This window comes from Streptomyces sp. H27-H5 (genome assembly GCF_026627505.1).
GTDB lineage: Bacteria > Actinomycetota > Actinomycetes > Streptomycetales > Streptomycetaceae > Streptomyces.
Window position 1 is genome coordinate 1 of sequence record NZ_JAPNLK010000021.1, and the last position, 57671, is coordinate 57671.

45 protein-coding genes and 5 pseudogenes are annotated in these 57671 nt (G+C 71.2%); 28 read left to right on the forward strand and 22 right to left on the reverse strand.

Annotation, left to right across the window (positions count from 1 at the left end):
• The first annotated feature begins 214 nt into the window (after window positions 1-214).
• On the forward strand, window positions 215-367 hold the full coding sequence (locus tag OTB19_RS13090; protein ID WP_267798302.1) for a hypothetical protein: 153 nt from the start codon (window positions 215-217) through the stop codon (window positions 365-367).
• Window positions 368-518: 151 nt separating this feature from the next.
• On the opposite strand, the gene OTB19_RS13095 is transcribed toward OTB19_RS13090, so the two are convergent.
• Together OTB19_RS13095 and OTB19_RS13100 are read right to left on the reverse strand one after the other, a co-directional pair.
• The gene (locus OTB19_RS13095; protein ID WP_267798304.1) at window positions 519-830 is read right to left on the reverse strand and encodes a hypothetical protein; all 312 of its coding nucleotides are present in this window, start codon (window positions 828-830) and stop codon (window positions 519-521) included.
• A 327-nt stretch (window positions 831-1157) separates the two neighbouring features.
• Window positions 1158-1895, reverse strand: a complete 738-nt coding sequence (locus tag OTB19_RS13100; protein ID WP_267798305.1) for an alpha/beta hydrolase — start codon at window positions 1893-1895, stop codon at window positions 1158-1160.
• 341 nt (window positions 1896-2236) lie between these two features.
• Between OTB19_RS13100 and OTB19_RS13105 the strand changes: the two genes are divergently transcribed.
• On the forward strand, window positions 2237-2461 hold the full coding sequence (locus OTB19_RS13105; protein WP_267798306.1) for a hypothetical protein: 225 nt from the start codon (window positions 2237-2239) through the stop codon (window positions 2459-2461).
• 174 nt (window positions 2462-2635) lie between these two features.
• Complete coding sequence (locus OTB19_RS13110; protein ID WP_267798307.1) at window positions 2636-3295, forward strand: MSMEG_1061 family FMN-dependent PPOX-type flavoprotein; 660 nt, start codon at window positions 2636-2638, stop codon at window positions 3293-3295.
• 67 nt (window positions 3296-3362) lie between these two features.
• Here OTB19_RS13110 and OTB19_RS13115 read toward each other — a convergent pair whose 3' ends face one another.
• From OTB19_RS13115 to OTB19_RS13125, 3 genes are all read right to left on the reverse strand, one after another.
• Window positions 3363-4082: a hypothetical protein gene (locus OTB19_RS13115; RefSeq protein ID WP_267798309.1), complete on the reverse strand. Its 720-nt coding sequence runs from the start codon at window positions 4080-4082 to the stop codon at window positions 3363-3365.
• 227 nt (window positions 4083-4309) lie between these two features.
• Window positions 4310-4912, reverse strand: coding sequence for a TetR family transcriptional regulator (locus OTB19_RS13120; RefSeq protein ID WP_267798310.1), 603 nt, complete (start codon window positions 4910-4912; stop codon window positions 4310-4312).
• The gene (locus OTB19_RS13125) at window positions 4909-6033 is read right to left on the reverse strand and encodes a saccharopine dehydrogenase (RefSeq protein WP_267798311.1); all 1125 of its coding nucleotides are present in this window, start codon (window positions 6031-6033) and stop codon (window positions 4909-4911) included. Before OTB19_RS13125 ends, OTB19_RS13120 begins: the two co-directional genes overlap by 4 nt.
• Window positions 6034-6348: 315 nt before the next feature.
• On the opposite strand from OTB19_RS13125, the gene OTB19_RS13130 reads away from it, so the two are divergent.
• From OTB19_RS13130 to OTB19_RS13140, 3 genes are read left to right on the forward strand one after another with little or no spacing between them, the layout of a single operon-like run.
• Window positions 6349-7698: a discoidin domain-containing protein gene (locus OTB19_RS13130; RefSeq protein WP_267798312.1), complete on the forward strand. Its 1350-nt coding sequence runs from the start codon at window positions 6349-6351 to the stop codon at window positions 7696-7698.
• On the forward strand, window positions 7698-8954 hold the full coding sequence (locus tag OTB19_RS13135; protein ID WP_267798313.1) for an MFS transporter: 1257 nt from the start codon (window positions 7698-7700) through the stop codon (window positions 8952-8954). The genes OTB19_RS13130 and OTB19_RS13135 overlap by 1 nt, the downstream gene beginning before the upstream one ends.
• A complete protein-coding gene (locus OTB19_RS13140) occupies window positions 8951-9937 on the forward strand; it encodes a TolB family protein (RefSeq protein WP_267798314.1) in 987 nt (328 codons plus the stop codon). The genes OTB19_RS13135 and OTB19_RS13140 overlap by 4 nt, the downstream gene beginning before the upstream one ends.
• Before the next feature lie 29 nt (window positions 9938-9966).
• On the opposite strand, the gene OTB19_RS13145 is transcribed toward OTB19_RS13140, so the two are convergent.
• The gene (locus tag OTB19_RS13145; protein ID WP_267798315.1) at window positions 9967-10848 is read right to left on the reverse strand and encodes an NAD(P)H-binding protein; all 882 of its coding nucleotides are present in this window, start codon (window positions 10846-10848) and stop codon (window positions 9967-9969) included.
• A gap of 121 nt (window positions 10849-10969) precedes the next feature.
• Window positions 10970-11797: a hypothetical protein gene (locus tag OTB19_RS13150; protein WP_267798316.1), complete on the reverse strand. Its 828-nt coding sequence runs from the start codon at window positions 11795-11797 to the stop codon at window positions 10970-10972.
• Between the two features lie 223 nt (window positions 11798-12020).
• Here OTB19_RS13150 and OTB19_RS13155 point away from each other — a divergent pair, with 223 nt between their 5' ends.
• On the forward strand, window positions 12021-14798 hold the full coding sequence (locus OTB19_RS13155) for an AfsR/SARP family transcriptional regulator (RefSeq protein ID WP_267798317.1): 2778 nt from the start codon (window positions 12021-12023) through the stop codon (window positions 14796-14798).
• A 106-nt stretch (window positions 14799-14904) separates the two neighbouring features.
• On the opposite strand, the gene OTB19_RS13160 is transcribed toward OTB19_RS13155, so the two are convergent.
• The 5 genes from OTB19_RS13160 to OTB19_RS13180 all read right to left on the reverse strand — a co-directional run bounded on the left by OTB19_RS13160 (window position 14905) and on the right by OTB19_RS13180 (window position 23825).
• Window positions 14905-16482 carry a phosphatidylinositol-specific phospholipase C domain-containing protein gene (locus OTB19_RS13160; protein WP_267798318.1) on the reverse strand — a complete coding sequence of 526 codons (1578 nt, stop codon included), beginning with the start codon at window positions 16480-16482 and terminating at the stop codon, window positions 14905-14907.
• A 182-nt stretch (window positions 16483-16664) separates the two neighbouring features.
• Window positions 16665-19433, reverse strand: coding sequence for a LuxR family transcriptional regulator (locus OTB19_RS13165; RefSeq protein ID WP_267798319.1), 2769 nt, complete (start codon window positions 19431-19433; stop codon window positions 16665-16667).
• 277 nt (window positions 19434-19710) lie between these two features.
• A complete protein-coding gene (locus OTB19_RS13170; RefSeq protein ID WP_267798321.1) occupies window positions 19711-20826 on the reverse strand; it encodes a Gfo/Idh/MocA family protein in 1116 nt (371 codons plus the stop codon).
• 270 nt (window positions 20827-21096) lie between these two features.
• Window positions 21097-22146, reverse strand: coding sequence for an ABC transporter ATP-binding protein (locus OTB19_RS13175; protein WP_267798322.1), 1050 nt, complete (start codon window positions 22144-22146; stop codon window positions 21097-21099).
• 29 nt (window positions 22147-22175) lie between these two features.
• A complete protein-coding gene (locus tag OTB19_RS13180; protein WP_267798323.1) occupies window positions 22176-23825 on the reverse strand; it encodes a hypothetical protein in 1650 nt (549 codons plus the stop codon).
• Window positions 23826-24483: 658 nt separating this feature from the next.
• Between OTB19_RS13180 and OTB19_RS13185 the strand changes: the two genes are divergently transcribed.
• The 4 genes from OTB19_RS13185 to OTB19_RS13200 all read left to right on the forward strand — a co-directional run bounded on the left by OTB19_RS13185 (window position 24484) and on the right by OTB19_RS13200 (window position 29065).
• Entirely contained in the window at window positions 24484-25752 is a 1269-nt protein-coding gene (locus OTB19_RS13185; RefSeq protein WP_267798324.1) for a B12-binding domain-containing radical SAM protein, read from the forward strand.
• Window positions 25753-25834: 82 nt separating this feature from the next.
• Window positions 25835-27124: an MFS transporter gene (locus OTB19_RS13190; protein ID WP_267798325.1), complete on the forward strand. Its 1290-nt coding sequence runs from the start codon at window positions 25835-25837 to the stop codon at window positions 27122-27124.
• Between the two features lie 103 nt (window positions 27125-27227).
• Window positions 27228-28520, forward strand: coding sequence for a hypothetical protein (locus OTB19_RS13195; RefSeq protein ID WP_267798326.1), 1293 nt, complete (start codon window positions 27228-27230; stop codon window positions 28518-28520).
• A gap of 113 nt (window positions 28521-28633) precedes the next feature.
• On the forward strand, window positions 28634-29065 hold the full coding sequence (locus tag OTB19_RS13200; RefSeq protein WP_267798327.1) for a hypothetical protein: 432 nt from the start codon (window positions 28634-28636) through the stop codon (window positions 29063-29065).
• A gap of 137 nt (window positions 29066-29202) precedes the next feature.
• Here OTB19_RS13200 and OTB19_RS13205 read toward each other — a convergent pair.
• Window positions 29203-29565, reverse strand: a pseudogene (locus OTB19_RS13205) (alpha/beta fold hydrolase); the annotation flags it as partial.
• Window positions 29566-29592: 27 nt separating this feature from the next.
• On the opposite strand from OTB19_RS13205, the gene OTB19_RS13210 reads away from it, so the two are divergent.
• The gene (locus tag OTB19_RS13210; protein ID WP_267798400.1) at window positions 29593-29658 is read left to right on the forward strand and encodes a hypothetical protein; all 66 of its coding nucleotides are present in this window, start codon (window positions 29593-29595) and stop codon (window positions 29656-29658) included.
• Window positions 29659-29799: 141 nt separating this feature from the next.
• Here OTB19_RS13210 and OTB19_RS13215 read toward each other — a convergent pair whose 3' ends face one another.
• Window positions 29800-30705, reverse strand: a complete 906-nt coding sequence (locus OTB19_RS13215; protein ID WP_267798328.1) for a LysR family transcriptional regulator — start codon at window positions 30703-30705, stop codon at window positions 29800-29802.
• Between the two features lie 183 nt (window positions 30706-30888).
• Between OTB19_RS13215 and OTB19_RS13220 the strand changes: the two are divergent.
• Both OTB19_RS13220 and OTB19_RS13225 read left to right on the forward strand, forming a co-directional pair.
• Window positions 30889-31167, forward strand: a pseudogene (locus OTB19_RS13220) (inositol monophosphatase family protein); the annotation flags it as partial.
• Between the two features lie 29 nt (window positions 31168-31196).
• Window positions 31197-31292 (forward strand): annotated as a pseudogene (locus OTB19_RS13225) (NADP oxidoreductase); the annotation flags it as partial.
• A 131-nt stretch (window positions 31293-31423) separates the two neighbouring features.
• On the opposite strand, the gene OTB19_RS13230 reads toward OTB19_RS13225, so the two are convergent.
• Both OTB19_RS13230 and OTB19_RS13235 read right to left on the reverse strand, forming a co-directional pair.
• Entirely contained in the window at window positions 31424-32452 is a 1029-nt protein-coding gene (locus OTB19_RS13230) for a hypothetical protein (protein WP_267798329.1), read from the reverse strand.
• Window positions 32453-32679: 227 nt separating this feature from the next.
• Window positions 32680-33852, reverse strand: coding sequence for a L,D-transpeptidase (locus tag OTB19_RS13235; protein ID WP_267798401.1), 1173 nt, complete (start codon window positions 33850-33852; stop codon window positions 32680-32682).
• Between the two features lie 256 nt (window positions 33853-34108).
• Here OTB19_RS13235 and OTB19_RS13240 point away from each other — a divergent pair, with 256 nt between their 5' ends.
• Genes OTB19_RS13240 through OTB19_RS13260 form a run of 5 tightly spaced genes read left to right on the forward strand, consistent with a single transcriptional unit; the run spans window position 34109 to window position 39681 of the window.
• Entirely contained in the window at window positions 34109-35278 is a 1170-nt protein-coding gene (locus OTB19_RS13240; RefSeq protein ID WP_267798330.1) for a lipid II:glycine glycyltransferase FemX, read from the forward strand.
• On the forward strand, window positions 35275-36999 hold the full coding sequence (gene murJ / locus OTB19_RS13245) for a murein biosynthesis integral membrane protein MurJ (RefSeq protein ID WP_420716833.1): 1725 nt from the start codon (window positions 35275-35277) through the stop codon (window positions 36997-36999). The genes OTB19_RS13240 and murJ overlap by 4 nt, the downstream gene beginning before the upstream one ends.
• Window positions 37000-37003: 4 nt before the next feature.
• On the forward strand, window positions 37004-37687 hold the full coding sequence (locus OTB19_RS13250) for a response regulator transcription factor (RefSeq protein ID WP_267798331.1): 684 nt from the start codon (window positions 37004-37006) through the stop codon (window positions 37685-37687).
• 6 nt (window positions 37688-37693) lie between these two features.
• Entirely contained in the window at window positions 37694-39148 is a 1455-nt protein-coding gene (locus OTB19_RS13255) for a sensor histidine kinase (RefSeq protein ID WP_267798332.1), read from the forward strand.
• Window positions 39145-39681: a hypothetical protein gene (locus OTB19_RS13260; protein WP_267798333.1), complete on the forward strand. Its 537-nt coding sequence runs from the start codon at window positions 39145-39147 to the stop codon at window positions 39679-39681. Before OTB19_RS13255 ends, OTB19_RS13260 begins: the two co-directional genes overlap by 4 nt.
• A gap of 32 nt (window positions 39682-39713) precedes the next feature.
• On the opposite strand, the pseudogene OTB19_RS43610 reads toward OTB19_RS13260, so the two are convergent.
• Window positions 39714-40073, reverse strand: a pseudogene (locus OTB19_RS43610) (four-carbon acid sugar kinase family protein); the annotation flags it as partial.
• A gap of 158 nt (window positions 40074-40231) precedes the next feature.
• On the opposite strand from OTB19_RS43610, the gene OTB19_RS13265 reads away from it, so the two are divergent.
• Both OTB19_RS13265 and OTB19_RS13270 read left to right on the forward strand, forming a co-directional pair.
• A complete protein-coding gene (locus OTB19_RS13265) occupies window positions 40232-40885 on the forward strand; it encodes a DUF6357 family protein (protein WP_267798334.1) in 654 nt (217 codons plus the stop codon).
• A 72-nt stretch (window positions 40886-40957) separates the two neighbouring features.
• Window positions 40958-42220 carry a DUF6357 family protein gene (locus tag OTB19_RS13270; protein ID WP_267798335.1) on the forward strand — a complete coding sequence of 421 codons (1263 nt, stop codon included), beginning with the start codon at window positions 40958-40960 and terminating at the stop codon, window positions 42218-42220.
• Window positions 42221-42384: 164 nt separating this feature from the next.
• Here the strand turns inward: OTB19_RS13270 and OTB19_RS13275 are convergent, their stop codons facing one another.
• Window positions 42385-43035: a hypothetical protein gene (locus OTB19_RS13275; RefSeq protein WP_267798336.1), complete on the reverse strand. Its 651-nt coding sequence runs from the start codon at window positions 43033-43035 to the stop codon at window positions 42385-42387.
• 461 nt (window positions 43036-43496) lie between these two features.
• Here OTB19_RS13275 and OTB19_RS13280 point away from each other — a divergent pair, with 461 nt between their 5' ends.
• Window positions 43497-44297 carry a maleylpyruvate isomerase family mycothiol-dependent enzyme gene (locus tag OTB19_RS13280; RefSeq protein ID WP_267798337.1) on the forward strand — a complete coding sequence of 267 codons (801 nt, stop codon included), beginning with the start codon at window positions 43497-43499 and terminating at the stop codon, window positions 44295-44297.
• A gap of 464 nt (window positions 44298-44761) precedes the next feature.
• Here OTB19_RS13280 and OTB19_RS13285 read toward each other — a convergent pair.
• Window positions 44762-45085 (reverse strand): annotated as a pseudogene (locus OTB19_RS13285) (hypothetical protein); the annotation flags it as partial.
• A 107-nt stretch (window positions 45086-45192) separates the two neighbouring features.
• Here OTB19_RS13285 and OTB19_RS13290 point away from each other — a divergent pair.
• From OTB19_RS13290 to OTB19_RS13300, 3 genes are all read left to right on the forward strand, one after another.
• Window positions 45193-46701, forward strand: a complete 1509-nt coding sequence (locus OTB19_RS13290) for a DUF4246 domain-containing protein (RefSeq protein WP_267798338.1) — start codon at window positions 45193-45195, stop codon at window positions 46699-46701.
• Between the two features lie 193 nt (window positions 46702-46894).
• Window positions 46895-47539 carry a dihydrofolate reductase family protein gene (locus OTB19_RS13295; protein ID WP_267798339.1) on the forward strand — a complete coding sequence of 215 codons (645 nt, stop codon included), beginning with the start codon at window positions 46895-46897 and terminating at the stop codon, window positions 47537-47539.
• A 205-nt stretch (window positions 47540-47744) separates the two neighbouring features.
• A complete protein-coding gene (locus OTB19_RS13300) occupies window positions 47745-48071 on the forward strand; it encodes a hypothetical protein (RefSeq protein WP_267798340.1) in 327 nt (108 codons plus the stop codon).
• 441 nt (window positions 48072-48512) lie between these two features.
• On the opposite strand, the gene OTB19_RS13305 is transcribed toward OTB19_RS13300, so the two are convergent.
• The 3 genes from OTB19_RS13305 to OTB19_RS13315 form a co-directional block, all read right to left on the reverse strand.
• Window positions 48513-48866: a RidA family protein gene (locus OTB19_RS13305; protein WP_267798341.1), complete on the reverse strand. Its 354-nt coding sequence runs from the start codon at window positions 48864-48866 to the stop codon at window positions 48513-48515.
• Between the two features lie 64 nt (window positions 48867-48930).
• On the reverse strand, window positions 48931-53094 hold the full coding sequence (locus tag OTB19_RS13310; RefSeq protein WP_267798342.1) for a hypothetical protein: 4164 nt from the start codon (window positions 53092-53094) through the stop codon (window positions 48931-48933).
• Window positions 53091-53510, reverse strand: a complete 420-nt coding sequence (locus OTB19_RS13315) for a hypothetical protein (RefSeq protein ID WP_267798344.1) — start codon at window positions 53508-53510, stop codon at window positions 53091-53093. The genes OTB19_RS13310 and OTB19_RS13315 overlap by 4 nt, the downstream gene beginning before the upstream one ends.
• Before the next feature lie 399 nt (window positions 53511-53909).
• Here OTB19_RS13315 and OTB19_RS13320 point away from each other — a divergent pair, with 399 nt between their 5' ends.
• The 3 genes from OTB19_RS13320 to OTB19_RS13330 all read left to right on the forward strand — a co-directional run bounded on the left by OTB19_RS13320 (window position 53910) and on the right by OTB19_RS13330 (window position 57262).
• On the forward strand, window positions 53910-54434 hold the full coding sequence (locus OTB19_RS13320) for a SigE family RNA polymerase sigma factor (RefSeq protein ID WP_267798346.1): 525 nt from the start codon (window positions 53910-53912) through the stop codon (window positions 54432-54434).
• A gap of 107 nt (window positions 54435-54541) precedes the next feature.
• On the forward strand, window positions 54542-55999 hold the full coding sequence (locus OTB19_RS13325) for a hypothetical protein (protein ID WP_267798348.1): 1458 nt from the start codon (window positions 54542-54544) through the stop codon (window positions 55997-55999).
• A 330-nt stretch (window positions 56000-56329) separates the two neighbouring features.
• The gene (locus OTB19_RS13330) at window positions 56330-57262 is read left to right on the forward strand and encodes a class I SAM-dependent methyltransferase (RefSeq protein ID WP_267798350.1); all 933 of its coding nucleotides are present in this window, start codon (window positions 56330-56332) and stop codon (window positions 57260-57262) included.
• The last annotated feature ends 409 nt before the right edge of the window (window positions 57263-57671 follow it).

The window sequence follows — 57671 nt, forward strand, 5'->3', positions numbered from 1 at the left end:
CCCGAGCCGCCCAGGCTCCCCAAGGCCGCCTGGATCAACAAGCCCACCGACTTCCAGCACGACGATCAAATGATCCCGGCACAGCGATAGAACACTTCACCTGCCTTGATCACATTGACAGGTTCCGATTGGACTGATGACGTTCAGGAGCACGCATGACTGAGATCCTCAAGCGAGTGACCTGCTGTGCTTGGCCGACCGTGCCCTGCTGTCGATGCCGACCACGTCTCACAACCAGTCCAACGCCTCCGCCCGGTACGGACTGGTCAACCACCACCGCGAAGACCGGTCACCGTCCATAGCCCGGTTGAACACCCTGGTCGAGGCGAACCTGCGCGCAGCCGGCATCGCCATCCCGCATCAGTGAGGGCCGCCAGGCAGAACGAGTGCCGCCGCGGGACGTTCAACGGGTGCCGACTGCGGCCGCCACGGCGGCCCCGTCATGCCCGCGTCGCAGAGCCGGCCGCGCCCGTCGGTCGCTGTCCGCAGGGCGCGGCGAGGCTTCTGTGTGGAGTCGTTCAGTTCGCGCCGAAGCGGAGGCTGGTGAACGAGGTGTTGCGCGGTGCCTTCTGGCCCGGGGCCAGACGCAGCGCCTTGCCCTTGCAGTCCTTCCCGGCGAAGACCGTGACGGGGGTCTTGGTCCCGTTGTGGGCGCCGCGTGCCTCCTGGCTCATCGTGAAGCACTTCCCGTCGGGCAGGTCCTCGACGAAGAACGGCTTGTCCTGGGTGCCGATCCAGCTGAACGGGCCCTGTGAGGCGTGGGCCGCGCCCGACTGGGCGGTCAGGGTGAAGGCGAGGAGGGAGAGGACGGCGGGGCGGACAGCACGCATCGTGAGTGCCTTTCTTGAATGGTGAAGAAGGGCCGGGAATGCCCTGCCCGATCAACGACTCTCCCTCCTCTACGGCACGCAGGGATCATCGCCGTCCGTGAACAAGGTTGGACGGCCCCCCGTGCTGCTGACCGTGCCGCGACGCGCGTGAACGGAGGCAGGCCGTTCATCGACAGACGAGGGGTTCGGGCAAGGCAGGCCCCTGCCTGGTCGGCAGGGGCCCGCAGTATGAACAGCAGAGAAGCGCCGGACTGCCGGACCTGCCCTCGACGAGCGGCATTCTCGCCGGCACGTTCCATCGTCTGCCGGCGGCCCTACGGTCCGGTCCTACTTCAGGTGCCGGGCGAAGAACCGGGCCCCGGTGTCGAGCTCGAACCGGGGGACGCCGGTGTGCCCACCGAGATTGGCGTGCAGGGTCTTCTCCCTGGAGCCGAAGGCGTCGAACAGGTCCAGAGCCGCCTGCCGGCCGTTCCCTTCGTCGTCCCACTGCAGCAGCACATGCAGCGGAATGGTGACCTGGCGGGCCTCCTCGAACATGGTGGCGGGAACGAGACTTCCGGCGAAGAAGCCGGCGGCCACGATGCGCGGCTCGACCACCGCGAGGCGAACGCCGACGGAGATCACTCCTCCCTCGTACCCGACCGGGCCGCCGATCTCGGGCAGCGAGAGGAGGGCGTCCAGGGCGGCCCGCCATTCCGGTACCGCCTTCTCGACCAGCGGGAGGATGAGGGCGTCGACGATCTCGCCGCTGACCGGCTCGCCCTCCTCGATCGCCCGCCGCAGGTCGGCGCGGGCTTGCTCGGCAGCGGCCCAACGAGGCCGTTCACCACTCCCGGGAAGCTCGATGGTGGCGGCCGCGAAGCCGTACTCCGCCGCGTAGTGCCGGGCCCGCCCCGCCAGCCGGGGGTACATCCTGCGCAGCCCGAGCGGGGGGTGGCCGATCAGGATCAGCGGCGTCGGTGCGGTGGTGGACTCGGGCGTCCACAGGATGCCGGGGATCTCGCCGAGGGTGAATTCGCGTTCGAGGACACCGTCATCGAGACGCTGTTCAGAAGTGAAATGCATGGTCGTGCCTTTCGGGAGTGCTCAAGAACGGCGCTCCCGGACGACCTGCCTATCGTCCGACCGTGACCCCGAAGGGGAGCACCCATGTCGATACTGCGTTCACGGGTACCACCTCCTCGTTCTCTCGCACGGCCGCCGGAAACGTAGCAGTGGTGCCCGTGGCCGGCCAAACGATTTCTTGCACGGGCTCCGTCGCCGGATACCGCGGAGCCGGAACACCACGCAGAGCCACTCGGTGGCTCATCGGCTGTTCGCGACCGCGGACACCGTCGAAGCGGCGCGCGTCCTGCAATCCGCGGCCCTGACGCGCAGGCGCCGTGCCGGCTTCGTACACTCGTCCGATGGATGGGATGAAGTGCACGTACTGCGGTGCCGCCGGACTGGAATCCGGCTTCGTCGAGGACGCGGGGGAGGGCGCTCGCGGGTACGCCCGCTGGATCGCCGGGCCATTGGAGCGCGGCCTGTTCGGCGGCGCCAAACGGATGGGTCGCCCCCGCCGCCGCATCGAGGCGTACCGCTGCCCCCGCTGCTCGCATCTGGAACTCTTCGCCACCGAACCCGTCTGACGGCCTGTCGCTTGGTGGGCAGTACACCCGCGCTTGAGCGTCCGCGTCTGTCCGGTGATGCCTGACCGCGACCGCGGGGCCGGGGGCAAGCTGCACCCGCCGCCGCGAGGTCGTTTCCCAGCACCTACGATTCGACCAAGATCAATCGCAGGCCGGCCCCTTAGGGTCGGAGGCATGACGACATCCCTTGACGGCAGTGCCTTCGACTCTCTCCGCCTCGACGCCGTGCGCGACCAAGAGGAGCTCCGCCGGGTCTACCCATCTCCCAGCGGCGCGGCCGTGCGGAAGCAGATGACGGAACTCACTGAGCAGACACGGCGGTTGATCGGCTGCTCATCGCTGGTCCTGATCGCCAGCGCGGACGCCGAGGGCAACTGTGACGTCTCTCCGCGCGGCGGCCCCGCCGGGTTCGTCGCCGTCCTGGATGAACGGACGGTGGCGATACCGGACGCGACCGGCAACAAGCGTCTGGACACCCTGCAGAACGTCATCGCCACCGGACGGGCCGGGCTGCTGTTCGTCATCCCGGGACGCACCACGACGCTCAGGGTGAACGGCCGGGCCTGCGTCTCCACTCGTCCAGAGCTGCTGTCGCAGCTGACCGCGGTGGGCAAGCCGCCGGCCAGTGCGCTGGTACTGGGGATCGAGGAGGTCTACCCGCACTGCCCCAAGTCGCTGCTGCGCAGCGCGGCCTGGAAGCCGGAGGAGTGGTTGTCGGTGGACGCCCAGCCGGCTTCGGCGGAGGTGACGCTGGCTCAACTGCGGATGCCGGAGCTGACGATCGCCGACATCGAGCGGGCGGAGGCGGACTCGCTGAAGTATCGGTACGAGTGACGTGCCGACCGGCGACCCTGGGGGTTTGGCTGAAGGGGCACCAGCCAAACCCCCAGGGTCGCCACGTTCAGCGGGGCGGCTCGCATCGCCGGGGAAGGGTCACGGTCCCGGGGCGGTGTTCGAAGGTGTCCATGACCAGCCACTCGTCCAGCTCGGGGTCGTAGAGGTTCTGGACACCGAACTGGAGCACCTGCCAGAAGGTTCCCCGGTTGTTCTCGTCGACGTAGATGTCACCGAGCGCGAGCGGCAGGCGGGGGTGGTTTCCGGGGGGCAGCTGCGGGAGGACGACACCCACTCTCCAGTGGTTCACGCGTCGCTGCGGGTGGGTGCCCCGCAGGGTCTCCGGACCGACGAACCGGGCCTCCTCGAAGCCCTGGTTCAGCGTCTCCAGGTTGAAGCCGGGGATGCGTGAGCAGGGGTGTTCGTTCAGGCCGGGCCATTTGTACGTCAGCGTGTAGAGCGTGTCGTGGTAGATCAGGTTGGTGAACCAGATGGGGTACTGCGGGCCTCCCGCGGTCATCTGGCTGTTGCCGTCCTTCCCCTCCCAGGTGAGCGGCACCGTGATGTCCAGGTCCCGCACGATCCACTTGCCCTTGCCGCGGAAGTCGCGGGGCAGGCGGGGCGAGGGCGTCGGGGAGGCGTCCTGCCGGGCGGCGACCGTTCCGAACGACGGCGCGGTCCCGGTGCGGGGTTCGCCGCCGACCGGGGGCGGGGCTGCCAGGACGAAGGCGACCACTCCGGCGAGAGCGGCCGACGTGGCCGTCTTGCGTGTGCCTTTCCAACCCATGGTGTCCCTCGGCTGTCGCGTCAGGCGCCAACACGGCGCGGGGTACGTCACGGCGAATGCGGGGACACAGTCCCCGGAATTGAGGATTCCGAAACCGTCGGCTCCGGGTGGACCAGCCGCGCCCACCCCGCCCTGATGCGCGGGAGCCGTACGGTGGTCGCCTTCCCGGCCCGGCCCGGCCCGCCGAGCCTGCGGGCGGCGGGGCCGCGCCGCCGCCCGATCGGCGATCAGGGGGTGTCGGCGCCTGCGAGCAGGGCGAGCGCGGTCTCGCGGAGACGGGCGTCGGCGCCGGCCGTGCGGAGGCCGGTGACGCCGGAGCGGAACAGCGCGGACCCCTCCATGAGCATGACGAACACCCGGGCCCTGTGGTGTGCTTCGGCCGCACTGGAGCCCGGTGCCTGGTCCCGGATGAACGCGGCCACATGCGTGACGTACTGGTCGTAGAACGCGCGTACCGCCGCAGCCGCCTCGTCGTCGTGCGCGGCCAACGCCCACACCTCGGTGAACAGGCGCACCAGGCCGGGGTCGTCGTGGTCCGAGAGCAGGGCGTCGAGCAGGGCTTCGTGGCCGGTGCCGTGCGTGGGGGCGAGGGTGAGGGCGGTGACCCGCTCCAGGGACGAGGCGAGGACGCGGTCGAGGAGCGCCGACAGGAGGGCGGCACGGGCGGGGAAGTAGTACTGGAGGTGGCCCAGTCGGACGCCGGCCTCCTCGGCGACCGCCCGTAGGGTCAGTTCGGACCCTCCGGAGGTGACGAGGACGCGCTCGGCCGCGTCGAGGAGCGCCGTACGCCGCTGCCTCCCCTTGGGCGTGGGTCCGGGTGTGGTGCTCACGCAGCGGCTCGCGTTCCGGCCCGGTCCTGGCCCGTGCCGACGCTGTCGTCCTCGTCGAAGGCGATGGCGACCCCGTGCCCGACGAGCAGCTCGACCGCGCGGGCCGGATCCGGGTGCTGCTCGGGGAAGACCAGGCCGCGGGGGGCGGGGGAGCCGTCGGTGCCGAGGACGCGGCGCAGGCCCACGACCGCCCCGACCGCCGTCAGGTGGTGCTGGCCGAGCGGATCGGTGACGGTCGCGGTGCGCGTGCGCCCGCGGTGGGTGACGTCCACGCGCAGTCGGGCCGTTCCGCCGTCGCCCGGCGAGTGGAGCAGGGCCCGGCGCACCGGGGCCCAGCGTTCCCCGCCGGCCCAGCGGAAGAATCCCGTGCCGCGAAGCGCGAGGAGCGCGCGGGTCGCGGCCGGGGAGCTGAATCCGATGCGGGTGGCCGCGGTGGTGGTGCCGAGGGTCAGGGGCAGGGTGAACTGTTCCGGGGTGTCGATGCGCGCCACCCGCAAAGGCGTTCCACCGATGCGTACCGTGCGGGTCTCGGTCATCGGGGACGCGAGCCGGCGCCGTCCGCCGTCCACGACCTCGAACGCCACGCCCAGTCGGTCCATGAACTCGACGGAATCGGCACCGGCCCGGTCGGCCATGTCCCACCGGACGGCGATCTCGACCCGCTCGGCGCCGCCCAACTCCTCGGCAAGCGTCGCCGCCACCAGGCTGCTGACCCCGCCCATCCAGGCGGAGGACAACAACACGGGCGCCGTCGGCCGGAGCAGGGCGGCGACGGTGACGGCCCGTTGCAGGCGGCCCGTCCACCGGGTGATGTCGACGTAGGGCACGCCGCCGGTCGCGGCGGCGTGCAGCACCCGGTCCTGGGGGTCGTTGACGGAGCTGATGACGGCGCGAACGCCCGCGCGGAAGGGGGCGGGATCCGTCAGGTCCCAGGCGCGCACCTCGGCCCCGATCTCGGCGGCGAACGCCTTGCCGCGGTCGGGGTTGCGGCCGGTGAGCAGGGTCGGGGTGTCCGTGGCCAGGATGCGGGCGATCTCGGCGCCCACGGTGCCGTATCCGCCGGTGATCAGGACGGGACCGGAGGGGTCGAGGGACAGCTCGTCGATCTGGTGGGTGGTCATGAACCACACTCTAGGTCATATGACCTAAAAATGCGATCCTCCTCGCGGGTGCCTCCGTGTCACCCCCGTGGCGCCCTCCGGGAGCCCTTCGCGGAGCCTGCGGAAGGGGCCCTCCGCACCACTGGTAGGAAACCTTCCTATCCGATACGCTCCCGGTCGGCGGCTTGGCGCGGTGCCCGCTCCCCGGGGCATGACGCGCTCAGCGAGAGCTCTGCCCCGGCCGCCGTCGCGCTGCCCCCGACCGTCCCCCGTCCCGGGGGCGGTGCCCCCGCACCGGTGCCCAGCTCTCGCCGTCCCCGAAGCAAGGGAGTCCAGATGCACCTCAACGCCTCAGCCAGAACCTCCCTGTTACGCACCCGCCCCCGCACCCTCCTCCTCGTGCTCACCGGCGTCCTCGCGCTCGTCGGCGGGCTGTTGCTCGCCTGGCCCGGACGGGCCGGAGCCGCCGCCGACCCGCTCATCTCGCGCGGGAGGCCCGCCACCGCCTCCTCCGCCGAAGACTCCTCGCTCGCGGCCGCCAACGCCTTCGACGGCTCCGCCACCACCCGCTGGGCCAGCGCCGAGGGCAAGGACCCGCAGTGGATCCGGGTCGACCTGGGAGCCGGCGCCACCGTCACCCGGGTCCGGCTGACCTGGGAGGCCGCCTACGCCAAGGCGTACCGTGTCGAGGTCTCCGAGGACGGGGCCACCTGGACCACCCTCGCCGAGGAAAGCGCGGGCAACGGCGCCACCGACGACTGGACCGGCCTCACGGGCAAGGGCCGCTACCTGCGCATCCACGGCACCGCCCGCGGCACGACGTACGGCTACTCGCTCTTCGAGGCCGAGGTGTACGGCACACCCGGCGGCGGCCCGCCCCCGGCGGGCGCCTTCACCGTGGTCGCCGCCGGCGACATCGCCGCCCAGTGCACCGCCTCCGACAGCGGCTGCGCCCACCCGAAGACCGCCGCCCTCGCCCGGCAGATCAACCCGAAGTTCTATCTGACGATGGGCGACAACCAGTACGACGACGCCCGGATCGCCGACTTCCGGGCCTACTACGACAAGACCTGGGGGGCCTTCAAGGCGAGGACCCACCCGGTTCCCGGCAACCACGAGACATACGACCCGGCGGGCGCCCTCGCCGGCTACAAGGCCTACTTCGGCAGCATCGCCTACCCACAGGGCAAGAGCTACTACAGCTTCGACGAGGCCAACTGGCACTTCATCGCCCTCGACTCCAACTCCTTCGACCAGAAGGCCCAGACCGACTGGCTCAAGGCCGACCTCGCCGCCAACACCAAGCCCTGCGTGGCCGCCTACTGGCACCACCCGCTCTACTCCTCGGGCGGACACGGCAACGACCCGGTCTCCAAGCCCGTGTGGAAGCTCCTCTACGGCGCCAAGGCCGACCTCGTCCTGAACGGCCACGACCACCACTACGAGCGGTTCGCCCCGCAGGACCCCGACGGCAAGGCCACCGCGAGCGGCATCGTGGAGATCGTCGGCGGGATGGGCGGAGCCGAGCCCTATCCGATCGAGGAGGTCCAGCCCAACAGCCAGAAGCGGATCAGCGGCCAGTACGGCGTGCTGAAGCTGGAGTTCACCGACTCCGGGTACGGCTGGACCTACGTCGGCAGCGACGGCCAGGTCAAGGACACGAGCCCGAAGTACAGCTGCCACTGATGTACCTGGCCCACACCGGCCGCCCGGACGCGCCGCCCCGCACCCCAGGGGCCCGGCGGCGCGTCCCCGCCGCCGTCCTCGCCCTCGGCGCCGTCAGCCTCGTCACCGACGTCTCCTCCGAGATGGTCACCGCCGTACTGCCCCTCTACCTCGTGCTCGGACTCGGCCTCTCCCCGCTCCAATTCGGCTTCCTGGACGGCATGTTCAACGCCGCGACCGCCCTCGTACGGCTGCTCGGCGGCCGGCTCGCCGATCGCGGCGGCCGGCACAAGCGGATCGCCGGTGCCGGATACCTGCTGTCCGCCCTCTCCCGACTGGGCCTGCTCCTCGCCGGCGGAGCCGCCACCGGCATCGCCGCCTCCCTCGCCGTCGACCGGCTCGGCAAGGGCATCCGCACCGCCCCGCGCGACGCCCTGATCTCGCTCAGCGTTCCACCGGAGGCCCTCGGCCGGGCCTTCGGCGTGCACCGCGCCATGGACACCACCGGAGCGCTCCTCGGTCCCCTCGCCGCGTTCGCCGTCCTGTGGGCCACCGCCGACGCCTACGACGCGGTGTTCGCCGTCAGTTTCTGCACCGGGCTGTTCGGGGTGCTCCTGCTCGCCCTGTACGTACCGGCCGCCGCGGGCCGCACCGTCTCGCCCCCGGCACCACCCCGGGCGACGCCACTGCGCGACCCGGTCTTCCGCCGCATCCTGGCGGCCGCGGTGCTGCTCGGCGCGGCCACCATCGGCGACGCCTTCCTCTACCTGCTGATCCAGCGCGGGCTCGACCTGCCGCCCGCCCTCTTCCCGCTGCTGCCCCTCGGCGCCGCCGCCGGCTACCTGCTCCTCGCCGTCCCGGCGGGCCGGATCGCCGACTCCCGGGGGCGCCGGCTGCCGTTCCTGCTCGGGCACGCCGCGCTGCTCGGCGCTTACACCGTCCTGCTGCTGCCGCTCGGTTGGCCGAGCATCGCGGCCGTCCTGCTGCTCCTGTCCGTCTTCTACGCCTGCACGGACGGTGTCCTGATGGCGTACGTCGGTCCCGTGCTCCCCGCCGGCGGCAGGGCCGGCGGGCTCGCGGTGCTCCAGACCGGCCAGGCACTGGCCCGGCTCCTCGGCGCGGCCGGCTTCGGGGCCGCCTGGACCTACTGGGGACAGGGGCCCGCCCTGTGGGCGGCGGCGCTCGCCCTCGCCCTGGCCCTCGCCGCCGCCTGGCGGGTGCTGCCCGCCGCCGTACCCGCCGCCCCGTCGTCCGTCCCCGCACCGGAGGAGCCGTGAGACCCCACCGACACAGGTTGCGCACCGCTCTGGTCGCCCTCGCCGTGTTCGTACTCGCCGGCGGCTCTCTCGGGTACGTCATGCACGCCCGCCACCGCGAGCAGACGACCCGGCAGAGCGGCGACGGCTCTTTCGGCCTGGCCGCGCCCGGGCTCTACTTCCGCGACGCGGCCACCGGGCTGCTCGCGCGCGCGGCCGGCCCCGGGGGAGCGGGCCCGCGCGGCGGCCCCACGTGCGACCGGTTCCACGCCGCCGCGAACCGCGTGCTGTGCCTGCGCAAGCTGCCCGGCCTGCCGGCACGCACCGAGGCCCTGGTGACGGACCGGCAGCTGCGGGAGATCCGCCGCGTGACCGTCCCCGGCATCCCCAACCGGGCCAGAGTGTCCGCCTCGGGCAATCTGCTGTCCTGGACCACGTTCGCGACGGGCGACTCCTACGCCGGCCCCGGCTTCTCCACCCGGACCTCGATCCTGGACCTGCGCACCGGCTACCTGGTCAAGACGATGGAGGACATTCCGCTGACCCTCGGCGGAGCCCGCCACCACGCGGCCGACGTCAACTACTGGGGCGTCACCTTCGCGGCGGACGACAACCGCTTCTTCGCCACCGTCTCGACCCGCGGCCGCACCCACCTCGTGGAGGGGGACCTGCGGAGTTGGTCGGCCAGGGCGCTGCGCGAGAACGTCGAATGCCCGTCACTGTCCCCCGACGGCACCCGGATCGCCTTCAAGAAGAGGGTCTCCGACGACCCGGCGGACCCCTGGCGGCTCTTCGTCCTGGACCTGGCGAACCTGCGCGACCATCCGCTCGCCGAGCCGCACGGCGTCGACGACCAGGCCGTCTGGCTGGACGACACGACCATCGGTTACGCCCTGCCGGGCCAGGGCGGCCGGGCGAGCGACATCTGGTCCGTCCCGGCCGACGGCACGGGCACACCCCGCCTCGTGGTGACGGGCGGCTCCTCACCGGCCGTCGTGGCCTGACCCCGGATGGCGGCCAGGCCACCGCCGGCTCACGACGCGTCGACGATCCGGTGCCGGAGGTGGTCGTAGGCCCAGGCGGCGAGGGTGGTCGGGGTGGTGGTCCGGACGCTTCGGCGTTGTTCGGGCACGAAGTTCTCGCGCAGGCCGGTCGACATCCCGAGCACGGCCTCCACCAACCCGTCGGTCATTCCGGCCTGGTGGAGCCGGCTGCGCATGGTGTCGTCGGTGATCCGTTCGACGTGGATCCGCCGGCCGGTGGCGGCGGTGAGGATCTCCGCGACGTGTCGCCAGGTGAGGTCGGCGGGTCCGTGGACCGCCTGTACGCAGCGCCCGGACCAGGTGGGGGACAGCAGGCGGGTGGTGGCGACCTCGGCGATGTCGCGAGGTGCCACCCAGGCCATGGGCTGGTCGAGTGGAAGGATCACCTGGAGGGTGCCCGCTCGCAGGGCGTCGAGTTGAAGTTCGAGATTGGTGAAGAAGTAGCCGCAGCGCAGGTGGGTGACGTGGACGTCGCAGTCGTCCAAGGCGGTCTCGGTCCGTGCCAGACCGTCGATCTCGCCGGCGCCGTGACGTTTCTCGGCTCCGACGCTGCTCTGGAAGACGACCCGGCCGATCCGGTTGTCGGTGACGGCGCGGACCACGCTGGTGGTGGCACGGGCGTAGTCGGCGAGGGGATCCTCGCTGCCGGTGGTCGGGTCCACCCAGAAGAGCGAGTCGATGCCGCGGGTGGCGGCCACCACCGAGTCGGCGTCGAACTGGTCGGCCAGCGCGACATCCACCTCGTTTCGGATCTCGGGAGCCAGCCGGTCGGGATCGCGCAGCAAGACGCGCGGCCGGACACCGGCGCGGACCAGCATGGCGACGACGTGACGGCCGACGTTCCCGGTCGGGGTGGTGACGGCGATCTGCATGTGTTCCTCCTTCGAAGCCTCGACTTCAGCCTAGGAGCCGAGGAGCCCTGAAGTCCTTCGGCGCCGCGGAGGAACGGGCCGTGCCTTCGCTCCCGCCTGCGTGCCCTCGGTGAGGGATCGTTCAGCGCCCCAGGGCGGCGCGCAGGGTGATCCCGTGGCGGCTGCGCAGGCGACGTACCTCCCAGACGGAGAGTGCGGTCACCGACAGGGGGCCGCCGAGCATGAACGTGTACAGCACCTCCGGCGGTGCGGCGACGTCGGGGCCGTTGAAGAGCTGGAACGCGAAGAGCGACCAGACCAGCAGGGGCGAGATCAGCGCCGGGAGCAGTTGGTGCACGTCCGAAGCCCGGAAGCACGTGAAGACGCAGGTGTAGGCGGAGAAGAGGGTGAAGGGGATCGAGGCGATCACCACGGCGACGGATGCCAGCCAGCCGACGACCAGGAACAGGAACCCCAGCACGGCGGAGAAGAATCCGAGTCCGATGGTCGAGGAGAAGAAGCCCCTCAAGTCCTCGGGGGTGACGAGCTCGCCTTGGAGGGCGGTGATGGCCACCCACATGGCGGTGGGGCCGAGGGCAAGCATGAGGACCAGGATGATCGGCCGGTGCAGTCGTTCCGCGAAGTCACGGCGCCGATCCCGGGTGCTCGCGGAGAGGAAGACCGTGATGCCGATGATGCTGCCCATGGCCAGGATGACGCAGGCGAGGCCCAGTTCGACGACTTTGCCGACGATGAACTCCTCGCCACCGCTGCTCAGGGGATATGCCATGACCAGATAGACGGCTGCGGCCAGACCGATGATCGTCCGGGCGCGTTGCATCCAGGCGATGAGCGGGTCGTGCGCCTGCTCGGCCGTCGATTCGAGGCCTCCCGCCCAGGCCCGAAAGAACGCCCTCAGCGCGCCACCGGACGTGGATCGGTTCGCGGATGTCGTTGTGTTCGTACTCACTTGGTTCTTTCCCCCGAAGTAACGCGTGCGCTCCGTGGGGCACATGGACACCCGACACAGACGTCGAACACCCTATCGGGGAGTGGGCTCGAACTCGTACGCCGAGCGACTCCACCCACTGCCCGGCCAGGGGTCCTCCCGACAGCAGGGCGCACGGCCAGGCGCCGCTTGCTTCTTGTCCGTGGGCGCTATCCTGAACTCTTTTGCTGGGAGGCGTGGGCAGATGGAGTTCCGATTGCTCGGAGCGGTGTCGGTTGTCACCGAGGCAGGCGATCTGCCGCTCGGTCCCGTCAAACGGCGCAGCCTGCTGGCCGCCCTGCTGTTGCGCCCCAACAACCCGGTACTTGTTGACTACTTGACGACCGCTCTGTGGGAACAGGAACCGCCGGCGCGCGCCCGCAGCGTCATCCAGGGCCATGTGTCCCAGTTGCGGGCCTCGCTGACGCGCGCCGGCGCCGGGGCGCACGGCGTCGAGTTGGTCACCCAGGGCGCGGCGTACGTCCTGCGCATGCCGAGGGTCCTGCTGGACGTGCACCGCTTCGAGGATCTGGTGGCCCGGGCCCGTGAGCAGCGTGACCCGGCCGACGCCGTGACGATGTACCGGGAGGCGTTGTCGCTGTGGCAGGGACCGGCGCTGGCCGACGTGTGCCCGAGCCCTCCGCTGCAGGCCGCCGCGCAGGCCTTGGAGGAGCTGCGGCTGGCCGCGGTGGAGCAGTTGGCGGCGGGCTGCGCCCGGTCCGGTGAGCACGCCGGCGCCGTGACCGTCCTGCGCGCCGAGGCAGTGGCCCACCCGCTGCGCGAATCACTGTCCGCCGCCCTCATGGGGGCGCTCCAGAGCGCGGGCCGCCGCTCGGAGGCGCTGGATTGGTTCCATCGCACCCGGCGGCTGCTCGCCGACGAACTGGGCGTGGACCCGGGTCCGGAACTGGCGAACGCCTACGCCTGCGCCCTGCGCGGCGCTGAAGGAGGCCCGACGCAGCCCACGGGGGACATGGAGACGGCAGCCGCCGAGGTCCCGGATCCTCGCCCGGCCACCGCGCCGGTCGTTCCGACCCACGCCGCCGTACCGGATGTCGTCGCGCACACGCACGCACCCGATCTGCTCCCGCGCGCACCGCGCGGCTTCCACGGGCGGACGGCGGAGCTCGCCGCCCTGTCCCGGGCCGCCACAGGCGAGGCACCCGTCTGCCTGATCACCGGGCCCGCCGGGGTGGGGAAGACGGCCCTGGTGCTGCACTGGGCACACCAAGGCCGGGCCGATTTCCCCGACGGGCGGCTCTATGCCGACCTGCGTGGCTTCGGCGACACGGGCCTGCCGGATCGGATGGAGGTGCTGCGCGAGTTCCTGCCGGCGCTCGGTGTCGCGCAGCACCGGATACCGGATTCGGCGAACGGCGCGGCCGCGCTGTTCCGGTCGCTGACCGCCGACCGCCGACTCCTCGTGGTGCTCGACAACGCGCGTGACTCCGAGCAGGTCAGGCCGCTCCTGCCGGGCGGTCCCCGCTGCGTCACCGTCGTCACCAGCAGACACCGGCTGCCGGGGCTGATCGTCACCGACACCGCCCGGCCCGTGGCCCTGGACGTGCTCGGGCCGCAGGACGGCACGATGCTCCTCGCCGGGGTACTCGGCACGGAACGGGTGCTCGCGGAGCCCGTCGCCGCCCGGCGGCTGGCCGAGCTGTGCGGCGGGCTGCCGCTCGCGCTGCGGGTGGCGGCCGCCAGGCTGGTGCAACGGCCCGGATGGTCGCTGGCCGCGATGACCGTCGAACTGTCCGACGAGACGCGCCGGCTGAGCCTGCTGGACGTGGAGGACACCGGCGTACGGGCGGCACTGCACCTGACGCTGCGGCAGCTCCCCCTGCACGTCTCCCGTCAGTTCGCCCATCTCGGCCGTCACCCCGGCACACACGTCGACCGGTATGCCGCGGCGGCCCTGGCGGGCACGGATCCGGCAGCCGCCGAGAGTGCCCTGGAGCGGCTGGCCGTGGCGCACCTCGTCACGGAGTCGGCGCCCGGTCGCTGGACGCTGCACGATCTCGTACGGCTCTACGCGCGGAGCCTGGACGCCGGGCCCGACGCGCTGGGGCGCGTGCTCGACCACTACATCGCCACGGGACTCGCGGCCGTGGCCGCGGCCGAGCCCGGCAACGAGGAGTGCCTCCCGCTGCCGGCGGACTACCTGGCGCCCGCCGCCGTGAGGGAGTTCGCCGACCGGTCCGCCGCCGTGGCGTGGTACGCGGCCGAGAGGGACGACCTCACGTCGGCGGTGGCCGCGGCACACGCCGCCGGACTGCACGGCAGGACCTGGCGCATCATCCTGCTGCTGTGGCCACTGATCGTGTGGCGCGTGCGGGACGGCTGGGTTCCGCTCCTGGAGACCGGGCTGGAGGCGGCGCGGGCCGACGCCGATCAGCACGGCGAGTCGCGAGTGCTGAACGTGCTCGGCTGGGTGCTGATCGAGGAAGGACGCATCGTGGAGGCGGTGACTCGCCTGGGGGCCGCCTCCGCGCTCGCCGCCCGCTCGGGCGACGTGGTCGCCGAGGCGAACGCGCTGATCGTGCTGGCCATGGCGCAATCGGCGCTCGGCGACCCGGACGAGGCCGCGCAGGGATGCGAACGGGCGGTGGAGCTGGCCCGCTCGGCCGGAAACCGGACCATCGAGAGACTGGCCATGCAGCACCTCGCCCGGCACCGCGTCGACGCCGGGAAATGGCACCCGGCCCTCGACACGGCGACCGAGGCCCTGGCCTTCGACGATCGATCGGACACGGCCGACGTGCCCCGGGTACTGCTGCTCATCGTGAGGGGAGAAGCGCTGCTGGGGCTCGGGGACCGGGACGAGGGCATCCGGCAGCTCGACCGGGCGGCCCGCGAGGCGGATGCGTCCGGCTACGAGGACGGCGCGGTACGGGCGCTCGGCGTACTGCTGCGGGTATCGGCGGATCCGGGGTTCCAGGCGCGATACGACGAGGCGGTCGCGCGCCTCACGACGCGCACGTGAGCCCACCTTGAAGGTCGACCGGCCGCTCGCCGCGGTCGCCGAGCAACCGGGCCGGAGCAGGCCGCCCCTCCGGGAAGGAGGGGCGGCCTGCGAGCCTGCGCGGGGGTTACTTCTTCGGGCAGGTTTCCTGGGTGACCTTGCCGCCCGACGTGTCGGCGGTGGCCGGGTCCATCGACAGGCACAGGCCCGTCCAGTTGTTGATGAACGTGTACGCCGGTCGGGACCCGGTCGCGGTGGCGAGCTTGGTCGGGATGATGTTCCACATCTGGCTGCCCGAGAACCAGCGGGTCTCGCAGTCCCACCAGAACAACTGGGTGCCGGAGCCCGGCGGCGTGCCGTTGTTGTAGGGGACGGTCAGGCACTTGCCGTTGCTCGCCTTGATCCAGTGGTACCCCTTGCCCATGTTGCCGGGCGGCTGCTCCGCCCCCCACTGGTGGCTGCTGGGCGGGGTCGACTGGCACACGCGCTGGGTGACCAGTCCGCCGGTCTTGGAGCTGTCGAACTCGGGACCCCGCACCATGCAACGGCCGTTCAGGCTGTTGACGTAGGTCTTGTCGCTGTTGACCTGCCAGATCATCCGGTTGCCGGCTTTGACGGCATTGTCCTCGTTGTGGTCGATGATCGCGTTCACCAGGCCCCAGCCGGGGAAGTCCGTCATGACGATGCCGACGCGGCCCTTTTCGCTGTTGAGGTACTTCATCAGGTGGTAGTTCACACCCGGGACCTCGGTGCTGACCCCGCTCTGGACCTTCGTGTAGCCACCGGCGTAGTAGAGCGGCGACCCCCCACCGGGGACCGTGTTCGCGGACGTGTACGTCACATACAGGCCACCGTCGGAGGAATTACCCTTGGCCCGCGAGATGGCCGCGTCGACGTTCGTCTTGACGAGGTTCCACTTCTCCGGGATGGACGACGCGTTGTAGGTGTCTTCCTTGTGGTCGTTGAAGCCCTCGATCCCGTAGCCGTCGCTGTCGACGTTGTCGAAGCCGGCCAGGACCAACTTGCCGCGCACGTCCCCGAGCGTGGGCACCTTCGCCCTGCCGGTGCCCTTCACCGAACCGGCGTGGAAGAGGTCGCGGTACTGACTCGCCCCCACGTAGCCGGCGAAGATCTGCCTGACGTCTGCCGGTTGCACCGACTTCGGCTCGTTCGCGCAGTCGGTGATGCCGGGGCTCCTGTACGCGCACTCGGCCCTCATCCGCATCACGATCGTCTCGGTCGGATGCGCTTTGAGGAAGCCCTGCGCCTTCTTCAGGACGTCGTCGAAGTTGGCCTGCTGGTAGTACGCGCTGTGGTGGATCGTGAACGATCCCCCGATGGCGCGGACCCGGATGTCGATGGCACGGATACCGCGTTCCAACTGCGCCGTCAGCGTGTTCGCGCTGTCGCCGTAGTCCTCCTGCGTCTGCACGGCGGACCCGCCGTGGATGGCCAGGGTGTCATGGGTGCCGGGGATGGACATCGCCGACAGCTTGGTGTCGCTCGCGACGCCCCACATCCACTCGGCCCGGTCCGCCTGCCCGAGATTGCGGTGTGCGTCCTGGTTGGTCGACCCGGCCGCCCCGGCGGCGGTGGGCGTCAGCAGCGCCGCCCCCAAGGCGACACAGACCGTCAGCAGCCGTGCCAACGGGCGGGACCGCCGGCGCGAACCGGCGCCGGCGGCATGGGGGATGGTGCGGGGCATGGGACTCCTGTCCGAGTGCGGGGCGGTACGGAGCCCAGCCTGAGCCCCACCGCCGGCGCTTCACTGACGTACCGCTGACGCCCCGCCCCCACACGCGCAAGCGGCCCGACGGACAGCGCACAGCGGGGTCCGCCTCGGCCGCACCGACGCGCCCGAACCAGGACCCCCGTCGCGCCGCTCGTTCAGGAGGGCAGCCCCAGCACGCCCGTCAGCTCGGACCGACGCCGGACCGCGAGCTTGCGGTACACGCGGGTCAGGTGCTGTTCCACCGTGCTCACCGTGATGTACAGCTGACTGCCGATCTGCCGGTTCGACCGGCCGGCCGCGGCCAAGGAGGCCACCTGCCGCTCGGCCTCCGTCAGACCGTCGGTGGCGACGCCCGTCGGCAGGAGAACGGCTCCCTCCCGGCGTCCGGCCTCCGCCGGGGACGGCCCGGCCGGGACCGGAGGTCCGTCGAGGGGGGCCGCGAGGGGGCGTACCCGGTCGGGCGCGCCACATTCGGCGGCCAGGCGCTGCGCCTCGCTCCAGCGCGCACGCGCGGTACGGGTGAGGCCCTCCGCCAGGTCCACGTCGCCGAGGTCGCCGAGCACCCGGGCCAGCGAGAGCCGGCTGCCGGTCGCGCGAAGGGTCCGCTCCGCCTCCTCCAGGTGCGCCCTGCGCCGCCCGGGCTCGTCCAGCGCGGCCAGCACGGCCAGGGCGCGCCCCCGGGCGTCGGTCGGCCGATCACCCTGCGCGATCTCCGCCACGACCAACCGCCGGGCCCGCTCCGGTTTACCGAGGGCCAGATACGCCTCCGCGGCGCGGGCACGCCAACCGAGGGGGCCGAGAGGGTTCCCCCGGGACTCGTCCGAGGGGGCGCAGGCCGTGAAGTCGGTCAGCGCCGCGCGCGGACGGCCCGATTCCAGCAGATAGCTGCCGCGGGCGATCCGGTACAGCGGGCCGAAGGACGAGTCCCACATCTCGTCGGGGACCGGACGCTCCAGGTACCTCACCGCCTGGTTCGAATCCCCCATCACGGTGTGCGCGGCGACCAGGACCGACAGCGGCATCCCGACGGCGACGCCCCAACTGCGGTCGGGCAGCAGCTCCAAGGCGGACGCGGCACTCTGCACGGCCGTGCGCAGATCCCCCAGGTTCCACCGGATGTGGGCGCGCAGACCGCCCAGGAGCGCTCTGCGGACCGGGAGTTCGTCCGGGGTCAGGCGGCTCCACTGTTCCTCGCACAGCCGGTCGGCGAGCGTCATCTCGCCGTTCCGTGTGAGTTCCAGGACGGCCGCGAGATCCAGCTCCCGGAACCAGCGGGGGTTGATGACGGCCGGCACGGACGGCCGTTCGGCGGCGTCGTGGCCGTCCGTACCGGTCAGGGCGGTCGCCGGCGGCAGGAGCAGTCGGCGGCCCCCGGGGACGGGCTCGGCGCAGGACCCGGGCATCGTTGTCGGCGCATGCCGGCCGGGGGCGTCGGTGTCCGCAGCGTCGCAGAAGTAGGCGTGCACTGCGGGATCGCCGAGCAGGTCCGGCCAGAGGCAGCCGATGAGAGCCTGGAACCCCCGCAACTCGTCGTGCGTGTGCGACGGTTCGCAGGACTCGACGAGGCGGGCCATCACTTCCCGTGCGTGCTCGCGACCGCCGAACCAGAGGAACCAGAGGACGAGGAGTCGCAGCGCGCCGCAGTCGACCTCGCCGGCGCGCGCGGCCGACAGCAGCCGGTTCACCTCCGGCTCCGCCGCCAGGGGATTGACGTAGCACTGCGTGCCGATCATCGCGGCGATCACCCTGCCGCGTTGTCCCGGGCCGAGCTCGGCCCGGTCGGCCAACCGCAGGCAGGCGAGCGCCCGATCCGTCTCCCCGGCCATGAGGAGCTGCTGCCAGGCGAGTCGCAGCACCCGCACCTGGCACGCGTCGGGCAGGTCATCCGCGGCGACCAGGTGCCGGGCGACGGAGGGCGCCGGGGCGCCCTCCGTGAACAACAGCGCGGCGGCCCGCCGGTGCAGGTCCGGAAGGTCGGCGTCGAGCATGCCGAGGACGGCGTCGGGGACGGCCGGATGTCGGAAGCCGCCGTCTTCCAGCAGACCCGAGCGGTCGAGTTCGGCGAGGTGCTGCTCGATCTCCCCGGGTGGGCGCTCCAGCAGGCGGGCGGCCCGTGGGGGAGTGGCGTCGTCACCCAGTACGGCGAGCGCGCGGACCGTCTCCGCGAGAGCGGGATGGCGGACGAGACCGGCGACGTAGGCGGTCCGGAAGGCGGCCCCGACCGGGACCGGCGGCCGGGAAGCTGCGGCCGGGTCCAGGTGCAGATCGCGGACGAGCGCGGTGGCCAGGGCGGGGTTCCCGCCGCTGATCCGATGGACGGCCCCGGCGGCCGCGCCGACGCCGGCCCCCTGTTCCAGCAGCTGTCTGACCTCCGCCTCCCGCAGGTTGGCGACCTCGACCGACCGGGTGCCCGAGAGCCCGAGGAATTCCAGATGGTCACGGATGCCGTCGCGGGAGGTGCGCGGGTAGGCCATCACCAGGGTGATGCGGTGGGACTGGGCGCGGCGGGCGAGGTGGAGCAGGCAGGATTGCGAGGCCGGGTCCACGTGGTGGGCGTCGTCGACCAGGACGATGATCCCGGTGTGCGCGGCCGCTGTGACCAGCGCGGAAACCAGTCCCTGAACGTCGTGTGAGGGGACGGTGCCGGACAGCGCGGCCAAGGCTCTGTTGCCGACGAGTTGCCGCAGGGCCGACCGGATGCCGTCGGCGACTCCGGAGACATGAACGAACTGCTCCAGGATGGAGAACGGCACGTCGCGTTCGTCGCGATACCCGGTGGCGTGCAGGCACACGAGACCGGAGGCGGCCGCGCGTCTCTTCACATCGTCCAGGAGAAAGGTTTTTCCCGTTCCCGGGCCCCCCTCCAGGAGGAGGACGCCGCCGCGCTGTTCGGCCTGTTTGATGAGGTCATCGGCATCGGACAAAGCCCGCAGCCTTCCGTTCGCATCCCACCGTCCTGTTCGCACGCATGCACGCACAGAACAGAACGGACCTGCCCAGCAAGGCAGGTGACCCCCCGGCCCAGCTAGTGATCAAGTCTATGGGGGCTCGATGGCGCGCCGGCCGGAAGGAGCTGTATTCCGCCATTCTCCGACATGTGAACAGAATCCGACCGGCCCCGGTGGAGGGCCGCCGGCAACGACGCGGGAGGCAAGGCGCCCGCCCGCCGTCAGACCTTCCTCCCCTCGCGGACCGCGTCGCTCACCAAGTCCCCCGCTCACGCTCATCATTGGCCGGAACCGCGCTGTCCACCCGCTGCGGTCGGCCGGTCCTGGCGGACGCGTAGACCGCCGTCACCACGGCCACCGCCTGCCGCCCGGCAGCCCCGTCCACCAGCGGGGGCCGACCGTCGCGGACGGCGTCGCAGAAGTCCAGGAGCTGGTCCCGGTGCGGCTGGTACAGCAGCCCCGAAACGTCCCGGGCCCCGTCTCCCACCAGCGACGCCGCGTACGCGGCGGACTGGTCTGCGGCGCCGAAGGCCCCGTACGCGGGCGCGTCCTCACCCTCTGCGGCGAGGTGCAGGTAGGCGAGCCGGTCGTCGTCGATGACCACGGAGCCCCGGTCGCCGTTCACCGCCGTCCGGGCGGTGCGCCCCGGGTAGGCTGCCGTGGTGGCGAGCAGGGTGCCCAACGCGCCGTTCGCGAAGCGCAGGCTGGCCGTCGCCACGTCCTCCACCTCGATGCCGGGGTGGGCCAGCCGCGCCGTGTGCGCGGCCACCTCCACCACCGGCCCGGCCAGCCACTGCACCAGGTCCACCGCGTGGATCGCCTGATTCATCAGTGCCCCGCCGCCGTCCAGGTCGGGCGTGCCGCGCCAGCTGCCGGAGGCGTAGTACGACGGGCCGCGCCACCACGACAGTTCGGTCATGACGGAGGTCACCCGGCCCACCCGCCCGGCCTCGATCACCGTACGGGCCAGCCGGGCGGCGGGATCGAAGCGGTGCTGGGACACCACGCCGAGCGTCCGCCCCGCCTGCCGGGCCACGGCGATCAGGCGGTCGGCCGCCTGGGGCGTCACGTCGACCGGCTTCTCCACCAGTACGTGCTTGCCCGCGCGCAGGGCCGCCTCGGCCGGCTCCGCGTGGGTGCCGCTCGGGGTGCACACGAGCACGGCGTCGATGTCCCGCCGGGCCAGCAGCCCCTCGACGTCGGCCGCGTCGCAACCCACCTCGGCCGCCAGCGCCCCGGCACGCACCGGGTCCCGGCCGGCGACGGCGGCCAGCCGGGCCCGGCCGGCCAGTACCTCGTCCTCGCGCGTCAGCAGCCGAGCCAGGAAGCCGCCGATCGACCCGCAGCCGATCACTCCGAACGTGAGCACGGAAACACTCCTACAGTCAGGGCCGTGGGGTCGGCCGGTCAGTCGGGGAGCGCCGGGGCGGCGCTCCTGTTCGTCGGGGTCGGCCGGGTCATGCGCCGGACATCGGCACGGGCCCACCCGGGGAGGACGAAGGCGAGCGGGCCGGGGGCCGCCTGACGCGAGGTGGCCCCCAGCGGCCCGGAGCCGCGGCCCGGAACAAGTCGCCCGGTCGCCGGCCCGGAGCCGCCGCCCGGTCACCGGCTTGCGCGGCCCCGCCCGGCCCGCAGCCGGTCAGGTGCGGACGGAGGGCGGCCGGTGGGCTGGGTGCACGGCCTCGGCCAGCAGACCGATGCGCGCCGCGCCCCGCAGATCGAGGCCGGGCGGCCCCGCGGGGGACAGCAACGCCGCCACCGACCAGCGCAGGGCGTTGTCCAGGGGCGAGTCGTGGATCAGCCACTCGCGCCGCAGCCCCGGCCCCTCCGCCGTGAGCCGGTGGGTGTTGCGCGGGAGCCGGGTGCCCCGGGGCAGGCTCACCGGGTCCAGGTCCAGGCCGAAGCGCACCGGCCCGGCAAGCACGTCGACATGGCGCTGCCTGCTCTCACCGGCCGCGGTGGGCAGGTCGAACCAGGCGGGCACGGCGACCTGCCCGGACGGGTCGGGGCCGACGATGGTGGAGTACAGCTCGATGTCCACACCGTCGGCCACGGCCCGCTCATGCGCGGCGGTGCTGATCAGCTCGGGGTCGGACGCCACCCGCAGGGCGTGCGCGTCCGGGGTGGTGCCCATGTAGCCGTCGTAGGCGGCCTGCGGCAGCGCGCCGCGCAGCAGGGCCAGCATGTGCAGCCACTCGTAGCCGAAGATGCCGTGGTCGCGGTCGACGAACCGGCCGGCGGCGATGTCGGCCCGCCGATCCTTGCCGAACCCGACGCGGACGGCCCGAAGGGGGTGCTGGGGCGCCAGTTCCTGCCGCATGCTCCGCAGCAGGGTCATCGCCCGGGAATGCCGGTACTGGTCCATGACCACCAGACGGGCCTCGGGGTGGCGGTCCAGCAAGGAGTTCAGCTCGGGGATCTCCCACGTGCGGCACAGCGGCTTCTCCACCAGCAGCCGGGCCGCGGGGGCGACGGAGAGCACCTCGGCCACCGTCGCGACATGGGTGGCGGTCGGCGAGCACACCGACCAGACGTCGACGGGTCTGCGGACGACCGCCTGCTCGACACCCTCGAAGACGGGGATCGCGCCGGGCACCGCACCCGGGGCGGGGTCGACCACGCTGACGTCGAACCCGAGCTCGCTCAGCAGCCGTTGGTGCAGCCGGCCGGCGGCACCGTACCCGATCACGCACACGTGGGTCCCGGACACACGGGGGTTCATCGGGCCACCGGGACCGGGGCGGCCTGGGCCGCCGGGCGACGGGCGCCGGAGGCCAGGTACTCGTCGTAGTAGGCGGCGAACAGGCCGGCCTCGTCGATCTCCCGGTCCACGGGCTCCAGATGAATGCCCGGGGCGAGGTCGCCCGCCTCGCGGCACAGCAGCTTCGCCGCGATCAGGGTGCCCGCGCGATAGGCGTCGTACCCGCGGTTGGCGATGCCCTCGTACTCGAAGAGGTTGAGCGAGCGGCCGTCCCCCAGCAGCGTGGCCGTGGTGCCGGTGGGCAGGGTGTGGCGGACACCTACCTGGGGGACCACGGTGGACCGCAGACCCTCGAACCCCTCGCTGAGCAGGCTGAAGTCCTTGGTGGCGAACCCCGCGAGGTACACCCCGTCGGGCAGCAGCGGCAGATCGTCGTGGGTGAGGGCGAGTTCGCCGGTGTTGCCGACGATCAGGAACGGCGCGTGGGCGCTCAGCGCCTCGCCCACGCTGGTGTAGGTCTCGTACCCGTGCTCCGCGGCCGTGATCAGCGCCAGGATCTCCGTGTCCACCACGGACACCCGGCAGCCCAGCGCCCGCAGCGCGTGCGCCACCCGGCCCCCCAGCGTGCCGTAGCCCAGCAGCAGCACATGGCGGCCGATGAACTTCTCACCGGGCAGGATGGCGCGCAGCCGGCGCACGCAGGAATCGGCAATCTCGTTGTAGCCGAGCATGCTCTTGAGCCGCGAACGCGCCATGTTCAGCACGGGGATGGTCAGTTCGCCGGGGGCGCCCGCGATCCGCTTCAGCCCGCTCACGGTCAGCTCCAGGGCGCCGTCGACGCCGTCCTTCAGGACGCCCTCGGCTCCGTATCCCTGCGCGAGCAGACCACCGTCGTCGATCACCAGGACCCTGCGACCCGCCGCGTGCGCCTTGCGCACGAACTCGTCCACCCGCTCATTGGCCGCCAGGGCGTACGCGCGCGCCGTCGTGTCGGCCGAGCCGTTGATCACCGAGTTGTCCAGCGTGTCGCTCCGGTAGCCGCGGTGCAGGAACCAGGCGTGGACGCGGTCGCGGTGCAGGGTCCGGTCGCCCTTGGAGAGCGCGAAGATCCACTGCGGGTCGATGCCGGCGCGCTCCATGCCCAACAGAAAGCCGACGCTGTTCTCCACGTAGTGGTCGCGGAAGATCAGCGCCCAGTCGCGGAAGGCCGGCTCCTCGGTGGCGTAGCGGGCGACCAGGGGCATGCCCCCCACGATCGTGTCGACCTCCGCGTCGGTGTAGCAGTGGCCGCGCAGGGTCAGCGCCTCGACGACGCGGTCGAAGACGGCACCGGCCCGAGCGGAGAGCGGTCCGGCGGCGGAGAGCAGCACCTGCGTGCGAGCGGCCGCGGGGACGACGGGGTCCAGGGTGCCCGGGGCGGTGTCGGCGATCGGCCGGCTGCACAGCCGTACGGAGGTGCCGTCCAGCTCCATCAGCATGTCTCCCGGCCCCCGTTCCGCGGGCTCCGGGAATGGCACGCCCTCCCCGCGCAGTACCGACCGGACCGTCTCACCGACATCATGAGGCGTCATACGACCGTCGAGGATCTCGTACCGGTTCGCGCCGGGCCACGCCGCGGCGCCACCCTCGACCGCGACACCCCTGGACTCTCCTTCAACCAACGTCATCGTCTCAACCTCTTCTCGTCGTGGATCGGGCCATCGCCCCGGAGTGTCCGGCGCACCGGTGGCCGGCGTCCGGCGCCACCTCCCGAGGGGCGGCGAGCACGGGGTGCGCTGACGGAGCGACGGCCCGAGGGGCCTGAGCCGGGGGCCGGAGGGCCCGGCGGCGGTCGGGCCGCGGGGGCTTCGGCCGGCACATCGGGAGCCTATGAAGATCGTTCGCCGCACCCCAGCCCCTACGCCCCCTACCACCCCCTACCGGTCGACGGCCGGAGCCGCGAGGTGTGAGCGCGGCGGGCAACGGCGGCCCGGGCGACAGCGCGCAGCACATCGCGGAGTCGGGACGCGGTCCGGACCCGACCTCCCGGCTCCGTGCGTCGCGGGACGTCCGCGCGGTCCTCCCGCCCGGGCCCCGTAGGGGGTGGTAGGGGTCGTAGGGGCTGGGGGAGCGGCAGACGATCTTCGTAGGGTCACGGTGCCCCTACCGTCCACGGACCCCGGCGTGCCGGAGCGCCGGTGTGCTTCGAGCGCCCCGCCGCGCACGCACCCTTGCCCCACATCCCCCGGCGCCGCGGCGGCGGGGCGAAGGCGACCGGGCTCAGAGCAGCCCCGTGTCCCCGGATCCCCGCCGTCACGCGTCCACGAACCCGCCCGGGAGCCTCGTATGACCCACGTCTGTTTCGCCATTCCCGACGACGAATTCGACCGTGAATTCCTTCAGCTGCCACTCGACGTGGCCAACGCGGGCGCGGCGCTGCGTGCCGAGGGCATGCGCGTGTCGGTGTGGGACAACCGCCTCACCGACACCCCGCCCGACACCGACGGCGACCCCGACATCGTGGTCGTGATCACCGCCATAGCCGACCGCGCCCAGTGCTATCCCCTCGTGCTGGACCCGGTCAGGGCGCTGGCGGACCGAGCCCGCCGGCAGTGGCCGGGGGCGACCCTGGTCGCCTGCGGACCGCACGCCACGCAGATGCCGGAGGCCACGCGCCGCGAACTGGGCACCGATCACGTCGCGCGCGGCGAGACCGACTCCGCCGCCGTGCAGGCGGTACGCGACCTGGCCGCCGGCCGGCCGTCGCTGCCGGTGATGCCGCTGGCGGACAGCTATCCGCAACTCGCCCCCGAACAGTGGCCGCTGCCCGCCTACGACCTGTTCGACCTGAGTTCCTACACCGCCGAGGTGTTCATGGACGGCCAGGTGCGGCGCGGCTCGTGCGGCATCGTGCTCGGGGTGCGGGGCTGCACGTACGGCTGCACCTTCTGCCACCTGCCGTTCGGTACCCGGATGCGCCCCCAGCCCGTGGAGCGCACCCTCGCGGAGATCGCGGCCATGCGCGAACGCGACGTCGACTTCATCTTCTTCCTCGACTACGTCTTCGGCCTCCACCCCACCTACTACAAGGAGTTGTGCCGGGGCCTGACCGGTCAGGGCGTCGGCTGGACGGGCCAGAGCCGGGCCGAGGTGGTCCTGCGCACGGACGTGGACGAGTGGGCCCGGGCCGGCTGCAAGGGCATGTGGCTCGGTGCCGAGTCCCCGGGGATCGCCGACACACCCGTCGGCAAGCGGATCAAGCCCGGGGTGACGAACGCGGCCGTGCGCAAGCTGCAGGACGCCGGGATCACACCCTTCGCCTTCATCCTCGTGGGCCTGCCCGACGACCCCGCCTGCCAGAACGGGGAGCTGCTGGAATGGGCGACGAACCTGCCCGGCTACTTCGGGCTCAACCAGCTCTTCCTGCGCCCCGGCACCAAGCTGTACGACCAGCTGGCGCCCCGCTACAACGACGGCAGGATGCCGAGCACCTGGTCCGAGGTGGAGGCCGTGACCCGGCGCTACCGGGAGAGCTACCCCGTGGACCTGAACGAACTCCGGGACCAACTGTCCCGACTGCCCAACTACATCGGCAACGCCATGGCGAAGCTGTGAGGTTCGCCGCGAGCCAGGCACCGCGCCCCACCACGCCGTCGCCCGCCCCGCCGCCGCCAGGGCACCGGGAGGTCACCTCACCATGAGCACGGCACCGTCCGCGCCGCCGCGGCCGGGGCGGCTGACCGCGGCGCTCGGCCTGCCCCGGCTCGACGGTCAGCGGCGCCTGCTCGCGGCCGTGGTCATCGACAGCACGGGCAGCGGCCTCGCCCTGCCCTTCCTGCTGCTCTACCTGACGTGGCAGGACCGGATGACGGCGGCCACCGCCGGAACCCTCCTGACCGTGGCCGGGGCCGCCGCCCTGGTCGCGGGGCCGCTGTCCGGGCCGCTGATCGACCGGTGGGGCCCGGTACCCCTCGTCCAAGCGGCCCACGTGCTGCGCGCGACGGCCTTCCTCGTCTATGCGGCGACCGGCTCCGCGCCCACGCTGCTCGTCGCGGCCACGCTCGCGGCGCTCGGGGACAACCTGTTCTGGCCCGCCAACCGGGCGTTCCTCGCCCGGCGCTGCCACCCCGGCGAGCTGATCCGCTGGTACGGCCTCGAACGGACCCTGCGCAACGTCGGGATGACGGTCGGCGGGCTCACGGCGGGCGTCCTGGCCGGGCACGGCGTGAACGGCCTGCGACTGGTCCTGGCGGCGAACGCGGCCAGCTACGTCCTCGCCGCCGTCCTGATCGCCTTGCTGCCGGCCACCGAGCGGCGTCCGTCCGCCGGTCACGTGCCGACGGTGCCCGGGAGCCGTGCGCCCCGGCCCCATGCGACCCGGCCCCGGCCCGACCGCGCGTACGTGACCATGGTGGCGGCCAACACGGTGCTCGTGGTCGTCTGCACGGCGCTCCCGGTGCTCGTGCCCCTCTACGTCGTCCAGCGGCTCCACCAGCCCACCTGGGTCGTCGGCGCGGTGTTCGCACTGAACACCGCGATGGTGACGGCGGGTCAGTCCCTGGTGGTGCGGTACCTGGAACGGCGCGAGCACCTGCGCACCCTTCAGCGGGCGGCGCTGGTCTGGGCCGCGGCGGCCGTGCTCTTCGGCGCGGCGAGCGGCCTGTCGCGGTCGGCGGCGCTGTTCCTGCTCACGCTCGCCGTGCTGGTGTTCACCGCGGCGGAACTGATGCACGCCCCCACCAGCGACGTCGTGGCCGTCCGCATGGCCCCGGAGGGAACGCCCGGACGCCACCTCGGCCTGCACCAACTGTCCTGGGGGGTCGGCTCCGCGATCGCCCCGCTGGCCCTGACCGCGGCACTCGCGCTGGGCCCCCGGTGGCCGTGGGCCCTGTTGGCCACCGGTGCGGCGGCCGCCGCCGTCGCCCTGTCCGCCGTACGCCGCACCGTCGGCCCGGTCCTCCCGGGCGGAGACGGCCCCGGGGCCTGAGAGCGGCCGAAGAACACGGCGCGGGTCGGTCACCGCCGCGCACCGGTGCGCGGCGGTGACCGACCCGCGCCCGAACGAGATCGTCAGCAGGAAGAGAAGAGAGATGGCCGAAGAGATTACGTTCTGGGACTACTCGAGGTCGCAGGCGCTCAGCCGCTACAACGGTTCGAAGATCGACGCGAGAGAGATCGCGGACCTGTGCGGCATCCGCAAGGACGCCGAGTCGATCGACACCGCGTTTCCCTCCCCGGACGCGATCGCGGAGATCCATCCGCTGGCCCTCAAGCGGCCGAGCCGGTGGGAAGCCGCGATCGCCGCCGCGATCTACGCCTACAGCGGTCAGATCGCCGCCCGACAAGAGGTCATCAAGGCGCGCGAACTCCTGGACCGGCTCCCGCGGGCCGATCGCAGTGCCCTCACCGTCTCGCGCATGCTGGCGCTGGTCCCCACCATGATCGCCGGATTCCGCTTCAGCCGGCAGGGGGACACCTTCAACCCGGAGGCGAACCGCTACCTGGAAGGCGCGCGTTTCCTCTCGGCGCTGCTGGAGGACAGGCCGGCCCTCGATGTGGAGATCGGACTGTGCGCGCACCGAGCCGGTGTGGGGGATCCGGCGCTGCCCGCACACGTCGACGCGTCGGGTTCGAGCCGCATGGTGGCCTTCGTCGGTTCGCTGCTCGACAACTCGCTCGCGAAGCAGCGAACGGTCAACGTGTCCCAGCAGACGGCCACCGACCGGGCCGCGGGCACCGTGCACTCCCTCGTCTTCACGCGGTACGCGCTCGACGGCAGGATGGAGCACCTCCTGCGCACGCTCGATCAGCACGCGGACGACATACGGGCACTCCTGACGCGGCACAACGCCGTCTCGGACACCGAGTTCCGCTTCACGCCGCTCGACCCCTTCAGCGAGCTGGTCGAGCGCGACATGGAGGAGGCGTTCGGCCCGGACTGGTCCGGTGCGCCCGCCGACCCGCGGTGGAAGAGCGGCGAAACACTGGACGCGGCCGTCGAGGCGGCGAAGGGCACGATGCTGCGCTTCACCCGGAACGAGCCGCACGCCCTCGACCACCTGCTCGCGATCCACGCGAACTCCGAGCACCCGAGCGAGCGCGGCACGTCGGCGCTCCACTGGTTCGACCGGCACCATCGGCAACCACTGGAGGTCCGCGCCCGGTACGACGTCGCCTTCCACCATCGCCTGGCCCTGACCACGCTGAGCAGGGACAGCGTGGGAATCGGCATGGAGCGGGGATGGGACGCCTACCAGTGGCTCGCGTGGAACGCCGCGTACGGATCGGCCCGGACGGCGATGCCGTTGCTCTACGCCAGGAGTTCGACCGAACCGGCGAGCCACGTCTCCCTGCGGAGCTTCAACCTCCGCCAGTTCTGGTGAGACCCCGGGGGCATCCCCGCCCCCTTTAAGCCGTGACTTAAGAGGTGGGCCACGGATGGTCGACCCGGCCAGGATGTGAAGCCGCAACCGGCCCTTCCCATCCTGGAGATCGTATGAAGCCGCATCTCGCCGCCGCCCTCGGTTCCCTCGTGCTGACCGCGGGCACCCTGCTGGTGGCTCCCGCCGCCGGCGCGCAGACCGCCGCCTACCCCACCACCGATTTCGACGTCACGTTCGGGAACACGTGGACGAAGGGCAAGATCACCTGGCAGAACCGGTCGGTCGTGGTGACGGGGACCCACAAGTCGGTGAGTTCGGCCGGTCCGGCGTACTGCCGGCGCACCTGGGCGTACACCTACAACGCCGCCGACACCGTGAAGTTGGGCTCGGCCGGCTCCGATTCCTCCGACACGGCGTGCGGTACGTCCAGGAACTTCACCTTCACCGTTCCGGCAGACGTCCCCGGCGGAGCCGGACTCGTACGCGTCTGCCTCGACGACGGCAACCTCAAGGACCTGCTCTGCCACCCCTACCGGCGGCCCTGACCCACCCGGCCCATCGGAAGGCGTTCCAGGCGCGTGGCCTCGGCGGGGTCGAGGCCTGCGCCCTGTCCGCGGTACGACACGCCGCCTCCCCGTCGATCGCATCACCGGCAGGAGCGCCGGAGCCGCGCTCCCTGTCATCAACCGACCGGCGCGCCGAGTACGCGCGGGCGGAATCGGACGATGGCCTCGGCGACGGCGTCGAGGTGGCTCTCCAACAGGAAGTGGCCTCCGTCGAGCAGGACGATCTCCGCGTCCGGGGCGTCGCGCCGGAATGCGGTCGCGCCGGCCGACGCGAAGATCTCGTCGTTGCGGCCCCAGATCGCGAGGACGTAGACACGGCTCGACCGCAGCCAGTCGTGCACCGCCGGGTAGAGGGCGCGGTTGCCGGCGTAGTCGCCGAACAGGGCGAGTTGGGCGCGGTCGACGCCCGGGCGGGCAAGAAGGGCCAGGCCGTGCTCCCAGGCGTCGGGATCGATCAGGCTGGGGTCGGGGACGCCGTGAGACCCGGGACCGCCCGATGGTGTTCCATGGCAGCCTGCGGCAACCGAATGAAGGCGCGAACCCACGCGCGCAAACGGCGCTTCGAGGAGTGACCGCCCGGCCGGCGAACCCGGCCGTTCCGGAGCCCGACGCTGTCGGCGTACATCCGCGTACCCGGGTTGGGTACGGCGGCCGCGTCACTGCGAGCGGTATCTGACCGTACGCCCTGAGGCGCGCGGGCGACCGGACGACGGCTACGACGGTTCGCTGACGGCCAGCGCGGTTCGCGCCAGCCCGCGCAGCCAGGCGTGGGCGTGGTCGGTGTCGTAGCGCTGATGCCATGACAGGTATATCGATGCCGAGGGGAGTTCGAGGGGGAGGGGGAGCACGGTCAGGCCGAGGTCGGCGACGGCGGTCCGCGTGGTGGCTTCGGGGACGCTGATCAGGAGATCGGAGTCGCGCGCGAACTCCAACGCGGCCGCTTCCGTGGGCGCGGTCGCCACCACTCGGCGGGTGAGGTCGAGTCGCGCCAGGGCGTCGTCGAGGGCATTGCCGAGGTTTCCGCGCCGCGAGACGGTGACGTGATCGGCGGCGGCGTACTGCTTCGCGGTGATGGCCTTGACGCGGGTCAGGGGGTGCCCCTGCCTCACGACGATGACGAGGCGGGTTTCGCCCACCTTCTCGGCACGGATGTCCGGTGCGCTCGGGAGGTTGGCGTTCGCCTCCAGGTCGACCTCCCCGCGCCGCAACTCGGGGGTGTCGATGCTCGACTCCGCGACGAAGCGCAACCGCACGCCCGACGCCTGTGCGCGTACGCCCGCGAGCAGTGCGGGGCCGCTCAAGGCGACCAGGGAATCGTGCCAGCGGAGTGTGAAGGTGCGCTCCAACGTCGCCAGATCGAGTTCACGGCTCGGTGCGAGCACACCCTCGACCTGCTGCAACAACTCGTGCACCTGTTCCCGGACGGCGATCGCATACGGCGTCGGGGTCATCGTGCGGCCGGTGCGCACCAGGATCTGATCCCCGGTCGTGCGCCGGATTCGGCCCAGACTGCGGCTCATCGCAGGTGCGGTGACATGCAGGCGTGCGGCCGCCCCGGCCACACTGCCCTCTTCCAGCAGCGCGTCGAGCGCCGTGAGCAGATTCAAATCCAATTGCATGTGAGTAATCCTAGCCGTGCTTGACATGCATTTGAAGTTAACCAATGGGCTCTATACCTTCGAGACGGAGCGCAGGACACCACATCTGACTCAGCCTCATCAACCCTCCCGACCACGGGAGTACCGCCATGTCCGAAACCCTCCAGGCCACCGATGTCGCCTCCTCCGACGCCGACCTGCTCGATCGGCTCCTCGATCACCGCGATGCTCTTCGACGCGCTCGTCGTTCGCACCTCCGTGCCCGCGACCCTGCACCTGGTGAACGTGGCCGCCGGCCGGATCGACGCCTTCTGGCAGTTCGCCGGCGCCCGCGCGGACCTGCTCCCCGGCGCCCTGCTCGTCACCGAGGCCGGCGGAAAGATCTCCGACGCCGAGGGCCGCCCCTGGACCCCGCACAGCGAGACCTTCCTGGCCGCCGCCCCCGGCATCCACACCGAAGCCGTCACCACACTCTCACGCTGACCGCACCCCGCACCCGCACCCACACCACGCAAGGAACCCGCGCCACCGAAGCCGCCATACTCTTCGTCCCGCACATCATCCGGGCCAACGGATTCACCCCCTTCGCCATCTCGATCGCCCGTTGATCCGCGGCAGGCTCCGCACACGACAGCGCGATCAGGGCTGCCGCCAACGCCTCCTGTGGTTCACGGCACCGCTCGACATCGAAGGCGCCGCCCAGCTGGAGCTGCTCGGTGTTGTCACCGGCCGCCGGCAGTCACGTCGCGTCAATGCCTTGGGGGAGATCGCGCGTCCTCAGCCAGTAGGAGCGGGCCGCCACCAGCAAGGCACATCCGTACACGGCGAATGCCGCCATTCCGATCCAGCCGACCAGGAGCATGTCTTGAGGGGAGTGGAGGTCGCCTCTCCGGATCGTCACCACGTCCATCGTGGCCAGAGCCATGTAGCCGAGGCCGAGCACACCGTACGGGGCGAGGGTGGCGACACCGATCAGGGCCGGAGTCAGAGGGAGCCCGCGCGGGACGCGGCAACCTCGCAGGAACGGCATCCAGCGTGGGAAGACCTGGCCCCAGGGTCGGACGAGCCCCCACAGCAGGAAGATGCCGAGCACGGCCAGCAGCATGGTGGCATCCAGGCCCCAGGACTCGAAGGCGAGCCAGATTCCCGAGGCGCCGTTGCGCTCGGAGATCGCGCGCATCTCCGCACCGGATGTGCCGGCGAAGGTGCCGCCGAAGGCCCAGATCTGTTTCATCGCCGCATACGGGAGAAAGGCCACCGTGCCTGCCCAGGCGACGAGTTGAACAGGCCGGGGTGCGGCGGTGGGCACTGAGGCGGCACCAGCGACAGGAAGGAGCCGATCAGATCGGGCGGTGGCCGCGAGGAGGAACGTCCCGCCCGCCGCCAGCACGTGGTTCACAGCGGAGGCCCAACTGTCGACGCCTTGGCCGAACATCAGCGTGATGACATCCATGAGCAGGCTGAACGCGGCGAGACCGGCCAGGCCGCACACCGTCCACAGCAGCGCACGCAGTGCGGGCCGCAACCCCTGGCGCGACACCGCTGCACAGGTCAGTGCCGCCAGGGCTCCCACTCCCGTGACGGCCCAACCCGACGCGGCCACCGGGATGCCGCCGTGGTGGAACAGGCGAGTTCCCTTCAATGCGCAGGCCAGACCGAATCCGGCGTACGCCACCCCCCAGAACAGCGCCGCCCACTGCACCCTGCGCAGCCCCTGCTGCCTCCGAGTGCGCCAGAACGCCTTCATCATCCGTGGATCAATGGTCATGTTCTGAACGTCGCATCGACGAGCTCCACCCGGATCGGCCGCTTGAACGACCTGCCTCCCCCGCCCGGGGGAGCACCGTGGAGACCCGGGCATGCCTCACAGTCCGGTTCGACGACGACGCCCGGCTGCACCAGGCAGCGCGGCGCCGGGCATGGGCGGAGTTCACCCACGCCGGGCAGACCCGGGCGCGGTCCGTGAGGTACCCGGCGCCGAGCGGTCCCCGTCCGTCACCCGTTCCGCGGGGCGCCGGACAGGGCGCTCGTGGCCTTCCACTCATCCCACGACAGGTTCCACTCGCCGTAGCCGTTGCCGATGTCCGCGTTGCCCTTCGAGCCGTCGCCGACCACCTCGAAAGCGTCGCCGATCTGGGACTGCCCGAAGAACTCCTCGGCGTCGGCGCGGCTCATGCCCACGCAGCCGGAGCTGCTGTTGACGCGGCCGAAGGCGCCCTCGTTCCAGGGGGCGGCGTGCGCGTACATACCGGACCAGGTGAGCCGCATCGAGTAGTCGACCATCTTGTTGTACGCGTTCTCCAGGCCCACCGTCCGGGAGTCCATCCGGATGGTGCCCTCCTTCGACATGATCACCATCTTTCCCGACCAGGAGGCCTTCTGACCGCCGGGAGTGCCCGCCGAGATCGGGACCGTCCTGAGCTCTTGGCCGTCCTGGGTCACCGACATCCTCTTGGTGTCGAGGCTGACCTGGATCCGACGGTCCTTGCCGATCCTGAAAGCGGTGTCGTAGTCCCGGGTGAACATGCCGGCGCCCTTGCCGGAGTCCACGCCGTTCAGGTGCATCTCGACCTTCACGTCCGTGCCGGACTTCCAGTACTCCTTGGGCCGCCAGTCGACGCGGTCGTTGCCGGAGTAGTCCTTGAGCCAGCCCCAGGAGCCTTCGGTGTTGTTCGAGGTGGTGACCTTGAGTTGCTTCTCGACCTCCGCCTTGTTCGTCACCGGGTTGTCGAAGACGAGGGACACGGGCATCGCCACGCCCACCGAGCTGCCCTTGGGGATGTTGATCGAGACCTTGTTCACCTGGTCGGCGGCGCTGGTCCTGAATCGGGTGCCGGCGCTCTGACTTTCGGAGTTCTGCGCCTCGACCTTGTACTCCGCGCCGGGTGGGGCGTTGCGCTCCGAGGTCCAGGTCTTGCCGTCATCGGATATCTTCCCCGGCAGTTCCGCGCCCTTCGCGTCGGTCACCTTCACCTGGGCCAGCCTTCCGTCGGCCACCGTCACGGTCACCGGCCGGCCCGCCGTGACCTGGTCGCCGGTGAGGTTGACCGATACCGCCATGGGCGCCTTCGGCTTCAGCGCGGTCTTGCCCTTGTCGTCACCGCCACCGTCACTTCTGCCCGAACAGGCGGTCAGCGAGGCAGCGGCCAGGAGTGCGGTGCCCGCCATGGCGGTGCGACGTATACGGCTCAACGAAGGCCCCCTTCCGGGGATGTTGATGGTGGAGGTTCGCAGAAGAGGACGCGAACGGCTCGACTCTAGGCTCCGCAATCGGGGGAAGGGGTTGCCCTTTTCCCCGTGACGTCGACCGCAGCGAAACGGTCATCATCCGGTCACAAACGTTGCGCGCTTCGGTCACGGTCGGCTGTGAAAGTCCTGTGAGTGCCCGTCAGGGAGACCAGGAAGAACAGGGAGGCCGACAGCCGTGTGTGCACTGCTCGTGAACCCCGCTCAGCAGGACCACGACCAGGACCGGGAGCTTCACGTGCGCACCCTGTCGGTCCCCGAATACCAGGCATTCCTTGCCCGGCACGAGGGGGCGAGCTTTCTCCAGTACCCGTCCTGGGCCCGCGTGAAGGACCTCTGGCGTTCGGAAAGGCTCGGATGGCACTGTCCGGACGGTGAGATTCAGGGTGCCGGGCTCGTGCTCTACCGACAACTCCCCGGAACCCGGCTGTACTTCGCCTACCTTCCCGAGGGCCCCGTCGCCGACTGGTCCGATCCGTACCTCGACCGCTGGCTCACCCCGCTCCTGCGCCACCTGCGTGCCTCCGGTGTCTTCGCCGCCCGCATCGGCCCCACCCCCGCCTACCGCCGTTGGGACGCGACCACCGTCAAGTCCGGCGCGGGGCCCGGCCGGCAGATATCCGACGTCCTCGCCAGCGAGGTCGACCCGGTGGGCGCCGCCCTCGCCGACCGGCTGCGCGCCCGCGGCTGGAGGAGATGCGGCGGAGAGGACGACGGCGACGCCCAGCCCCGCCACGTCTTCCGCGTGCCTCTGGCCGGCCGCGACCTCGAAGACGTGTGGGTGGGCTTCAACCAGGAATGGCGGCGCAACGTGCGCCAGGCCGAGAAAGCCGGTGTGGAGACGGTCATCGGCACCTTCGCCGACCTGCCCGAGTTCTACCGCCTGCTGCGCATCACCGAGGAGCGCGACGGTTTCCGGCTCGGCCGCTCGCTCGCCTACTACGAGCAGCAGTACAAGGTGCTCAACGAGGAGGCACCGGGCCGCATGCGGCTCTACCTGGCCGTCCACCAGGGGGAGATCCTCGCGGCCCACACGATGATCATCGTCGGCAGACGCGTCTGGTACCAGACCGGCGCATCCGCCGACCACCGGCGCGAGGTGCGGCCGAGTAACGCCCTCCAGTGGCGCATGATGTCCGACGCCCACGCCCTCGGTGCACAGGAGTACGACATGCGCGGGGTGCCCTCCACCCTCGACCCGACGGCGCGTGCGTACGGTCTGCTGCGGTGGAAACTCGGCACCGGGGGACAGGTCGTCGAAACGCTCGGAGAGTGGGAGATACCCATGGACGGAGTCGCCAACGCCGCGCTCCACAAGGCGTTCCAGGCCTACCTGGCCCGCCGGTGACGGCCACCGACACCGGGCCCGGAAGCAGAAGGGCCGCCCCGGGCGGCGCCGGCGGCGAGGCGCCGGCGAAGACCTCGGTGCTGCGCAGCAGCGTGCTCATGGCAGCCGGCTCGATCGTCTCCCGCGCGACCGGCTTCATCCGCTCCGCCGTCGTCGTCGCGGCGCTGGGCACCGGACTCCTCGGCGACGGCTACGCCGTCGCCAACACGGTCCCGAACATCATCTACATCCTTCTCATCGGCGGCGCGCTCAACGCGGTCTTCCTGCCCGAACTGGTCCGGGCCGCCAAGGAGCACGCGGACGGCGGAGCCGCCTACACCGACCGGCTGCTCACCGCCTGCACCGCGGCCCTCGTGGCGCTCACCGCCGCCTCGGTCCTCGCCGCCCCGCTGATCGTCTCGGCGTACACCGACTACAGCGGCGACCAGGCGAGCACCACCGTGGCCCTCGCCCGGTACTGCCTGCCGCAGATCCTCTTCTACGGGCTCTTCACCCTGCTCGGCCAAGTGCTGGGCGCCCGCGGCAGGTTCGGCGCCATGATGTGGACCCCGGTTCTCAACAACCTCGTGATCATCGGCGTCTTCGGGCTCTTCCTCCACGTCTCCCACGACGCGGCGGGCGGCCTCACCGCCGCCGAGACCCGGCTCCTGGGCCTCGGCACGACCGCCGGCATCATCCTCCAGGCCCTCGCCCTCGTCCCCTCGCTGCGCGCCGCCCGCTTCCGCTGGCGCCCCCGCTTCGACTGGCGCGGCAGCGGCCTCGGCCGTCCACTGCGCAACGCCGGGTGGCTGGTGATGCTCGTCCTCACCAACCAGATCGCCTACTGGGTCGTCACCCGGCTTTCCACCATCAGCGGGCAGCACGCCGTCGAGGCGGGCCTCGCCGGCGGCGCCGGCTACACCGCCTACAGCAACGCCTACCAGCTGTGGATCGTCCCGCAGGGCATCATCACCGTCTCCCTCGTCACCGCCCTCATGCCCCGGATGAGCTCGGCCGCCGCCGAGGGTGACCTCAGCACCCTGCGCCGCGACGTCTCCCACGCCCTGCGCTCCAGCGCCGCGTTCGTCGTGCCGGCCGCCGCGCTGTTCGTCGCCCTGGCCCCCTGGGTGATGGGCAGCGTCTTCGAGTACGGCCGCACCGGCGCCGCCGACATCGAGGTCATGGCGGGGATGCTCATCGCCTTCGCGCCCGGCCTGATCGCCTTCTCCGCGCAGTACGTCCTCTCGCGTGGCTTCTACGCCCTCTCCGACACCCGGACTCCTTTCTTCCTGAACCTCGTCATCGCCGGGCTCAACGCCGCACTGTCCGCAGGCGCCTACTTCCTGCTGTCCCCGCGCTGGGCCGTCACCGGCATGGCCGCGGCCTCCTCCGTCGCCTTCCTCGCGGGCGCCGCCGTCACCGCGTACACCCTCGCGCGCAGGCTCGGCCCGCGCGCGGGCACCCGTACCGAACGGCGCGCGAGTGCCGTGAGGACCCACCTGCGACTGCTGGCCGCCTGCACACCGGCGGCCGTCGCCGGGTACGCGACCGCCCGCGCCGCCGACCCCTTCGGTGACTTCGTCGCGGTCGGCGCGGGAACCGCCGCCCTCTCGCTGGTCGTCGTACTCCTCGCCCGGCCACTGCGCCTCACGGAGATCACCGAGCCGCTGGACTCCTGCGCCGCAAGTTCGGCCGGTAGGGGGAGCGGGAGTCAAGGCCAACGCACTACCCAGGGATACTGACGGGATGCCACGTGTACTGCTGATCGAGGACGACCCTTCCATCCGGGAGGGCGTGGGCCTCGGCCTGCGCCGCCGCGGCCACGAAGTGAGTTCCGCCGAGACCGGGGAGGAGGGACTCGCCCTGATGGGCGGCTTCCGTCCCGAGCTCGTCCTGCTCGACCTGATGCTGCCGGGCATCAACGGCGTCCAGGTCTGCCGCCGCATCCGCGAGGACAACCAGGTGCCGATCATCATGCTCACCGCACGCGGCGACGACTTCGACATCGTCGTCGGCCTGGAGGCCGGGGCCGACGACTACATCGTCAAACCCGCCCGCACCGAGGTCATCGAGGCCCGCATCAAAGCCGTACTGCGCCGCCTCAGCGACCCGGTGGGCGCCCGCCCCGGGATCGAGCACCACGGCGAACTCACCATCGACCGCGCCGGGCTGAGCGTCGCCAAGAACGGTGAACGCGTGCCCCTCGCCCCCAGCGAGATCAAGCTCCTGCTGCACCTGTCGGCCTCGCCCGAGCAGGTCTTCTCCCGCCGGCAGCTCCTGGAGTACGTCTGGGACCACAGCTACCACGCCGACGCCCGGCTCGTGGACGCCTGCGTCCGCCGGCTGCGCACCAAGGTCGAGGCCCCCCACGCGAGCCCCCGCTACGTACAGACCGTGCGGGGCTTCGGCTACCGCTTCGGGCCCCTGTAGGCCACGGTGCGACGCATAGCACCCCTGGGTCTGCGCACCCGGCTGATCGCCGCCTTCCTGCTGGTCGCCGCGATCAGCGCGGTGACCACCGCCGCTCTCACCTACCAGCAGGCACGCAACGCAATCCTCAAGCAGACCCAGGACACCGCCGTCAGCACCCTGCGGGACCAGGTCGAACAGCTGGAGATACGCCTCCCGCTGGACCAGGCGGAGCTGCAACGGGTCGTCATCGAACTCGGCAAGCGCGGCAAACCGCACCCGTGGATCGTCTTCGGTGAGTACGGCAGCCTGCGCGTCTCCACCAATCCCGACACACCGACCTCCGGCGTGATCACCGACGACCTGCGCGAGAAGGTCCGCCGCCACGACTACACCGCCTTCCAGCGAGTCGAGGACGAGCGCGGCAAACCCTGGCTCACGGTGGGCGTCCCCGCCGTCTTCCAACACAACGGATTCAAGGAATCCACCGGGGCCGTCTTCTTCGCCAGCGTTCCCCTCTCCACCGAGCGGCAGACCGTCGAGGCCATGGTCGATGCTGCCAAACAGGGCGCCGTCCCGGGCCTGGCCATCGCCGTCGTGCCCGCCTTGCTCGCCGCCCGTAGCGTGCTCCGTCCGGTACGCCGACTGCGCACCGCTGCCCAGCGGATGGGCCGGGGGGAACTGGACACCCGGATCGAGGTCAGGGGCGCCGACGAGCTCGCCGGACTCGCCCGGACCTTCAACGAGACGGCCGGCGCGCTGGAACGCTCCGTGGAGGAACTGCGGCAGGCCGAGGTCCGCGCCCGCCGGTTCGCCTCCGACGTCTCCCACGAACTGCGCACCCCCCTCGCCGGGATGCTCGCCGTCACCGAGGTCCTCGACGAGGACGCCGAGAGCCTCGATGCCGACACCGCCAAGGCCCTGCGGCTGATCAGCGCCGAGACCGGCAAACTCGCCGTCCTCGTCGAGGACCTCATGGAGATCTCCCGTTTCGACGCCCGCGCGGCCGAACTCAACCTCGACGACGTCGACATCGCCGAAGCCGTGCGCAAGACCCTCGAACGACGCCACTGGGACGACGACCGCGTCGTCACCGAACTGCCCGACGAGGTACGCGCCCGGCTCGACCCGCGCCGCTTCGACGTGATCCTCGCCAACCTCGTCGGCAACGCGCTGCGGCACGGCGGCGCCCCGGTCCGCATCACCGTACGGACCGCGCCGGCCGAAGACGGCCAGGACGGCGACCGCCTGGTGATCGAGGTGGCCGACCGTGGGCCCGGCATCGCGCCCGAGGTGCTGCCGCACATCTTCGACCGTTTCTTCAAGGCCGACGCGGCGAGGACCCGGTCCGCCGGCAGCGGCCTCGGGCTCGCCATCACCCGGGAGAACGTCCACCTGCACGGCGGCACTCTCCTCGCGGGCAACGGGCCTTCCGGGGGAGCCGTCTTCACCATCGACATGCCAGTGGAGGCCCGCGCATGACACACCGGAGAACGAGCTCCCGGGCCGTCGCGGCCACGGCTGTGCTGACGGGCTGCGCCCTGCTGCTCACCGGATGCGGGATCAAGCGCACCGGGGTGATCGAGAGCGGCCACGCCGCCACCGTCAAGGTCTCCGGGTCCGGCAAGAGCACCGTCCTCTACTTCGTCTCCAAGGAGGGCGACCGGCTCGTCCCCGCACCCTTCACCCTGTTCGACGGCTATGCCCTCGCGCCCCCGGCACTTGTTCGCCTGCTGCTGGACGGCCCCATGGGTCGGGCCGGGGAGGCCGGCCTCACCACGGCGCTGCCCCGGCTGCCCGCCGGGAAGGCGGACGCCGTGACCGTGAGTCCGTACTCGCAGGAGCAGGGGATGACGGTCCGCGTCCCGTTCCCCGTGGCCGACTTGCCGAAGCTGGCCCGCAAGCAGCTCGTGTGCACCGTCGGAGTCTCCGCCGTCGCGGACACCCTCAGCCCCGTCACCCTCCAAGGCACCGACACCGTCCTCCCCGCCGACGAGTGCGACCTGGAGCGCTGACCGGCACGGCAGCCGGGGCGGTACCTGCCCTCCGCGGGAAAGGCCGGAGCGATGACGACGGCTTGCCTGCGCGATCCCGTCCAGGCAGCCCGTACCTCCGCCGCGACATGACCGCGCAGGGTGGAATCCACCGTTTTGAAGAGCAGCTCGCAGCCGGCGAACCGGCGGGCCGCCCGCCACGTACGCAAAGCGGCGGCCTCCTCGTCCAGCACTCGGCTACCAAGGTCGACCGCACTCACCTCCGCGGCGTACCGCGGCACGTCTGCCTCGGTGGCGAGCAGGATCCGGGCATCGTGACCTGCCTGGCGAAACGGCGCGGCACCGTCCCCTGCGCTGGTGAGGTCATCCGCCAGGATGGCCACGCCTCGCCGCACGTCGTTGCGGAATGTCATGCCCCACCTCTCCGTTGACCACCATCTGTGACGAGATCAATGGTCATTCAGATGAAAGAGCAGGACAAACGATGCTGTTCGTCGGTGATGAACGGCAGGTCCGTCGTCTCTGATTCGACTACGCTGGTTGAGCTGGCACACGTGAACGAAGGACGCATATGGCTCGCCCCTACAAGCCCGGACCGAAACAGTTCGTCTTCACTGTCGGCGATGGCAAGGACCAGCAGGTCTCCGTGGGCGACCCTCAGGAAGCCTATGTGGCGTTCTCCGCGTTCTTCCGTGGTCGAGATTCCGACACCTACACCATCAACGATGAACCCTCGGGGCAGAGTTTGGTACTCATGCCCGGGCAAGGTGTGATCTCCCGGACCAAGGATGCGAACCAACCCCGGTCGGAATACCTCCAGATCGACCGGGGCAATCGCTACCTTCCGAGCGCGATGCTGTTCTTCGAGAACGGATATGCCGGCCTCGACCGCTTCGGCCAGTGGTTCTCCGACCTCGCCGACCTCGACGCGTCACCGGAGACTCGCGGCGCCGCCCGCGCCGCCACGATCACGACGCAAGCAGCGGCGACCGAAGAAGTCGCCCGCATCTGGGCTGATTCGGGCTACGTGGACCCGAGCGACCAGTACTACGTCTTCTTCGACTCGCATGATGTCGACGAAGACCGAGCCGAACGAGCCGAACTGCTCAAGTTGATCGAGTTCCTCGGCCTCGAACGCGTCGACGCCCCGACCGAGGCCGCCGGCGGCGAAGTCTGGGTGCGCACCGACCCACGCCTCGACGCCGAATTCGCACGATGGTCGTAAACAGACGGTGGCGGATGGGCTGCGACATCGCCGTGATACCGGCCGGCGCCGTACCGGGGAAAGACTGATTCCATGAAGGACATCGTTTTCGCGCGCAACAGCGGATGGATCCCGAAGGTGATCCGGGAGGGCGGCCAGCTGAAGCTGATGCTCGGTGCCGGGGCCGACGCCAATCACGAGCCTCGCACGTTCACGTTCTCGATCAGCGAAGCCCATCTTGCGGTGATCCGAGAGGACCTGGCCAGACACCTGCTGCTGTGGAGTGCGGTCCTTCCACTGTGCGACGACGCCGGAACCCGGGGCCGGCTCGACGAGAACGCCGCCGTCGCGCTCCTGGACCCGATCCTCCCTGCCGCGCCCGCGGACGTCGACGCGCTCTTCCAGCACATCCGGTGGGACAGGAGCCGGCTCATCGCCCACGGGGCCGACATCGGGCTCCTCGAGCGTGGTCAGGTATGCGCGGCGATGCGTGCCGCGACAGAGACGTCAAACGGGAAACGAGCTCAGGAATACCACGCGAACCGCCGTCGCGCCGAGCGCGGAGCGGTACTCGGTCCACTCGACACCGCGATGCTGAAGTACACGGGCCGGCATCTGCACGGCGCGACGGTTCCCAAGCGGATGCCCGATGCCGTCGACCCCGCGCTGCTGCCCCGGGTCATGCGGGTGATCGCCACCGCGGAGCAGGCGTGCGCCGGGATGCGGATCGGCCGCGATCCGCGACGGGGAAAGCGCGCCACGGAGAAGCGCGACTGGAATCGGATGGAGACCACGGTCCAAGCGGTCCTGCGCCGTGCACACCCTGAGCTCGTCGATGACGCGGTGCGTACCGTGAGCGTCCTGATGTGCTCGGAGGCTGCGGACCGCTCCAGGAACACCCCCATGGAGGACGGCGAGGAGGCCGACGGCCACCGCGCCGGCCTCGGTGGGAGTGCGAGGAAGACGGCCCTGTCGTTCACCGACGACAAGGGCGCCGAGCAGAAGTGGGTCCGGGACGGTCCCCGCGCCGCCACCGCCGAGTTCTGGGAGTTCGTCGGCGACCGCTCTGCCGCGGACAACGAAGTGTTCACCATCGAGGACGAGCAGATGGGCGAAGGGATCCAGCTCCACTTCTACGCGGACTCCCTCGCCCGGATCACGACGCTGCGCAAGGGCGAAGGCGGGTCGGATCCGGAGTACCGGGTCGAGTACAGCCTGGTCGACGGGATCGGCGGATACCGGAGAATGGTGAGCGCCTTCGTCGGCGGCGGCTGCGCCGCACTCGAACAGCACGGTCCCTGGATGTCGGATGTCGCCGAGTTCGAGCGCGCGCGTCGGCGGCGCGACGCCCGGTAGTCCCGGCGGGAGCACGCCCACGCGCCGTCGCCGCAGCGGAGCTTCAGCAGGAGACGCCGCGCGGTCAGTGGCCGCCGGCGGGGTCCGGGGCCGGACGGGATCGGGGCGGTGGACCCCACAGCCGCGCACCACAGCGCGGTGTGGGGGACGCGCGGCTGCGGGGGTCACCAGGCCGAGGTGACGAGGACCGTCCCTTCGGTGGTGCGGACCGACACCTTGCCCGTGTCGCCGTAGACCTCGCGCCGCCAGTCGGCGAACAGTCGGGCCAGGCGGAGCGCGGCGTTGCGGCTGAGCGCGTCGTCGGTGAAGTAGGAGACAAAGGTGATCCGCGCCTCGCCGGCGGCGCTCACCTTCCGTACGCGGGTCTCGCGTACGGACTGCTGGGAGACGGTGCCGTCGTCGGCCTTGGTGAGGTGCTCCCCGAGGTAGCCCTGGAAATCCCGGGTCAAGTCGAACCAGTCCGCCGGCCCGCAGGGGCCGCCCCCGTTGCCGATCTCCCCGTCGGTCGGCGGACCGGCGCCGCCGGCCGTGGCCTCCTGGTCGGTGGGTGGGCCGGCGTATCCGCCGGTCTCCTCGTCCGTGGGTGGACCGGCGTATCCGCCGGTCTGCTCGTCGGTGGGCGGGCCCGCGTATCCGCTGCTCGGGTCGTCAGTCGTCGTGTCGAGGCCGCAATCGGCGGTCGGCGAGAGAGAGGGCACGGGCGCAGGCCCTGCCGCCGCCCCTCCCGCCGCCGTGTTGCCGCACCCCGCCATCAGGACGCACAGGAGCCCCGCCACCACCACGCGCCCGGCCCCCGGAACCGTCTTCCCCACCATCCACTTCCCCCTTCGGTCCCTCACCAAGAGGGGATCCGGCACGCGCCGGTTCCCGTCCCCGGACTGCCGCCGGACCTGGAGGTGGGGACCACAAGCGTACGTGCGGAGGCCTAAGTGGCTGTTGTTGTTCCGGACTTGAGGAGTGCTGGTCGAACGGGAGTCACCTGAACTCCCGACCCGACCGGTCCTCCCCCGCCGTCGTGACCTCCGCGTCCATCACATTGAGCGGCTGCATGACCGCGCGCACTGGGTGGACGTCACGTCGCCGAGGTGCCCGGCCGCACGGCGAGGCCAGAGCACCCACAGGCACGACGCCTGGCGTACCGCCACCACCAGCGTCCTCGCAGCAGTGCGCAGCTTGTCACCCGAGCGGTGGGAGGCGAGGACGTCCGCAATGGCCAACTGGCGGCGACTGTGAAAATCGCTGTCCGATCACCGGAGCACGGTGATAGACATCCGGCGTGGAAAAGAATCTTGAGTTCCCTGACCTGTTGCGACTGATCGATGAACGGTCGACCGCCTTCCGCGCCGTGGTCGCCGCCGCGCCCGGTCTCGACGCGCAGGTGCCGACCTGCCCCGGGTGGACGCTGTTCGATCTGGTGAAGCACCTGGGTGGGGGAGACCGTTTCTGGGCCGCCATCGTAGGCGCGGGGTCTGCCGACGCTCCCCCGGCCGAGGCCGTCGCCGCGCGCGCCGCGCTGGAAGTGCCGCAGGAGCGTGAGGCCCTGCTGGCCTGGCTGGACGCGTCGACGCAGCTTCTGCTGGGCGCCCTGCGCGCGGCGGGACCGAAGAGCGGTTGCTGGACGTGGTGGCCCGCGTCGCAGTCACCGCAGACCGCCGGCGGCACCGCCCGGCATCGGGTCCAGGAGACCGCGGTGCACACCTACGACGCCCAGCTCGCCGGGGGCGCCCCGCAGCCGCTGCCGGTCGAGCCGGCACTCGACGGTGTGGAGGAGTTCCTGTTCACCGTCTGCGCAACGCCGAGTGCCTGGCCGCACAAGCCCACGGCCTTCGACTTCCACGCCGCCGAGGGCCGCTCCTGGCGCCTCACCGTCGACGGCGACGGCGCACGCACCACCCGCATCCCCGTGCCCACCGCCGCGACCGGCGAAGACTCGGACGCAGCCGGCGCCTCCGTCCACGGCACGGCCAGTGAGCTGGTCCTTTACCTGTACGACCGGATCCAGGCCGACTCCTTGCACGTTGACGGAGACGCAGGGCTGCTCGACCTGCTCCGCGCCTGGGAGCCGGAGGAGAAGTAGGACGTAGCGGGCGCTGTTGGCCGGCTGCGGGGCCGGGGCGGGCAACCGGAGGCTTATTGCCACCGCGCGATGCTGGACGCGATGCGCTACCTGGTCGACAACGGCACGAAGTGGCGGGCCTTGCCTGCCGACTTCCCACCGTGGAACCGGGTCTACGCGTTCTTCCGGCGCTGGCGCGGCCCAGGTCCTGCTCACCCAGGTCACTGCCGCGCACTACCTGCTGGCCCTGGTCTGGGCCGACGGCGGATGCACCGGCAGCCTCGTCGAGTACTGCCTCGCGGCCCTCGCCCTGGTCCTCGCCATTGGCAAACGCAGCGACGACATGCGCGGCTTCGTCGTGCTGCCCAAGCGGTGGATCGTCGAGCGGTTCTACGCCCACCTGATGCGAAGTCGCCGTCTCGTGCGCGACTTCGAGCGTTCCATCGCCAGCGCGGAGGCGATGGTCTACTGGTCGATGACGATGCTCATGCCCCGCCGCGTTGCCCGGCCACGTCCTTCGCGAGCGTGAATCGGCCAGGTGCCGGCTCGATCAGCCAGCCGCGCGCCGTCAGCCGCTTGGCCTTCGATCGCAGTGCCTCCACCTTTCCCGGTACGGGGTCCAGGCCGAAGCAGGCGGCCATCTCCTGGCACGTCAACGCTCCTTGACCGAGTCGGTTACGGTCGCTGAGGGCCTGCAGGATGCGCTGGTAGTCCACCGACAGCGCCGACCAGGCCAGCCCCGCGCGCCACACCGGCACCCCTGTTTTCGGCTTCGCCGCCTCCGCCGGTTCGGGCCGCGCCGGCTGCACACCGGGAGCCGGCAGACCCTCGGATGATGACAGGGGCCAAGGCTGCGATGTCAGTGTGCTGAAGTATCCTTCCGGCCACCGCACACCGACTGCAAGGAACAAGAGAATTGACCGCCCAGTCTGCTTTCCCGCTGCCCTTTCAAACGTCCCGTTCCATATCGTTCGCGACACCCCGAACACTGCGGGAACTTCAGATGATGCAGTGCAGCGCGCTCATCCGGGAGAAGCCGGGGTGGTTCGACAAGATGAACGATGCCGACATCGTCGCCAGATGGACGCAGGAAGCGATGGCCCAGGGCCTCACCGAAGCGCAGGTGCGTTACGTGCTCGCCGAACTCGCGCACTACGCCGCGCTCCGCGACGGACGGACCGGCGTCGAGGTGTCCGCCGTCGACGGGGTGTGGCATTCGGACACACTGGTCGATGACACGCTCGGATCCCGGCTGCGCGAGGCGGTTCGGGTGCTGGAGCAGGTCTCCGAAGAAGAGCGGGACTGGCATCCCGGATCCGACGGCCAGGTACTGGATCTGGTCCATCCCTCACTGTTCTGCCTGGTGAGAGAGGTGAGCGGGGCACCCGAGAAGGCTTGGCAGAACCCGACGGACCGCTACGCGAGGTACGAGTTCTCGGAGAAGTTCCAGTGGCTGCCCACGGACGTCGACGTCAGTGACGACGGCGCCGTCGCCTTCCGCTCGTACGTCAACAACGTCCACCCCGACACTCATCGCGAACTGGTCTCCGTCCTGCCGGACTTGTTCGCGTGCCTGCGTCCGATGTTTGAGAACGTGCTCACGGATCTGCTGCATCCGCGGCCCCTGCGGATCGAGGCCAATCCCTACGGGTGGTACGACTCGGAGCCGGAGTATCCGAACAAGACCTCCTACGGTGATGACGCAGCCTTCGCAGAAGCCCGCGATGCCTGGGAAGCGGCCCACAACGATTGGTGGGAGAACCGCCGCCCGGCCGTCCCGGACGCCCCGGCCTTCACCCCGCCCGAGTTGCCCGACGAATCCGCCCGGGTCGACCTGCGCGGCCGCCGTCTCCAAGTCATCGTCAAGCTCGCCACCATTCATCTCACTCCGGACAAGCCCGAGTACGCCGGCGGCTCCTGGCATGTCGAGGGGATGTTGAACGAGCGGATCGTATCGACCGGCATCTACTACTGGGACAGCGAGAACATCACCGAAAGCCGGCTGGGTTTCCGTGCGGCACTCGACGACCCGGACTACGAACAGAACGACGACAACGGCATGCGTGAGGTCTACGGCCTGGAGAACGAAGAAGCACTGAACCAGGTGCTGGGATCGACAGCGACCCCGGCGGGCCGCTGCCTGGCGTTCCCGAACATCCTGCAACACCGCGTCGGCTCATTCCGCCTGACCGATGCCACGCGCCCGGGATACCGAAAGATTCTGGCGTTCTTCCTGGTCGACCCTTCGGAGAAGATCGTTTCGACATCCGACGTGCCCCCGCAACAACCCTGGTCCGACACCTCGACCATGACCCTTGAGCAGGCCAAGAACTACCGCGAAGAACTCATGCGGGAACGCAAGTTCTTCGTCGACGAACACAACGAGCAGCTTTACGAGCGAGAATTCTCCCTCTGCGAGCACTGAACCTCCTCGCTCATGAATGCATGAGGTCAGGAAGGTGTGGCGGGTCCCGGCGGTGGTGCTGATGCGGTGCGGGCAGGGCGCCATCGGCGAGGTTCCGGGAGAACGGCAAGCCGGTTTCTGGCGCGGCGATGAGTTTGCGGGCTCTCGCCGGTCTATCTCTTGAGGGAGACAGTCGACGCATCGGGAGTAAGCCATGGGCCTCATCCACATCGAGATGTTCGCGACCCTCGACCTCATCGGGCAGGCGCCCGGCGGCCCCGACGAGGACCCCGTGGGGTTCCCGTTCGGCGGCTGGCAGGCGCCCCTGATGGACGAGGTCGCCGGGGCACAGGTCGGTGCCGCGTACGAAGGCACGGACGCCCTGCTGCTCGGCCGGCGGACGTACGACATCTTCGCCGCCTACTGGCCTCACCAGAAGGGTGGTGAGGACAGCGAGATCGCCACGCTCTTCAACAGTGTCCCGAAGTACGTGGCCTCCCGCGGCAAGCCCGACCTCTCGTGGGCCGGGTCCACACAGCTGGGCCCGGACCTCGCCGCCGCGGTACGTGAGATCCGTGAACGGCACCAGCACGTGAAGGTCGTCGGGAGCCTGAACCTCGTACAGAGCCTCCTGCGCGAGAAGCTCTTCGACCGTCTCGACCTCTGGGTGCATCCGATCGTGCTGGGCGTGGGCAAGAAGGTGTTCGACGATGGCGCGGTTCCCACCAACGTCACCCTCCTCGCACCCCCGGCAGCGAGCCCCAAGGGCACCGTGTACCTGCGTTACGGCATCGCCGACGGAACGCCCGCGACGGGAGACATGAGCGCACCCGATCGCGGCGTCGGAAGCGGCGAGTAGGGCACCCCGCGCAGGGCGGGCCCGCGCCGCCGCGGAACGCGCGGACACGGTGTTGCCGCACGCATCCCCTTGCCGAGGCGGTCGAACTCGTCGACGATGCTCCAAGGCCTCAGGCCGGCCGGAATTCGCCCGGCCCCGGTCGGAGCGTCACAGACAAGGGGAGACAGTGACGAAGCGCAAGATCTCAAGAAGGCACCCCGTGGCGGTGGCATTCGTACCCCTCTTCGTGCTCGCCGGCCTCCTGCTCGGCCCTGGAGCGGCGTCGGCAGCGGCGGCCGCGCCGACGGTGCGGCAGGCTCCCGTCACCGTCGCGCTCTCGCAGGGCGGTCTCTCGTCCGGTGCGGGCGCGGTGACCGGGATCCAGGCGCCGAAGAGCGCCCCCGTCCTGGCCACCACCGGGAACAAGAAGGCCAAGAAGAGCAAGAAGAAGGGTGGGTTCTTCAAGACACTCCTGATCGTCATCATCGTCGTCATCGTGCTGCTCGTGGTTCTCTACGGGGTTCGCCGCGCTCTGCGCCGCAGGTCCTCCTAGTGCTGTGACCGGAAAGGTTTGCCGGGGCGCGGTGTCCGGTGTGGTGCATCGCAAGGCGGAGGACTGCCGCTTGTACTGGACGTACTCGGGCGGTTCGACAACGCGGCGAGGTGCCGTGCCGGGCGCCGTGACACGGTGAACCTTTCCGGTCACAGCACTAGCCGTCTCTTTCGGAGCTTGCCGGGGCCGCGGTGCCCGGCACCGCCCCTGGCGGCGTTGTCGGGGCACCCGAGTACGTCCAGTACACGAGCGCCCCTCCGCCTTGCCAGGCACGGCACCGGACACCGCGGCCCTCACCGACAAGATCCGAAAGAGACGACCCAGGCCACGCCGCCGGACCTCCCGACAGGGCCGGTCCCCGTCGCGGCTGACCGCTGCTGGAACCCGCCTGCTCCGCGTGCCGCCTCCGGCAGGTCTTCTGCCGGAGGCGGCGATGTCGCGTCACCCGACGGCGGTTCCCTCAAGTTCGACCATCAGGGCGGGCATGGCCAGCCGTTCCACCCCGAGCATCGTCATCGACGGTGTGACCCCGGCGGCGCTCAGCCGCGACTTCAGCAGGTCGTGATGTTCGAACAGTCGATCGACGTCGATGGTGTAGACATTGAGTCGGACGAGGTTCGCGAGTGACATGCCGGCCTCGCCGAGCACGGCCTCCAGGTTGTCGAGGCTCAGAGCCAGCTGCGCTCCCATGTCACCGTCGTGCCGGGGCTTGCCGTCGTCGCCCATCGAGGTTTGCCCGGCGCAGTACAGGGTTCGGGTCTGCCCGGAGACGATCTCACCCTGGCTGTACCCCATCTCCAATGACCACGCCCACGGGTTGACTCCTGTTCGCTCTACCGCCACAACAGCTCCATTCGAATCATCGAGAGTGATACGCCCATCGCACCGGCTCGGTTTCCACCGTCCGTGACGTCGTGTTGATGAGCCTTCCCGCAGATGACGACACCCCTGGTCGTATATTCGATGGATTCATTTGTATGCGCGCTGACCGCTTGATCTCACCGCCAGCGAGCCGATGTGCGCCATGGCACCGGCGGGGGTCTTCCCGCCAAAGTGCCGCTCCTTCTGCCGTTACTTCGCGCAGGTGCTCTGAATAGGGCACGCCTGACGCGTACCGGGTCGTCCAGTCCTTCTCCGAGAGACCGGTGCCGACGATCCGGCAGGCGAGGCCGGTGAGGTCGGTGACGGTCGCGGGGAGGTCGCCCAGGTGCCACAGCCGGACATGGCCGCCCTGCCCGGACACCACGGCCAGGGTCCTGCCGTCGGGGCTGAAGCGGATGTCCTCGGCGGTCTCCTCCACGGTCGCCGCGAGGGAGGGCCGTGCAGGGTCGGAGACGTCCCAGATGCCGACTGAGCCCGATTTCTCGGCGGTGGCGACGAGGCGGCCGGCGGGGTGGAACACCACCCGGTGGGCCTCCTTGACCGGCATCGAGGCGATCGGCGCATGACCGACGTCCTGTCCGACCGGCCACTGGAGTACCTGGCCCCCCGCGGAGTCGTCCGTCACCAGCCGGCGCCCGTCCGGGCTGAAAGCCGCGTGGTCCATCCCCAGCAGCGAATGGCGCGTGGAGGTACGGGCGTCGGCCGGCGGCTTGGCATGGTGGACCCGGGCGGGCGCCGACGGGTTCGACACGTCCCAGAGCGAAGAGGGCAGGGCCAGCAGTCGGCCGTCCGGACTGAACACGGTCGGCGTGGTGCCCAGGATGTGGTGGCCGATGACGGGTGCCGGCTCGTCGGTGTCGTTGATCAGTTCGTTGAGCGACTCCTGGAGGTACCGCCGGCCGGGCACGGGCGTGCCGGTGTCCCAGAGGCCGACCCAGGTCTTGCCCACCGGGAGTTCCCTGCCCGACGCGACCAGCAGCGCCGTGCGCGGACTGAATGCCAGCGACGTCACCCCCGTCGGAGTGGCCAGCACGGCCCGCTGCCGAGGCCGGTCGGGGTCCGTCAGGTCCCAGAGCACCAGCTCGCCGCGCGCGGAGATGGTGTCCGCGATCGTGCCGACCGCCAGAGTCGTGCCCTCCCGGTCGAAGGCCAGGGTTTCCACCGGATGCGCGGACCCGTTCACGAGCGGCGGCAGTTCGCGCGGGTGAGCCGGGTCCCGGACGTCCCACTGATGGACGCCGCCCGCGAAGCCGCCCACCATCAGCCTGCTGCCGTCCGGGCTGAACGCGGCCTCGGCAAGGCCCGCCTCACCGGTGTCGAGGCCGGCCGCGAGGCTGGGCGCCCTGCGCGGGGCGACCCGCCAGCGCCAGACCGAGCGGGATTCGTCGACCACGAGGACGTGCCGGCCATCGCTGCTGAAGGTGAACCCGGCGGGCTTGGCGGGACCGGGGAGCGCGGCCGGTCCGGAGGGGCGGACCGGGTCCGCGACGTCCCACAGTTGGGTCCGCCCCCCTTCGGATGCCGTGACGACGGCACGGCCGTCGGGGCTGAAAGCCGCCGCCCGGACATCGGTCGGATGCTCCAGTACGGCGAGCCTTTCGGGGGCGGCCGGGTTCGTGAACCGCCACAGGGCGAGCTTGTGCCCGGAGGCGACGGCCAGCACCGGGGCGTTCGGGCTGACGGCTAGCGTGCCGGCCGTGTGGCCCCGTGTCCGGGACACGGCACGCGGACGTTGTGGGTCCGCCACGTTCCAGAGCTGCCAGCCGGAGAAGTGCGTGATGGACTCCGGCCCCAACGAAGCGTCCTTCGTGCCCAGGCCGGAGGCGGTGACCAGCGTATGCCCGTCGGCACTGAACCGTACGGTGTCGGCATCGGTCGCCGGAGTCGGCGCGGAGAGCCGGCGCGGCAGGGCGGGATCGCCGATGTCCCACAGGGTCAGCGTGCCGTCGGCGCCGCCGGCCACGACCGCCAGCGTCCTGCCGTCCGGGCTGAAGGCGGCATCCTGCACCTCCTCCAGGCCCGTACGGAACGGTAGCCGGCGGGGGCGCCGGAGATCTGTCGTGTCCCACAGGGACAGCTCGTGGACGGGGGAGGCACCGACGATGCCGCCGGTGACGACGGCGAGGGTGCGCCCGTCGACGCTCAGCGAGACATGGGCGACCTCGTCGGGAAGGCCGGTCAGGGTGGCGAGCCGCCGCGGGCGCACGGGGTCCGCGGTGTCCCACAGGTCGACGGACGGGGCGCGGTCGCCCGCGACGGCCAACAGGGTGCCGCCTTGGAAGAAGGCGGCGACATCGTCCACCGGCCCGAGGGCCCCGTCAGGTGACGCGCCGTCGAACCGGGTCCGTTGAAGGGTGCTGAGCAGCCCCTGCCGGCCATCCGGAGTGGGGTCGACCTGCTGGGCGGCGAGGCTGAGCCGCAGCGAGGTGCGGGGATCGCTGTCGCGCAGGCTCTCGGCCTGCGCCCGTAAGCCCCGGCCAACCGCGAGTATGCTCTGCTTCTTCGCCGTCGTGTCCGACTCGTCGGCGCGGCGGCTCTGCATCTGCGCGGTGACCGTGCCGGCGACGGCGAGGAGTGCGAGTACCACCAGCGCCGCCAACGAGCCGCGGAAGAGCACGGAGGCCCGACGAGCCTGCCGGAGCGACGCGTCGAGGAAGGTCATGGCGGTGGGGGAGAGGCTGCCCCGCCCGTGCCCGGCCGCCCAGTCCCGAGCGGCTTTCAGGCGGCTGCCCCGGTACAAGTGGGAACGGTCACGTTCCGCGGCGGCCCAGCCGGCCGCGTCCTCCTCGATCTGCTGGCGCAGGAGGTTGTCGGCTCGGTGGACGTTCACCCAGTCCCGCAGCCGCGGCCAGGCCCGCAGGAGGGCTTCATGGCTGATGGCAACCGTCTCCCGCCGCAGGGTGAGCAGCCGTCCCGAGGTGAAGCCGGACAGCACGGCCTGGGCCGCGTCGGGGTCCAATCCCTCCGTCAGCTGCGCGCTGGGTACGGTGCGCCGTGTGTCGTCCAGGCCGTCCCCGATCCGGACCAGGCGGCGGAACATGACCTCGGCGGCCTGCCGGCCGAGCGGATCCAGCCTGCGGTAGGCGTCTTCGGCGCTGTTGGACACGGCACGGTGCATGCCTCCGGTGGCCTGGTACCCCGCGACGGTCATCAGGGAGCCGTCCCGCCGCTGCCAGGTCAGTCGCAGCGCGTGGGCCAGGTGCGGCAGCAGTCCGGCGTCGTACACCTCCTTGGTGTCGGTCGTGCCGCCGAGGTCCTTCAGCAGCAGTTCGACGAGACCCTCCTCCAGCCGCAGGCCGGTCTCGCGCGCCGGGAAGATCACGGCCTCGCGCAACTGTGCCCGGTCCATCGGACCGACGAGGACCTGCCGGTGCTCCAGAGCATCGTGCAGCGGCTGGTATCCGGCGCACTGCTCGTAGAAGTCCGCCCGCAGGCCGTAGACGACCAGCGCGGGACCGCCCGCTCGGGCCAGCACGTCGAGCGCGGTGACGAACCGGTACCGTTCCCGCTCGTCGCCGACCAGGGTGAACAACTCCTCGGCCTGGTCGACGACCACGACCAGCCTGCCGCTCTCGCGCTCGGCGAGCGCGGTCCGCAAACGAGCGACCGACACCTCCGGTTCGGCGTCGAGTCGACGCTCCACCTCCTCCGGATCGTCGCCCGTCAGCGCGGCCAGGTGCGTGGCCAACGCGGCCATCGGCCGGGCGGTCGGGGTGAACACCAGACAGGGCCAACGCCGCGACCCCGGTAACGCACCCGCGGCGAGATCGGGCACGAGGCCGGCACGCAGCAGCGAGGACTTGCCCGCACCGGACGGGGCCACGACGGCCAGCGCGCCGCCCTCGCGCAGACACTCGTCCAAGCGGGCGGTGAGCCGGGCGCGCAGCGCGTCCCGGCCGAAGTACCACCGTGCCTGCTCGACCCCGAAGGCGCTCATGCCGGGGTAGGGGCACTCGTCCCCGGCGTCCGAACCCGGCCGGACCCGGTCCACCCGGTGGCTGCCGTCCCAGAAGTGCAGGTGCATGTCCCGGTTGGATACGTACTGGTCGGCCGCCGCCACGTAGATGGTGCCGGAGCCGGAGGCATAGGCCTCCACACGGATCTCGGGCCCGGCCTCCCCGCCCGCCGCGGATCCGGTCACGGTCCGGTGATGTGCATGTCGCCGCCGGACATGTAGATCCTGGCGTGCTCCGAGGCCCTGCCCTGCATCTCCACCCGATTGCCGCGGTCGGCCGAGGGCGCCACCGGGGGCAGCTCGGCGAGGAGGGCGCGGAGTTCATGCTCCAGCGCCGGATCGGCGGCCAGGAGTCGACGCAGCCGGGCCCGCCACTCCACCGTCAGCTCCTCCTCGGCGCCGCCGTCACCGGCTTGGCGGGCCGCCAACAACTCGGTCCGGGTCGCGAGCAGTTCACCCTCGATCGCCTCGGCCTGTTCCGGGCGGGCCCGCTGCCACAGCGCGGTGACCGCCACCTTGGTCTGCTCCCAGGCGTCCGTGGCCAGCAGCCCGACCACCGTGGTCGCGGCCGAAGACGCCAGGACCACCAGTTCCGAATCCACGCCCGACCCCCCTTCTTCGATCCGGTGTTCATTGTGCATCCAAGGTGACCTTCCCACTCCAACAACCCCTCCTCCAGGATGCTTTGGCTGGTCAGCGGCCCGTCGTACGCCTTCCCGCGCGGGCCGGGTCCCCGGACCGGTGCGGTGTACGGGGCATCGGACGCGACGGTCTCGCGCCGGGCCCGCGAGGCCGGGGTGGCGGGCGTGCGGCGGGAGACCGCGTACGACGATGGCGTCGCGCACGGGCGCTGTACGAGGCGGAGGATGCGAACGCGAGGTGGTCCACGTCCACTTCCACGGCCCGGACGCCGGAGCTCCGCTAATTCCCTCCCTGCGGGGTGAAACATTTACCCACCCCCGCCGCGTCAATGGGGTGAGTCGGATGCGAGGGGGACGGGGATGCGGCAAGCACGCAGGGAGGGGTTCCGCGAGTTCGCGGAGGGCCGGGCGGGAAGTCTTTACCGGTCGGCCTGTCTGCTGGCGAGTGGGGACACCCATCTCGCCGAGGACCTCGTGCAGGAGACCCTGGGTCGGATGTACCTGATCTGGGGGAGGACCTCGGGCATCGACAATCCGGCGGCGTACGCGCAAACGGTGCTGGTACGGGAGTTCCTCAAGCACAAGCGTCGCCGCTCCGCGGGGGAACGGCCCTTCGCGGTCCCGGCCGAGTCGGGCGGGACGACGGCGATGCCGGTCGCGGGGGCCGATCCGGTCCTGCGGCTGACCCTGTTGGAGGCGCTCGGCCACCTGGCCCCCAAGGACCGGGCGGTGCTCGTGCTGCGGTACTGGGAGGACCGCAGCGTCGAGGAGACCGCCGAGGCCATGAACGTCACCTCGGCCGCGGTGCGCACGCGCAGTTCCCGGGCGCTCGCCCGCCTCCGCGCCGAACTGGGCGGCAGCCTCAGTGTGTTCGTGGCCACTTGAGCCCGGTGGCCCATCCTGCCCGCCGCCCCATGCCTCGCTCCCGTCATGTCCGTCGCCGGGTCACACGCCGGCGCGTTTCCCCACCACCACCCGGAAGGTGACTCGGCATGCCCTTTGAAGATGAACTCGGTGCGGCCCTGCGGCGCGCAGGAGACGGATTCGTCCCCGACCGCCCGGACCTGGTGGCCTCCGGCGAACGGCGCGGACGCCGGCTGGTGGCCCGCCGTCGGGCTGCAGTCGTCGGCGGTTCGGCGCTGGCCTTGGCCGTCGTCGGCTCCGCCGGCGTCTACGGAGGCGGTCTCCTCGGCACCGGCAAGGACGGCATGGCGAACGTCGCCGCCCCCGTCCCCACCACCCCGCCGGCCGCCACCCCCGCCCCGCAGCCCGCGCAGCCGGCTGGTGGGGTGACTGCGGCCCGACTGATCGAGATCTACCGGCAGTTGCTGTCGGGCGGCCGGGTGAGCGACACCACGGCCCGCTTGCCGGGCGGCGCCGACCAGTCGCCGAACGCGATGGTGGCCGGCGTGTACGACGACGGCAAGGGCCGTGCGGCGATCTCCGTGGGCCTCGCCCGCACCGACCCGCACGGTCAGGCGGCCGAGGACATGCTGGAGTGCCCCGATCCCGAGCTCATTCCCTATGACTCCTGCGCTGTCGAGACACTGCCGGACGGCGGCAGGCTGAACCTCTTCCAAGGCTACGAGTACCCGGACAAGCGCGAGCCCACCAAGCTGTGGCGGGCCGTCCTGGTCACCCGTGAGGGCTATCAGGTCGACGTGTCGGAGTGGAACGCTCCCGCCGAGAAGGGGCAGCCTGTCAGTCGGCCCAACCCGCCTTTGAACAAGTCCCAGTTGAAGTCCTTCACCACCTCGTCCCTGTGGCGCCAGATCCTGAGCCGGCTGCCCGCGCCCCAGCAGGCGCCGGAGGGGACGGACGCGTCGGACGGGAACACGGGCCACGGGTCGAGCCCCGGCGCCTCCGCGGGCACCGGTACCGGTACCGGCGACACCACCGGCACGACCACCGACAAGGGCAAGGGCACGGGCAAGGGCACGGGCAAGGGCGGCGCCACCCCGGGCGACCCGCGGCCGTCCGGCGGAACGGGCCAGACGCCCGACCAGGGAGGAACGGATCAGGGTGACTCGGGTCAAGGCGACGCGGGCCACGGCGGCACGGTAGGGGTGCTGGAGTCCGGGATCAAGATCCTGCGCAGGTCCGGACAGCCCGGCTACGGCGCCCTCGTGCTCGACGACGGCAAGGGTGCCTCGCTGGTCCAAGTCAACGTCCAGGAGGGCATGGGCGAGGCCCTCAAGGACCGCATGGAGGGCGCGGGCGTCATCGTCCTGCCCGACGGCACCCGGGTGCTGGCCGAGCAGAAGTCGGGCGAGAAGGGCGGCTCGGGCGTGGTCTGGTGGAGCGTCGACACACTGCGCCCGGACGGGCGCCGGGTCGTCGTGTCGGCCTTCAACACCGGCGACCAGTCGAAGGCGGCCACCAGGGCCAAGCCCATCCTGACGATGGAGCAGATCAAGGCCATCGCCCTCGACCCGAAGTGGTTCGGATGATCCCTCGCGCGGGGTCCCGCCAGGCATCCGCCCGCGTGCGGCTGCACACGTGGCACCGACGTAGCCCTTCACGACCGCGGTCGTGAAGGGGGAGCGGCCCGGGGTCGGCCAAAGCGACTCCGGCGGCCGCCCGGTCGGCGGCGGCGTGACCGCCCTACGAGTACGGGCTTCGACACTGCCGTCGCGCGCGGGAGGCCGGGCCGTGTGGTGTACCGACAGTGTGCGTCCGGGTGCCGCTGCACGGCCGGCGGCCGTTCGCCGTGCCGTCACCTGGAACCCGCATTCTCGCCGGACAGACCGATCCACCTCGCTCCCGGGGATGTCCACTTCATGACCGCACCGCTTGCGCAGCCCGAAGAACTCCCGAACCTGCCCGCGCCCACGCGTTTGGACGAGGTGAAGGGATGGTTCTGGCCGGCCGACCAGATCCTCTTCGACTGGTTCCTGAGCCGCCAGAACGCCGACCCGTCGGGTGGCGGGGACCTCCTGGAACTCGGCGCCTATCTGGGCAAGAGCGCCATCTTCCTCGGCGGATACCTCAAGGAGGGGGAGGAGTTCACGGTCTGCGACCTCTTCGATTCCCCGGCCGAGGACGACAGCAACGACGACGAGATGCGACGCTCGTACGCGACCCTGACGCGCCAGGCGTTCGAAGCCAACTACCGCTCGTTCCATGACGAGTTGCCGACGGTGGTGCAGGCGGTGACGGCGGTCCTGCCCGACCGCGTCCGGCCCGCCTCCTGCCGCTTCGTTCACGTGGACGCCTCGCACCTGTACGCGCACGTGCACGCGGACGTGGAGACCTCGCGACTGCTGGCCGCCCCAGGAGCGGTCGTCGTCTTCGACGACTTCAGGGCGGAGCACTGCCCGGGCGTCGCGGCAGCCGTCTGGGGAGCCGTGGACGCGCGGCGCTTGCACGTCCTGTGCATCACCCAGCACAAGATGTACGCGACGTGGGACGACCCCGAACCGCTGCGCACGGAACTGGCCGTGTTCCTGGCCGGCCGCGAGGATCTGTGGCACGGGGTGGAGGAGGTGGCCGGCGCACCCCTGATCCGGATCACCGGCCGGAAGGCGGTCCCCCCGCCGCACCCCCGCTCCCGCCACGAGACGGCCGCCCCCGACCCGGCCCCGGAGCCGGTTGCTGTCCCCGCGGCAGTACCGTCGCGGCGCACCCCTCGCCGGCGGAGCCCGCTGGCCCGCCGCCTGGCCAGGGACCTCCTTCCCCCGGTCCTGACCCGCACGGTGCGCCGCTGGCTGTAGTAACGGCGCCGCTGCCGCCGCCGGCGACCGAGCCTCCCGAGGACGGCGGAAGAGGCCGGTGGCGTCCTCAGCGCCCGTGAGCGGGGGCTCGCTCGGCGAATCGTGAAGACGGCATGCCAGTCTCGCCGAGGCTCCATCCGAAACCGGCCGCCCCGGAGGCGAGGAGTGGGCGCTGGGTCTGACCGCGATGCGGCTCCCGTGCCGGGGCGCTGGACAGGCAAAAGGCACGCTCATCAGGCGGCGTGTCCGGCCTGAGGTGCTGAGACCGGAATCCACGTCCCGAATCCCGTCGGCTGTCACCCGTCTCGTATGGCCAGGCTGAGGCGCTCGCTCGCCCCATGCCCGTCCAACATCGCGATTCCAAAAGAGCCGTGGCCCCTCACGAGCCACCGGCCGGACACGTCATTTC

What these genes read in the sequence shown, in the direction of transcription:
- OTB19_RS13090 (WP_267798302.1), top strand. Translation starts at nt 215, where the DNA reads ATGCCGACCACGTCTCACAACCAGTCCAACGCCTCCGCCCGGTACGGA.
- OTB19_RS13095 (WP_267798304.1), bottom strand. Translation starts at nt 830, where the DNA reads ATGCGTGCTGTCCGCCCCGCCGTCCTCTCCCTCCTCGCCTTCACCCTG.
- OTB19_RS13100 (WP_267798305.1), bottom strand. Translation starts at nt 1,895, where the DNA reads ATGCATTTCACTTCTGAACAGCGTCTCGATGACGGTGTCCTCGAACGC.
- OTB19_RS13105 (WP_267798306.1), top strand. Translation starts at nt 2,237, where the DNA reads ATGGATGGGATGAAGTGCACGTACTGCGGTGCCGCCGGACTGGAATCC.
- OTB19_RS13110 (WP_267798307.1), top strand. Translation starts at nt 2,636, where the DNA reads ATGACGACATCCCTTGACGGCAGTGCCTTCGACTCTCTCCGCCTCGAC.
- OTB19_RS13115 (WP_267798309.1), bottom strand. Translation starts at nt 4,082, where the DNA reads ATGGGTTGGAAAGGCACACGCAAGACGGCCACGTCGGCCGCTCTCGCC.
- OTB19_RS13125 (WP_267798311.1), bottom strand. Translation starts at nt 6,033, where the DNA reads ATGACCACCCACCAGATCGACGAGCTGTCCCTCGACCCCTCCGGTCCC.
- OTB19_RS13130 (WP_267798312.1), top strand. Translation starts at nt 6,349, where the DNA reads ATGCACCTCAACGCCTCAGCCAGAACCTCCCTGTTACGCACCCGCCCC.
- OTB19_RS13135 (WP_267798313.1), top strand. Translation starts at nt 7,698, where the DNA reads ATGTACCTGGCCCACACCGGCCGCCCGGACGCGCCGCCCCGCACCCCA.
- OTB19_RS13145 (WP_267798315.1), bottom strand. Translation starts at nt 10,848, where the DNA reads ATGCAGATCGCCGTCACCACCCCGACCGGGAACGTCGGCCGTCACGTC.
- OTB19_RS13155 (WP_267798317.1), top strand. Translation starts at nt 12,021, where the DNA reads ATGGAGTTCCGATTGCTCGGAGCGGTGTCGGTTGTCACCGAGGCAGGC.
- OTB19_RS13160 (WP_267798318.1), bottom strand. Translation starts at nt 16,482, where the DNA reads ATGCCCCGCACCATCCCCCATGCCGCCGGCGCCGGTTCGCGCCGGCGG.
- OTB19_RS13180 (WP_267798323.1), bottom strand. Translation starts at nt 23,825, where the DNA reads ATGACGTTGGTTGAAGGAGAGTCCAGGGGTGTCGCGGTCGAGGGTGGC.
- OTB19_RS13185 (WP_267798324.1), top strand. Translation starts at nt 24,484, where the DNA reads ATGACCCACGTCTGTTTCGCCATTCCCGACGACGAATTCGACCGTGAA.
- OTB19_RS13190 (WP_267798325.1), top strand. Translation starts at nt 25,835, where the DNA reads ATGAGCACGGCACCGTCCGCGCCGCCGCGGCCGGGGCGGCTGACCGCG.
- OTB19_RS13195 (WP_267798326.1), top strand. Translation starts at nt 27,228, where the DNA reads ATGGCCGAAGAGATTACGTTCTGGGACTACTCGAGGTCGCAGGCGCTC.
- OTB19_RS13200 (WP_267798327.1), top strand. Translation starts at nt 28,634, where the DNA reads ATGAAGCCGCATCTCGCCGCCGCCCTCGGTTCCCTCGTGCTGACCGCG.
- OTB19_RS13215 (WP_267798328.1), bottom strand. Translation starts at nt 30,705, where the DNA reads ATGCAATTGGATTTGAATCTGCTCACGGCGCTCGACGCGCTGCTGGAA.
- OTB19_RS13230 (WP_267798329.1), bottom strand. Translation starts at nt 32,452, where the DNA reads ATGACCATTGATCCACGGATGATGAAGGCGTTCTGGCGCACTCGGAGG.
- OTB19_RS13235 (WP_267798401.1), bottom strand. Translation starts at nt 33,852, where the DNA reads ATGGCGGGCACCGCACTCCTGGCCGCTGCCTCGCTGACCGCCTGTTCG.
- OTB19_RS13250 (WP_267798331.1), top strand. Translation starts at nt 37,004, where the DNA reads ATGCCACGTGTACTGCTGATCGAGGACGACCCTTCCATCCGGGAGGGC.
- OTB19_RS13260 (WP_267798333.1), top strand. Translation starts at nt 39,145, where the DNA reads ATGACACACCGGAGAACGAGCTCCCGGGCCGTCGCGGCCACGGCTGTG.
- OTB19_RS13265 (WP_267798334.1), top strand. Translation starts at nt 40,232, where the DNA reads ATGGCTCGCCCCTACAAGCCCGGACCGAAACAGTTCGTCTTCACTGTC.
- OTB19_RS13270 (WP_267798335.1), top strand. Translation starts at nt 40,958, where the DNA reads ATGAAGGACATCGTTTTCGCGCGCAACAGCGGATGGATCCCGAAGGTG.
- OTB19_RS13275 (WP_267798336.1), bottom strand. Translation starts at nt 43,035, where the DNA reads ATGGTGGGGAAGACGGTTCCGGGGGCCGGGCGCGTGGTGGTGGCGGGG.
- OTB19_RS13295 (WP_267798339.1), top strand. Translation starts at nt 46,895, where the DNA reads ATGGGCCTCATCCACATCGAGATGTTCGCGACCCTCGACCTCATCGGG.
- OTB19_RS13305 (WP_267798341.1), bottom strand. Translation starts at nt 48,866, where the DNA reads ATGGGGTACAGCCAGGGTGAGATCGTCTCCGGGCAGACCCGAACCCTG.
- OTB19_RS13320 (WP_267798346.1), top strand. Translation starts at nt 53,910, where the DNA reads ATGCGGCAAGCACGCAGGGAGGGGTTCCGCGAGTTCGCGGAGGGCCGG.
- OTB19_RS13325 (WP_267798348.1), top strand. Translation starts at nt 54,542, where the DNA reads ATGCCCTTTGAAGATGAACTCGGTGCGGCCCTGCGGCGCGCAGGAGAC.
- OTB19_RS13330 (WP_267798350.1), top strand. Translation starts at nt 56,330, where the DNA reads ATGACCGCACCGCTTGCGCAGCCCGAAGAACTCCCGAACCTGCCCGCG.